This window comes from Methanolobus sp. (assembly GCF_030682845.1).
Classification (GTDB): domain Archaea; phylum Halobacteriota; class Methanosarcinia; order Methanosarcinales; family Methanosarcinaceae; genus Methanolobus.
On sequence record NZ_JAUXNK010000079.1, the window covers coordinates 1 to 45,147 of the forward strand.

The window sequence follows — 45,147 nt, forward strand, 5'->3', positions numbered from 1 at the left end:
CGCCTTATCCGCCGCCGGTGACCTGTCCGATATCAACTGTCTGTGAGCCCCTTTGGGAATAACTCTGCGCATATTCCTGTGCATCCATTCCTTTTTCAGCCTCTTTTTTCTCTTTCAGCTCATCTGGATCGATTATCAAAAGGACATCGACTTTATAGTAAAGACCCGTTGCGTCAATCTGCGCCCAGATACCTTCGTCATCCTTCATGACATCCAGCACCCTTCCCGTGGTGCCGGTGTTCAGGTACCTCACGGCATCCCCGGCTACGATGCGGTCCCCGTTGATGTCCAGAGCTTCTAAATGTTCATTTTCAGCCACGCAATTGACTCCTTTTAAGTGATCCTTATACGAAGTATGCGACTGACAGCATTAATGCTTGACGATGTCTGTGATATACTCCTGTGAGATCTCCTTGCGCAGTTCTCCAAGAGTTGCGAGCCTTTCAGCAAAAGCATTGTGCCTGTGGATGCTTTCCTCATTGATCTGCTTGATCGTCACAATGGCTTCATCAGGCAGGAGCGGGAAGTCCTTTACCACATTCTTGGCCATAGTCCGTACGCAGTCCTCGACGAACTTGGGATTGTTGTGTGCTCTCTGCACCACCATGGCCTCATCTGAACGCTTGAGGAGCTCAAAAACGCTGGAACTCATGGATCTCTCGATAATCTCGATGATCTTGTCAAGCGAAACGAACTTGCTTCCTTCCACTTCTATGGAAATGATCCCACGGCCGCGCTGGTTGTGGGTTGCCATGGGTACCCTGTGCAGGAACTCTGCGATCTTTATATCCTCGATCTTAAGGGATTCCAGCTCCTTGCGCGCATTGTCCCTCATAATTTCCTGTGCGCAAGGGCAGGCGGTCATCCCTACAACCTCGGCACCTATGAGTTTCTTGACCACTATGTTCTCCACATCCTCGCGCATTGCTATGGCTTCTGCGAAGATGTCCACAACCTCCTGGCACTCCATCTTTGTAGAAGGGGATTCCCTTTTCACAACATATTCGCTCTTGAGGATGACCTCCGCACGGGTGGCATACTCATGACGGTTCAGGAGACTTTGCGCAACATCGCTGCATAGCTGCTCAATCTCATAGACGGGCATATTCACAGCTTTTTCAAGAACCTCATCAACAGCCTCAAAATTGCGCGAGAGGTTAGCGCCTTTCAGGTGAGAGGGGAGGTCCACAAAAATGTCGAACGTAGCTATCAGAACGATAGGGCGCCTTTCTTTTCTCTTGACCTCCACAAGCTTCTTTACGTTAGTGACGCCTACACGGGTAAGATTAATCGCGATCTGTGGCCTGTTTGCCTGTATATCCGGTAATTTAACGACTGGAACTTCCATGATATTACCTCAAACTAAAATAGGAATTGAACTCTGTTCAGTAATAAGTGCAGATACCCTCCTGAAATGGACTCATTACATGTAAATGTTGTGTTGAAAGCAGCAAGGATTTAATTATTTCTACAAATATACAGAGGAGTTTTCTAAAAGTATTGTCCATCCATTAATATCTCCCTCTGGCTGCCGAATAATAATTTGGTAAATAAAACAAGTAAAATTGTCTTGCTGCATGATATCGCTCGTTCCAAACTAAACCATTGTAAAAAAATATTGAATTTACCTCTATTTCAGCATTTTTCACTACTAAAAATGCGCATATTGGGGTAAATCAGAAACAAAGGGCGACATTAAAAGAAAAATATATATACTTCATACACTAAATACGATTAGCAGTGGTAATCATTGATTGATTACGAGGTGACAATATGTCTGAAACAAGAAATTTTGTGTTAAGAGACAAGAAGGGAAATGAGCATGGAGTATTCACCGGAAAACAGCCACGTCAGGCTGCACTGAAGGTAGCTAACCGTGGTAAGGGAACCAAAACAAAGCCAGAGGAGATCAGGCTTCGCGAACGTGGGACAAAGAAGATCCACGTATTCAAAGGATGGAGAGAAATGGTCGCGGCACCCAAGAACAAACCAGACTGGATGCCAGACAAGATCAACAAGCCATTCGTAAAGAAAGTCGGTATCGACAAATTGGAAAAGATCTAAGCACCCAACCCATGTTCCATGGGTTTCTTTTTTCTGTTGCGCAGCGCGTTTTCTGCTAAATAAGTTTTAAATCGTTTAAGCGTCTTTTATATCATTTACGGATACGGGATAGTAAATGATTCCAGTCCTGCAGCAGTGCATGTAATACACAGGTAAGAATATGACACTTAAACGCGAGAACGTGTTGATAGAGGCCCTTCCGTACATAAGGGATTTCTACGATTCAGTGATGATAATCAAGGTTGGCGGGCATGCCATGGTCAATCCACAGGTAATGAGCGATATAGTCCAGGATATCGTATTGCTCAGGTTCGTTGGCATTCACCCCATCATAGTCCACGGCGGAGGACCGGAGATAACCGAAAAGATGGAACGCATGGGGAAGAAACCCGAGTTTGTAGGCGGGTTGCGCATCACTGACGATGAGACACTTGAAATAGCAAGGATGGTGCTTGTGGGCAATATCAACACAGAGATCGTATCACTTATCGGCAGGCATGGCGGCAAGGGAATAGGCCTTTCCGGAAAGGATGGTAAACTGATAATTGCCAAGAAGAAGCCTTTCCAGAAAGTAATGATCGAGAATGTCGAGCACGAGGTAGACCTTGGATGGGTCGGGGATACAGAGATCATCAATACGGAAATCCTGAACATCGTCACCAGGGAAGGCTACATCCCCGTTATATCCCCTATTGCCATGGATATGAACGGCAATGCCCTGAACCTGAACGCCGATACCATTGCAGGAGATATTGCCGCAGCCCTGAGTGCCAAGAAACTCATCCTGATGACAGACGTGCCCGGAGTGCTGATGGAGCCAAGCGACAGGTCATCACGTATATCCAGGGTGACCCTTGAGGATGTCGAGCACCTTATCCGGACAGGTGTTATCTCAGGCGGCATGATACCGAAGATGAGGGGCGCCGCAACTGCAGTAGAGAGTGGTGTGGAGAACGTCCACATCATCGACGGAAGTATATCCCATTCCGTATTGCTTGAGCTGTTCACGGATTCAGGGATAGGTACAATGGTCTGTAAAGACTGAGACGGGATACATAACCCGTCACATCCTATTTTTCTTCGGCTTCAGTCAGTTATAGGCGCACCGAAGGTATGGTCATCCAGTTCCAGCACGGATTCCCACAGACCCTTGCATCCACAGTCCGGTGCATTCAGGCAGGCTATGTCCTGTGTTACCGAGAAAAGCCTTATTGAATCAGCCACATCGTGACTGCATTCCTTGCAATTGTGAGGACCCCTTTTGGAACCTGCACCTACTGGGTCTGAAGTGATTACCTTATCAGGGAACTCTTCTTTGGCCTTCTTCAGCACTTCAACGATGCTCCACAGCCAAGGAGGACGGTACTGGCCCTTCTGCCACAGGTTTTCAACGAATGTACCGTTCTGTATATTGCACAGGTTAATCGAGAAGGTATCAGCGTATGCAGCAGCTTCCCTTATGGAGTTTACCATGTCATCCATGGCCTCTTTCTCGGAAAGGAAAGGAGGCTTGAGCATAAGGTATGCTTTTACCGTGGCACCGCTGTTCCTGGCAATGGTCGCAGCCCACTTGAAATCATCAAATGTGAAACCCTTGTTGATGGAACCCTTGCGCACTATGTCAGAGCTTGTTTCAAGACCGACGGCGATCTCAAAAGGCTTGTCCCCCATTGAGTTGCGGCAATCGATCATCGCATCCTCTTTGACAAATTCCGGCCTGGTCTCCACTAGCACTTTTATGACCCTTGAATCACTTTTTAATGCTTCCAGTATCCTGTGCCTGACTTCCAGCGGTATCTCCCGCGTATCCAGAAAACTGCCGGAGGTGAATATCTTTACCATGAACTCGCTAAAACCGGATGCCTTCCTCATCGCTTTTCCAAGCTGGGAGAACAGGTCTTCGTCAGATGGGGAGACTTGCGCACTATCGTACACATAGCCGCACATAGTGCAGCCGCCTGCCTTACCCCACCAGCAGCCGGAGGTACTGAAGATTATGGTAAGAGTATCTACTTTCTTCCCGTCGACCAGATCGGCTCCGGTCCACATTGCGCACGGCTCATCCGGACGTGAGGATTTGGCCTTCTGTCGGTTCCGGATGTCAAGAACTACTTTATTTAGTGTCATCATTCGAACTCTATTGTAGCCGGTGGTTTTGGAGTGAGATCGTAAACAACCCTGGAAACAGTAGGCAAAGATGCCGATATCCGGGATTCTATCCTGTTGAGGACTTCCCAGGGCAGCTCCATGGCTTCTGCGGTCATGCCGTCCCTTGAACCGACAGCCCTTACTGCAACTATCCAGCCGTGGACCCTTACGTCACCCTTGACACCGGTACCCTTGCCGATAATGGCTGCGAAGGTCTGCCACGGATGGAACTTTTCTACCAGTTCATCCTCTACGATGGCGTTTGCTTCCCTAACGATACTCACAAGCTCTTCAGTGACCTCACCAACTATCCTGACGGACAGTCCCGGTCCCGGGAAGGGCATCCTCTCGGATATCTCATGCGGCAGCTCAAGGGCACGCGCAAGTTCACGAACCTCGTCTTTGTACAGATCCTCTACAGGCTCGACTATTGACTTAAAGTCCATTACGGAAGGGAGGCCGCCGACATTATGGTGGGACTTGATGCCTCCCTCTGACTCTATCCTGTCCGGGTAGATGGTACCCTGTATCAGATAATCGGCCTTGAGCTCTTTTGCTTCCTTTTCAAAGACACGGATGAATGTCTCCCCCACTGCTTTACGTTTCTCCTCAGGATCCGTGATACCTTTAAGGGCTCCAAGGAAACGGTCTTTTGCATCAATGACCACCAGGTTCATGTCACAGAATATTTCCTTTATCCGCTCTGTTTCGCCTTTTCTCATGAGGCCTGTGTCGATGTATATAGGAGTCAGCCTGTCGCCGATGGCGCGGTGGGCCAGGACAGCACACACAGAACTGTCAACGCCACCCGAAAGAGCTATTATTGCCCTGCCACCTGTGACCTGCTGCTGTATCTTCTCAATTGCCTTAGGAATGAACTTATCTGCTTTTACCATAAATGTGAACTCCGAAAATAGGATTTTTGTTTCTGAGATTTTACTCTTGAGATATAAGTTTGTGCTTATTAATGCTCGCCTTTTTTAAAGCCTCTATAAGAGAGCCGCCATAATTAAGAGTTACTGCACGCCTATTACTTACACCCCGCTTACAAGGGAATTATATATACCGGGAACATAGGTCGAACAAAATAACTGCGGTCGTATAATGTATCAAACTCTCCAGAAGTATTTCGGATATTCTGAGTTCCGCCCTCTTCAGAAAGACATAATCCAGGATGTGCTTGATGGAAAGGACACTTTCGTGCTTATGCCCACAGGAGGCGGGAAGTCCCTGTGCTATCAATTGCCTGCGTTACTAATGGACGGGTTGACGGTTGTTATCTCTCCCCTTATATCCCTTATGAAAGACCAGGTCGACAGTCTCAGGGCCAACGGCGTCAATGCGGCATTCCTGAACAGCACCCAGAATTATACCGAGTCCAGGAAGATCTGCGACGACATTGCCACAAACGACATAAAGATACTATACATGGCGCCTGAGAGACTTGCAATGTCCGGCACGTTATCGATGATCACAAAGGCAAAGGTCAGCCTTTTCGCCATTGATGAGAGCCACTGCATATCTGAGTGGGGCCATGATTTCAGGCCCGAGTACCGCAAGCTCAGCATGCTCAAAAAGAAGTTCCCCAAAGTGCCGATCATTGCCCTGACAGCTACCGCAACACCGAAGGTGAGAGAAGACACCCTCAACCAGCTGGGGCTTACAAATCCCAAGACCTACATTGCAAGTTTCAACCGCAGCAATCTTCTTTACGAAATCAGGCCGAAAAAGGAAACCTATGACCAGATGCTGCAGTACCTGAGAAGGAACAAGGGAAAGAGCGGGATAATCTACTGCCAGAGCCGCAAGAACGTGGACACTGTGACTGCAAAGCTCAGGAAGGATGGTTTTAATGCGCTTCCCTATCATGCGGGACTGAGCGACACCCAGAGAGGCAGGAACCAGGAAGCATTCATCAAGGACAAAGCAGACATAATTGTCGCAACCATCGCTTTTGGAATGGGAATTGATAAGCCCAATGTGCGTTTTGTTATCCATTATGACCTTCCCAAGAACCTGGAAGGCTATTATCAGGAGACTGGCAGAGGTGGCAGGGACGGACTTGAATGTGAATGCATCCTCTTCTTCAGCCATGGCGACAGATACCGTATAGAGTATTTCGTCAAGCAGAAGGGCAGGAAGGAAGAGCGGGATATCGCCCTGAAACAGCTTCAGGACATGGTGAACTACTGTGTGAGCACAACATGCCGCAGAAAAGCGCTTCTCAGCTACTTCGGGGAAGAACTGGAAGAAGACAACTGCGGCGGATGTGATGCCTGTCTCAGGCCTAAGGAGATGGTGGATGGGACAGAAGAAGCAAAGCTGCTCATCAGCTGCGTAGATGAGCTTGGCGAGCGCTATGGCATGAATCACGTTATAGACGTCCTGTGTGGCGCCAATATAAAAAGGGTCAAGGAAAAGAAACACGACAAGCTGAAGACATACAATTCAGGCTGCCGCCACACCCGGCCCAGCTGGCAGGATATGGCACGCGAGATGGTGCAACAGGGAGTGGTCGCGGTAGAGGGCAGCAGGTATCCCCTCCTCAAACTCAACAAGGCGAGCAGGGAAGTTATGCAGGGCTCACGCAAGGTAACCTTTACGAGAGTTGCACCGCTGGAGTTCCCTGACACACTGGCATCGGAAGATGATGAGGTGTATGAGCCCTACGAGTTGGATACGATCGCAAAACCAGTGCCACCACCAAGTACCCGAAAAACTGTGCAGAGCAGTGACAGCGAGCTGTTTGCAAGGCTCAAGGATCTCAGGAAAGAAATGGCCGAGCTACAGGACGTCCCGCCCTATATTGTGTTCGCGGACACAAGCCTCAAGCAGATGGCTGCAAAGAAACCTTCCACCAAAGCTGAGATGCTCAAAATCACAGGTGTCGGAGAGTACAAGCTGAAGAAGTATGGGGACATTTTCCTCAGGGAGATCAGCAATTATTGCGAAGAGAAGAACGACGGTTCCCCTAAAAGCGCGGTAGAGGAAAAGGCTCCGTCATCACAAGAGCAAGGCCCAATACAGGGTACCATTGTTCCGGAACAACCGGCCAAAATCAAAACATGCTGCAAGAATGTGCCTGACACCATGAAGCGCGAAACGATCCTGAAGACCATAAGCGGACTTGAGAAAGAGCTCATCATCCTGGCAAGAGGGAAACTGGGAGATTCTGTTTCCGAAGAGGAGATAAAAGAAGTGTGGGCAGAGATACTTTCGGGAAGCAGGCAGGCTTAACCCACACTCGAATTTAACAAGGGCTTTTTCACATCATCATAAACTGCATCGTAATATAGAATATCAGGTCGCCGAACACTACCGCAGTGATAAATCCGGCTGTGATGGGTATCATGAACGGGAGACCGGGAGTGACCCAGACGCTGTCCTCCATCCTGCCTGCCCTGACATGACCCTTAAGCTGGGCAACGACGTTTGAGGTAAGTTCGGTTCCGGCTCTTGTGAAGCTGAACTTTACACCCTCTTCTGTTTCCTCATAGGATTCGATCATGCGGATATGATCTTTACCAAGTCCGGATACAGATGTCCTGTAACCGATGAACATGTAGAAAGGTCTGCGCAGTGACTCCTTCAAGGGATTGTGCAGGAGATTGTAAATGAAAAGCCCGATTGGTACAACTATTGTGAGTATAATAGAGTTACCAAAGACACTGAAGGCGAAAATATCAAAGATAGGAGTTCCCTGGAGAGGCAGGCTGGTGTTGAATACCATAATAGCCGGGAAGGTTGGGACTATTAACGATATGACCATGAGCGCCTTGGCATCGGCGCCACCAAATGCCCCGAACTGGAAAAGGATGTAAACGAAAAGGTAAACGAACGCGAAGGTCAGCAGGTTCCTGATAAGGTAAGGCATTCCAAGGGTCATGAAGTCGTACAGGATGAAAACGTAACAGACACCAAACATCGCCACCCATACTTCATTCACAACCCTGCGGCTTTTTATGTCAGAATAGCAGGCATACAATAAGAAAGGCATGCAGGCAAGCACTTTAAGTAATTCCATCATTTCCGTTATCTCCGTTTTTCAATGTTTTTCCCATTTTTTGAGTTTCATGACCTCAGAGAGGGTCGCTCCTCTCCTTATCTCCTCGGACAGGCGCTGTTCTGTCTTCTCGACTTCCTTTGCACGCCTTGCAATCTCATAGGCGCGCTCCCTCGGGATCACTACTACACCGTTATCGTCTCCCACAATGTAGTCGCCAGGTCTTACGGTCTGGTTGCCGCACACGATCTCGGAGTTGATCTCACCAAAACCCTTGGGCTCCCCGGCGTTGGGAACATGACATGTGGCAAACACAGGAAGGTCCATTGACCGGATGTCCTCTATATCCCTGACGGCACCATCGACAACGACACCTGCTATTTCCTTGTTCAGGCAGCTCTGGGTCGCAAGGCCGCCCCATGGAGCCACATGACTGCTTCCGTTATAGATCACGATCACATCATTTTTCCCTGCCACATCAATGGCCTCAACAGGCTTTGCCCAGTCACCCCTGAAAGTCTGTACTGTAACAGCAGTGCCGACCATTTTCCTGCCGGGCACCTGAGAGAATATGTTCTGCATAGCTCCCTTGCGGTGCATGGCATCGGAAATGTTAGGAGTGGAAACCGACAGGAAGATATCCCGTATCTCGTTATCGCGGCTTTTTCCCGAATGGAATACCGCAGAAGGCGCATCCACACTGCTCCTTATGAACCTGGCGGAGGCTGTCACGTCAGATGAACGGACTATGTTGCCCCCCACTATCACTATCTGAGCACCGGCTGTAACGGCCTGTGCACATGAAACCGAGTCCAGGCCGCCTGCAACAGCAACAGGTATGTCCACTTCCTTTATGACTTCCTTCATGATAGTGAGAGAATCGCGGCCAGTCATTTGCTGATCGATGCCGGCATGCACGTTTATGTAGTCAACACCCATGTACTCAAGTTCCTTTGAACGTGATACCGGTTCGGGTGAAGATATGAGATCAGCCATGACCCGGGCACCATATTTCTTTGCAGCCCTGACAGCTTCAAGTACTGTGGAGTCATCAGCGCTTCCGAGGATGACTATTATATCCGCACCAGCCTTTGCTGCCATCTCTACTTCCATGGCTCCGGTGTCGGCTATCTTCATATCTGCCACCAGGGTTCTGCCGGGGAACGCTGCTTTGAGCCTCCGTATGGAATCCATTCCCTCGCTTTTGATAAGCGGAGTGCCTGCCTCTATCCAGTCCGCACCTCCCTCCAGAGCTTCTGCAGCAATCTGGATAGCGCGGTCTGTTTCCAGAATATCCAGGGCAACCTGGATTATGGGTCTTATATGATCACCTTCATTTATTTCTGTACTACTAAATACTTTAGAGCGTATAAATCTAATCTCAATAAAACATGGATAAGATTAAAAAAAGGTCTGATGAGAATGTCCGCAAAGGGAATCCTATCAGTAAACATTTATCTCATGTAATTCCTTTATTGTCCGATGAAATTTAAGGGCCACCACATCATCTCAATGACATCTTTCTCGAAGGATATGATCGATATTATCCTGGAGACAGCAGAAGGAATGGAGCCGATAGCTCTTGGAAAACAAAAATCGGACCTGCTCAGTGGCAAGGTTCTGGCAGTGCTGTTCTTTGAACCAAGCACAAGAACCCGCATGTCATTTGAAACAGCCATGTACCGCCTGGGAGGAGATGTGCTTAACCTGGGATCCATAGATGCCAGTTCGATCGCCAAGGGTGAAACCCTTGCAGATACGATAAGGGTCGTGGACGGTTATGCAGATGCAATCGTGTTGCGCCATCCAAAAGAAGGAGCAGCATTACTTGCATCCGAGTTCTCTACTGTGCCTATACTGAATGCAGGAGATGGCGCTGGTCATCATCCCACACAAACTCTCCTGGACCTCTATACCATAAAAAGAGAAAGTCACCTTGATGGATTGAAAATAGCACTTGCAGGAGACCTGAAATATGGCAGGACTGTGCATTCCCTGTGTTACGCGCTGTCCCTATATGGTGCAGATATCACCCTGATATCACCAATGGAGCTGAGAATGCCTGAAGAGATAATAAAGGATCTTGAAAAAAGGGGCGCAAAGGTCACCGAGACAGACTCCATAGAACACGCCATTAACGAGGTTGATGTGCTATACATGACCCGCATACAGAAGGAGAGGTTCCTTGACCCGACAGAATACGAGAGAGTAGCTAACAATTTAAAGATCACACCGGAACTCCTGACAAATGCCAGACCTGAGCTTAAGATATTACACCCGCTTCCCAGAGTAAACGAGATACATACCGGAGTGGATGAAACGACGCATGCATGCTACTTCAGGCAGGCTTTCTACGGAGTGCCGGTAAGAATGGCGTTGCTTGCGCTTGTGCTGGGGGCAATAGAAGTATGAACGAAGAGCAGGAACTCAGGGTCAAGAGGATAGAAAATGGTACCGTGATAGACCATATCACTGCGGGCCAGGCCCTTAATGTGTTAAAGATACTCGGGATCCCGGACTCTTCACAAGGTGTTGTGAGCGTGCTTCTCAACTCCCCGGGAAAGTTTGGGATAAAGGATGTTGTCAAGATAGAGAAACGGGAGCTGAACGTTCGTGAGGTGGACAGAATAGCATTAATAGCACCCAATGCAACTATCAATATCATCCGGAATTTCAACGTGTCCCAGAAAAAGAAGGTCCATATTCCCAATTTTGTTGAAGGTGTCGTCCGGTGTGTGAATCCGAATTGTATCTCCAACAGTAACGAACCTGTCACATCAAAGTTCAATGTCTCTGTAGATGGATGTCTACGACTAAGATGCACATATTGCGGTAGATTCATTTCTGAAGATATTGCAAAGCATTTACTATGAATTGTGATAATAAATAAAAAAAGAACTTAGAGATAGCCAACAGATATAGCACCCTGAGGTGGAGATGGATACTATAATATAAGATATATTATAGCAAATATATAATATATCTGGCTATAAATAATGATTTATCATTCACTTTTATGACCACATAGTAAAATATCTATGCCCCGTTTGGCCACAAAATGTCTGTAAGACTACAACATGTGCAAAAATAGGATCAAAATAATGGAAGCCGATAAGTATTATAACCCAAGGATGTCTTCCATTGTATAGAGACCAGGTTTTGCACGGGCGATCCACATAGCGGCTTTTACTGCACCGCCTGCAAATGCCTGGCGGGAATGAGCCTGGTGTTTTATCTCGATCCTTTCACCGTCGCCTGCGAAAAGCACTGTGTGATCCCCTACTATATCCCCGCCGCGCACAGCGTGAATACCAATCTCCCTTCCCCTTGGGGCCAGTCCCTCACGGCCGAAGACATATTCCTTGCCGCCAAGGGCCTCACTGATAATATCAGCAGCCTTTTTTGCAGTGCCACTCGGAGCATCTTTCTTTTGATTGTGATGGGCTTCGATGATCTCGACATCCATCTCGCCAAGATACCTGGCGGCTTCCCTGAGCACCTTGAAGAAGACATTGACACCCACGGAGTAGTTAGGGGATATTATCCCTGCCACATTGTTTTTTAGGATGGCAGCCTCAATAGTTGCTTTCTGATCATCGGTAAAGCCGGTGGTACCAATGACAAGATTAACACCGCAATCTGCCGCCTTGGGGGCGTTTACAACAGTTGCCCCGGCAATTGTGAAATCAACCAGCACATTAGTACCTGATGACTTTAGCACGGACCCTATATCCTTTACGTCAGAGATGGGAACATTAAGCGTGCCTAACTGGGCAACCTCCCCCACATCCAGTCCTATATTCACAAGGTCAAATGCTGCTGAAAGCTTGGCACCTTCTACTTTAAGGATGTTGGAGATGATGAGTGTACCCATCTTTCCTGATGCGCCTGTAACTGCTATATTGATCATGCTATACACCCGAGTTCACGAAGTACGTTTTTCAGGATCATGTCATTCCCTTCGCTCAGTTGCGCCAGCGGCAGCCTTAGATCCCCTCTTGCAAGACCCATGAGTTCCACAGCACGCTTAACAGGGATAGGATTTATCTCTGAGAACAGGGCACGTGTGAGTGGCGCCATCCTGAAGTGCATTTCCCTTGCAGTCTTCAGATCGCCATTGCGGGCTGCTTCAACGAGCTTTACCATCATCCCCGGAACAACGTTTGCGACCACCGAGATAACACCGATACCTCCAAGAGATATAATTGGCAGTGTCAGACCATCCTCGCCGGAAAGGACTTCAAAGTCCTCATCCGCAGTCAGTTCAAGTATGCGTGAGACCTTCTCGACATTCCCGCTTGCCTCCTTGACAGCTACGATGTTACCCACCTTTGCAAGTTCGGCTATGATCTCTGCCGAAACATCCTGTCCGGTACGGGAGGGCACATTATACAGAATGATAGGAATATCAGCGGAATCCGCAATAGTCTTAAAATGAGCAAGAAGCCCTGCTTTATTGGACTTGTTGTAATAGGGGGAGATTACAAGAGCCGCATCGACCCCTGCATCTGCCGCATGCCTCGTCAGTTCGACTGCTTCGACCGTGTTGTTGGAACCCGTGCCGGCGATTACCGGGACATTGGCGCAATCCATGGAAAGGTTAATGAGCTGTTTATGCTCCGCCATCGCGAGGGTTGCCGACTCGCCAGTTGTGCCACAGGCCACAATACCTGAAACACCGCCTTCTTCAACAAATGTGACAATCTTCCGGAAACTTTCGAAGTCAATGGTATTGTCCTTTGAGAATGGGGTTACAAGCGCAGGTAGAACTCCTTCGAACATGGGACATCCCTTCAAAGGATTACTCTTTGGGCTTGTGTGTGATCTTTCTTGTCACGTAACCTGCAACACGGTTCCTGATAACTTTACTCTCTATGGTGGTGTACTTTGTTACAAGGAGCTTGTTTGCGTCAAAGTCCCCTGTAAAGGAGTCACTATACTTGTCAATTAAGCGCAGTGAGATGGTCTTGATGTTGTTCTGTCTAATATTTCCCATGATGATTCTCCATTGATATGTGATAAGACTGTAAACTTTATGACAATAAGTTGTAACGGCTTATAATAAATACACTTACATTTATACCTTTTGGATTGCCGGAATAGACCTTCAACCATAATTAAATGTCGGTCTTGCCAAGCAACCGGTCCGTAGTACCTGCATCCCTGAATACTTTTTCCCTGATTCCCTTTCGGTTTATGAAAAGCCCGATAAAGACTACAAGAAGCCCCGGATTCGGGAACAGAGGAGTGAGCAGGACACCCAGGAGCACGACAGTTGAGGCTATAAGCCCCTTAAAAGCTCCTTTACGATACGAAGCCAGACCCGTGCGCCTGTAGATGCGGATATCGCGCAGGGTGAGGAAAAGGACAACAATATAAGCTGACATTGCGATATATAGATACATTCTTCACCTTATGGATTAGTTAAAGCCGGTAGCATATTAGTACTCCTGTGATAAGAATACTTTCGGAGCGCTACCAATAGTTTAATTAAAGTACTTATTATATAAAAATAATCTCAATGAACAAGTCACCGCACAGCAGGATAACGATGCATGTGGACATGGACAGTTTTTATTCTTCCGTTGAGGTAAGGGAGCAGCCTGAACTTAAGGGTTTGCCTGTGGTCGTAGGCTCCGACCCAAAAGGAGGGAAGGGAAGAGGAGTTGTCAGCACCTGCTCATATGAAGCCCGAAAATTCGGGATCCATTCAGCAATGCCCATATCCAGAGCCTACAGGCTCTGCCCTGAGGCCATCTACCTGCCTGTAAATATGAGTCTTTACAAGGAAACATCGGACAACATAATGGAAGTGCTGCGGATATTTGCAGACAGGTTCCAGCAGGTCAGCGTTGATGAGGCCTACCTGGATGTAGGGGACAGTATAGAGGATTATCTGTCAGCTACCCTGCTTGCGCGAAAGATCAAGCGGGAGGTGCTCTCTAAGCAGGGCCTGACCTGTTCTATTGGGGTCGCACCCAATAAGGTCATTGCCAAAATAGCTTCCGATATCAACAAGCCCGACGGACTGACGGTTGTAAGACCTGAGGAAACAGAAAGTTTCCTCCATCCCCTTTGCGTGTCCAGGATACCCGGGATTGGAAAAAAGACACAACCAATGTTGGAGGATATAGGCATAAACACAATCGGAAAGCTCGCGATGGCCGATGTGCAGTTCCTCATATCACGTTTTGGGAAATATGGCCTTGTAATGCACCAGCTTGCAAACGGTATTGACATCAGGCAAGTGAAAGAGAAGGAAGAAGTAAAATCCATCAGCACGGAGGATACATTCGACGAGGATATTTCCGACCCGGAACTAATAACTGGAGTATTCTGTGAACTTACAGGAAAAGTGCATGCCGAACTTACAAAAAAGAAGTTTCGCTTCAGGACAGTTAGCATAAGGGTCCGCTTTGATGATTTCAGGACCTATACCAGAGCCAAGACCCTGCATGCAGCAACGACCGATAAGATGTCAATAATAAAAATAGCTGTAGAGCTGATGGAGGAATTTATGGGACGTGGAAGGTTCAGGTTGCTTGGGGTAGGGGTCAGCAAACTGGAAAGAATAGATGAGATGCAGACATTCCTGAGCGATTTTTGCTGACGCGGGGCAACTGCGGATTTAAAGAATAAAAAGGCAGCCATATTTAATCATATTTAAAATATATAGGAAATATAAAATATACAGCACCATCAAAAGGTCTTGTGCGGACATAGATTTTTATTCTTAAGACATCTATTTTCAGCTTAAATGTATCAATAGATACAGCCCATAATTCAGAGGGAAATACCTGATGAAAAATAAAGCCAAAAACTATCAGAACAAATGCAAAAGCAGACCAAGGACACTCGGGCCTGTCTCACGTCTTGAAGAACATGTGAATCCGGAATGGTGGAAAAAGATATTCAATTCCCTTTACCTGAAAACAGATGCAGATATAGTGGATGATGCCTCCATCACCAGGCAGGAAATAGACACTTTTCACAACATCCTTAAACTAACGCCTGAGAGTCACGTGCTTGACCTGTGCTGCGGGCAGGGAAGGCATACACTGGAACTTGCAAGAAGAGGGGTCAAAAATGTGGAAGGGCTGGACAGATCCCACTATCTTATCCAGAGGGCAAAGACATCTGCAAAAAAAGAGGGACTGAGTGTTAAGTTCAGGGAAGGCGACGCCAGGAAAACCCCCTATGTAACGGATAATTTCGATGCGGTCATGCTTCTGGGAAACAGTTTTGGTTATTTTGAGACAGCTGAAGAAGACCTGAGAGTATTAAAAGAAGTCAAACGAATACTCAAGCCCTGGGGTAAGATCCTGCTTGATGTGGCAGATGGTTCTTACCTTAAGGAGAATTACCAGCCAAGGTCCTGGGAATGGATCGATAAGCACAATTTTGTGTGCAGGGAGCGGTCCATATCCATCGACGGTCAGAAGCTGATATCAAGAGAGGTTATCGTCAACGAAACCTCGGGCGTTGTTGCAGATCAGTTCTACGCAGAGCGACTTTATACTAACGAAGGCCTCATTGAACTTTTGAAGGAGGCAGAATTCACAGATATAGAGATAGTGGACTCCATTAAGTCCGAGACCCTCCGCAACCAGGACCTGGGAATGATGGAAAGGCGCATATTCGTAACTGCATCTATCAAGAAGGAATGGACACCTAAGAAAAAGAAGATAAAAGATGTTGAAAAGAACGTAGTGGTCGTTTTCGGGGACCCGAAGAAGAGAGATGAACTAAAACCCTGTGGCGTCTTTGATGATGACGACCTGTATACCATTGAACAGCTGAAAGGCAGTATCCAGCCAGCCGAAGGTTACTCTTTCAAATACCTGAACAACCACGATACGCTCATCCCTGACCTTGCAAAACTCAAAGGCAAGGTAGATTTCGTATTCAACCTGTGTGACGAGGGTTACAGCAACGATCCCAGAAGGGAACTGCATGTGCCCGCACTGCTGGAGATGCTGGGCATCCCCTACACCGGCTCAGGGCCACAATGTCTTGCATTCTGTTATGATAAGGCACTTGTCAGGGGAATTGCAAAGGACCTGGGAGTGCCGGTGCCTGAAGGTATAATCGTAAAAGCGGAAGACAGCATGTTCGAGCTGCCATTGGGCTTTCCGGTTATTGTAAAACCCAACTTTGGAGATTCGAGTTTCGGACTTAACCAGCGCAGCGTGTGTAACAGCTATGATGAAGTTGTCAGGGCCATCTACGACATAAGAGAGGGTCTGGGATACGACAAACCGATACTCATTGAAGAATTCCTTACAGGAAAGGACCTGAGCATAGGGATCATCGGCAACCCTCCTGAGAACTACACAGTCCTCCCTATCATTCAGGAGGACTACTCCGAGCTTCCGGAGGAACTGCCAAAGGTGTGCGGATATGAGGCAAAGTGGATACCGGAATCGCCATACTGGAAAATAAAATCTGTTTCTTCAGACCTGCCACGGGACATAGAAGAAAAGATAATAGAGTGCAGTCTGAAGCTCATCAACCGTCTTGAATGCAGGGATTACACCCGCCTTGACTGGAGACTTGATGCCGCAGGCAACCCTAAGCTTCTGGAAGTGAACCCAAATCCCGGCTGGTGCTGGGACGGCCACCTAGCAAAAATGGCAAAACTTGCCGGCATGTCATACGAGGAGATGTTGGGGCATATACTCAAGAGCGCGGATGAAAGGATTTCTGCACAGAAATGAACCTTTGAATACATTGATATTCGAGATTCACAGGGAGGAGTAAGTTCTTACTTACTCTCTCCGATTTACTTGCTTCCAGATGGATTCTGAATTGTATTTTAGTACATGCTATTCCTCATGATTATTAGTTCTTCCGAGATGAATCAAAGTCTACTGCCGGAATTAAGTTAAATGTAGTATTTTTAGAAGGGTTTATTTAAGTAGGATTCCGGCAAAAAGTTAACCTGAAAGATGTCGGCATATATGTATAATCAGTACAAGCAGAGATAGGGAAGAACATGGAAGTAAATCGTGGTATAGGGGAACAGCTGGAAGGCATTGGCGAGATAGATGTTGTTGTGGGAATCCTTACAAAGAATGTAGAACCCACTATATTGCATGTAATGAATGTTGTAAGAGAGGGAATATTGCAATACCTTTCTCCCTACAATACACTGGTTGTCGTCTCAGATGGCTTTTCAACTGACAGGACAGCGGAACTTGCAGGCCTGTTCGAACTGTCCCCGGTGAAAAAGATAGTTGTCGAGCAGATGGGAGTCCCTGGTAAGGGAGATGGGATACGCACGGTAATGGAAATTGCGCACAAGCTCAATTCCAAAGCTATTGCTTTTGTTGACGGGGACTTACTATCGGTCAAGGGAGAATGGATACAGGAGATGGTCCGGCCCGTACTTTATGGCAGAACGGACCTTGTTGTTCCTTTCTATGTGCGCGACAAGTTTGACGGGGTTATCACGAACAACCTTGCATATCCCTTCACAAGAGCTTACTATGGTACCGATATCCGGCAACCCATTGGAGGAGAATTCTGCATATCCAGCAAACTAATGGAAATATTACGCACCCATCCTCTTTTTCCTTCGGACTTTGGAATAGACATATTCATTACTACCGTAGCATCCGCAGAGAAACGCAGGATAAGGGAGGCCATGCTTGGGTTAAAACTCCATGAATCCACTACAAAGTATGTAGATCCCGAATCTTCCCTGATACCAATGTTCAGGCAGGTGGTCAAAACAATGTTTGACCTTGCCGTTTACTATGATGGAAAGAATCACAGGTCTGTGCCAACGGAAATTGCAGGGGTGTCTGAATACTATGGGCCTGTGCCTGTGCCTGTGGCTGTCAACAGGGAGAAAATGCTTGAGACAGTATCCAAAAGATACGGAGAATATTCCGATATTTACGAGAAACTGCTGCCAAAGGATATCCTGAATCATCTGGGAGCTTTCCTTGAGGGAGAACAATACCTTGATGCTGAGAGGTGGTCACGCATTGTATGGCTTATCTACAATGAATATTCAACAACATATGATGTCCGCCTGGTGGATGCACTGAGAGTTATGTGGCTCACAAGGTTCATTGGGTTCTATAACGAGTGCAAGGACCTCAACTTCTCTGAAGCTGAAGCCAGGATAAGAGAGAACGCCATAATATTCGAAGAGATAAAGAGCGAAGTAGCCGGAGAGGCAGCCTGATCAACGGCTTCAGCTGTATTGTGAAAAGGACCTACTTTTCCATTGCCTTTTTTCTCATATCTTCCGGGAACTTCTCGATTGCATACCTCAAAGATGTTCTTGGCATGACCGTCTTATTTTTCATCACATATTCAAAAATTTCCTGCTGGTGCGCTTTATCTGCCCGTAGTGTTTATCTGCGACCCTGAGGACAATTGCAGCCTTTACACCATAACAGTTTATCCCTTCCTTAAAAAAACGTGCATTTGAAGCTTTTGTCTTTTCATCTGCGCTTTGGGCCAGTTCCGCCCTTATACTCGATATGAGATCTTCATGCATTTGCTCGCCAGCCATGGTTTCTTTTGTAAAGATATGAGAAAGATGACACAAATGGTTAATACGGCTTACGGACGATATCCATAGGGGGAAACAATGGGTAATACTAGCGATATAAGCAATACCAGTAATGTCAGACAGATACTGAAGAGCGTGCCAATCACCGAAGGAGCCGGAGTGCATCTGAAAAGGGCGTTCACTTCAAGCAGAGGCCCGGACCTGGACCCGTTCCTTATGCTTGACGATTTCCACTCGGACAATCCGAGTGATTACAGGATGGGGTTCCCGTGGCATCCCCATCGTGGCATGGAAACGATAACCTATATGATTTCGGGGATTGTGGAGCACAGGGACAGCCTCGGGAACAAAGGCACGATAGGCCCCGGCGACATACAGTGGATGACTGCGGGCAGCGGCATAATACACCAGGAAATGCCAAAGGGAAATGAGAAGGGAGAACTACGGGGGCTGCAACTGTGGACCAACCTTCCTGCAGCACATAAGATGATGCCTCCCCGATACAGAGAAATTAAAAGCGAGCAGATACCCTCGGTGCACACAATGAACGGCACCGTGGTCAAAGTGATATGCGGAAATGTCGATGGGATGCACGGCCCTGTTAAGGATATCATGACTGAGATAGAATATCTGGACGTGAATATCCCTGCCGATGCTTCCTTCAGGCACCCCACGCAGCCGGAAAATACTGTTCTGGCATACGTCCTGGAAGGAGAGGGTTATTTCGATCCGGAAAGCATCTCATTTGCAGGGAGTGAGAGCCTTGTCATATTTAAGAGCGATTACTGGATAGAAGTAAAAGCAGCAGACAAAGGCGTAAGGTTCCTGTTGCTTTCCGGCAAACCACTGAATGAACCTGTGGCATGGCGCGGGCCGGTAGTAATGAACACGCAGGAAGAATTAAAGCAGGCTTTTGAAGATTACAAAGAGAATAGGTTCGTAAAGGGGGAAGCCCATTTTACAGAAAGCTCACAATAAAGTTCCCATCAAAACCAAGATGGTATAAAATCAATATTCGTAAATCCTCCAAGTATCAGGAAGCCTATGATCAATGGTTGATGCACCAGGTAGATGAAAAGCGAGTTCCTACCCAGGTAACCAAACAGTCTCACCAGAGGATTATTTTCAAGGTCACGTATCCTGAACTGCCTCCTATAACCACGGTACAGGATGTTTCCGGCTGAAACACCCAGGAGGACCAATCCAAACCAGGGAATTAAAGGAACGTAATCTATGGAATAAAAACCGTAGGGTCTGAGGCCAAGCCAGAGCAGCCAGGGAAAATCAACATATGCACCTTCTGCAAAAAAACCTATGAAAAGGATTGCCAGACCTACGAACAGAGGCTTCATCTGAAATTTAAGAAAAGGATATGCCAAGATAATAGAAACGCCTATCAGGTGAAGTATCCCGAAAAAGATGGTGCCGCGGGGAAGCAATGTGCCTGTGACAAAGGTAATGACAAGTCCCCATGAGAATATAGCAGCACCCCTTCTAACATATTTGGGAAATAGACTACGATTTCCACTTGTACGATTCCTTGCCCGGGAATAACTAAGAGTGAGAGACAGACCTACGAGGAAAATGAAGGTCATAGAAGCGCTTCTTCCTATTATCAGCAGGATACCTGAATTAACATCCAGTTCGTATATGCCTAAAGACCTCAGATCATAAAAAAAGTGGTATATAACCATCAGGATAATTGCAACACCACGGAAAGCATCAACCTCCCAGAAGCGCTTTTGGAGAGTGTTGTCCATGGTTTGCCTCAGTACTGATGAAACTGGCAATGTCATCTTTACTTTCTATCCTTATCCTTATCCCTCTTGAACATGGAAGACAGATGCAGCGCATAGGTGCCATCTTCTTTTATCGCCATCACTATTTCCTTGCGATCGAAAAGGGATTCAAGGTTCAGCTCGTAGGAACCCGGGCCAAGTATGCGCACGGATTCCACACGTTCGCCCTCATCTTCCGAGATGCTTCGGTCTTTTTTCTCAGGACCGATTATCTCATCGATCTCCCGTATTATCTTCCCTGCAGACTTATCTTCAGGCTTGTGTCCTGAACTCTCATCTATTATTGCATGGTGTCCGGTCTCTTTCTCAGCCTCACCTGCATCATCTTCAGATGCCTCTTTTTCAGCTGGCTCCGTTTCTTCCTCCTTTACATAGAGGAACTTGTTCCAACCACAGCTAGGACAACCGCTAAGTATAACGGGAGCACCGTCGTCGAATATAGATTCACATCGTGTGCACTTGTGAGGCATGGTTCACCGGATTATATAAGCACTATGTATATTAAAATCCTTGCGATAATCTTCAAATCAGGATAAGACATCACTTTTCAAGGTATTTTCCTATAAGTAGATCGAGTTTTCTCCTGGTTTCATAAGATATCACCTCATGAGATGTTGTAATGGCCCCTGCCAGAGCATTCTTGCACATACATTTCTGCTGCAGGCTTATCTTTTCGATGGCTTCCACAATGATATCCTTTACAGCGGCTTCGTTCCTTACAGCATTCTCAATGACCTTTTCGATTGTGACATCTTCCTCACTCCACACATCGTAGTCTGTCACGGTGGCTATCATGGAATAGCAGATCTCCGCCTCACGTGCCAGTTTAGCTTCAGGTATTGCGGTCATGCCTATAATATCAAAGCCCAGAGACTGGTACACCCTGGACTCTGCCCGTGTCGAGAACTGTGGGCCTTCCATGCACACGTAAGTTCCACCTTCTTTTACACTATAGCCTTTGGACCTGGCAATATCCACAAAGGAGGATGACATCTCTGGGCAGAAAGGGTCGGCAAAACCTATGTGTGCCACGATGCCATCTTCAAAGAATGTGGAAGGCCTTGATCTTGTGCGGTCGTATATCTGATCCGGAATGACAATATCCAAAGGAGCCAGTTCCTTTTTCAGGCTACCAACAGCAGATACGGCTATTATGCGCCTGACACCCAGTTTCTTCAGCGCGAAGATATTTGCTCTGGAGTTGAGCTCGGACGGAGATATCCGGTGCCCGGTGCCATGCCTTGGCAGAAAACACACATTCTTGTCACCATGTTCACCTATAGTGATCGAGTCAGATGGCTTTCCAAAGGGAGTGTCGATATCGACAGTTCGAACCTTGTCCAGCATATTGGTATCGTAGATACCGCTTCCACCTATGATTGCAATATCGGCCATTTCATTCATGAAATTCCTTTCCTTTTGCTTCCTGGAACACTCAGGCCAGTCCCCATGTATGTTTCCCATTCTCCACTGTTTGCTTTACAATTCCCCTGCGGGTCATCTCGGCCATGATCTCCGGGAGCCTGCCGGGCTGCGCTATCTCAAAAGAGAAGGAATCCAGCGAGTGATACACATAAAGTCCGTGCCTTATCGAAGGGATGTCCCATGACGACCGGTTTTCCTTTGCCATGAGCCTGGAGATGATGTCCATCATGTCCTCCATTAAGTTCCACGGATAGACTACCCAAGCCCACTCCTCAAGGCGCTCACCACAGTAATCAGGGTCAAAAACAGAGCACTCAAGATATTGCAGTGTTGCTGTCCTGACCTCTTTTGGATGCTGCTTCATAACATATTCCCTGGAATGCAGGAGACTCTTGCCAGTGTCAGCTATATCGTCAACAATGAGCACGTTCTTTCCCGTCACGGAATTATCTGCCAGAGGGTATCTTATCAGTGGCTCATTGCCTGCGAGTGCTGTCCCGATGTAGTGCTCGATCTTAAGACTTGTCAGGTCATCCAGTCCCAGGAAGTCACATAGCACACGCCCACCAAACCAACCGCCTCTTGCAAGAGCAATTATCATGTCAGGCTGGTAACCAGAAGTTTTTACCTGGTCTGCAACTTCTCTGCACAGGTCGTAAATATAATCCCAGTTAGTAACTACACATTTGAACTTATCAGGCAATGCCATTTCCATTTCCTCCGGATTTAGATATATTTAGACAGAAATTGCATATATTCTTTCGCTTCCCGATACTCATACGCAACCTTTATCTGTAATGATACTCTTCTTAGGGGTACCCTTACGAATTGAAGCAATAACCGAAGCGGGGTGGGGTAGCCAGGAGATCCCGACGGGCTCATAACCCGTAGACCGATGGTTCGAATCCATCCCCCGCTACTTTTTTTCAATTCCTTGTTTTTTGTTACCATAATCCTGCATTACAGGAACTGGTTTCACAACAATGTTAAATATGAACTGCCCATTTATTAGAACTAAAAGAGAGACAGGATGATCCTTAAATGGTTATGGATAAATTAGGGAGTTCCTTGCAGGATGCCCTCAAGAAACTGGTAAAATCAGGACGTATCGATGAACGAACTGTGACCGAGGTAGTCAAGGACATTCAGAGAGCCCTGCTTCAGGCAGATGTCAATGTCAAGCTGGTTATGGAGATGTCAAAGCACATCAAAGAGCGTGCGCTACATGAAGAGGTACCATCGGGCATGAGCCCGCGGGAGCACGTGCTGAGGATCGTCTACCAGGAACTCATCAATATCATCGGAAAAAGCACAGATATCCCCCTCAAGCCCCAGAAGATAATGATGATAGGGCTGCAGGGTAGCGGTAAGACCACAACCACATCCAAGCTGGCACGCTATTTCCAGAGAAAAGGACTGAGACCTGCAGTTATATGCGCCGATACGTTCAGGCCGGGTGCTTACCAGCAACTTAAGACGCTATGTACCAAACTCGATGTCGCATTCTACGGAGAGGAGGGCAATCCTGATGCTGTAGGCATAGTTGAAAGAGGCCTTAAGGAATGCCATAAATCCGACGTCATCATTGTAGACACTGCGGGAAGGCATTCCCTTGAGAAAGACCTTATCAAGGAAATGGAAGACATACATGCAATGGCACAGCCGGATTATAAGCTGCTTGTGCTTGATGGTGCTATCGGGCAACAGGCTAGCGAGCAGGCCCGTGCGTTCAATGAATCTATCGGGATATCCGGAGTCATAATCTCCAAGCTGGATGGTACCGCAAAGGGTGGTGGTGCTCTTTCTGCAGTGTCCGAGACAAATTCCTCAATAGCCTTTATCGGAGTCGGAGAAACGCCTGAGGATCTTGAGAAATTCGAACCTGACAGGTTCATCTCCAGGTTACTTGGGATGGGTGATATCAAGAGCCTTATCGAAAAAGCAGAAGAGACACTGGCAGACGAGGAACTCGATGTACAATCCATGATGATGGGCCGGTTCACCCTCAAGGACATGTACAAGCAGCTCGAGAGTCTGAATAAGCTTGGACCCATGAAGCAGATCATGCAGATGCTCCCTCTTGGAGGACTCGGGGCAAAGATACCCGAGGACGCTTACCAGGTCACTGGTGACAAGCTCAAGCGCTACAGGATACTGATGGACTCCATGACCGAAGAGGAAATGCTCAACCCCAGGGTTATTGGCAGTTCCCGCATAAAGAGGATAGCCATTGGTTCAGGATCCAGTGCAGAGGATGTGAGGGAACTCCTCAAGTATCACAAGATGATGCAGACCGCCATGAAAGGATTCCGCGGCGGCAAGTTCAACATGCAGAAAATGATGAAGAAAATGGGAATGTGAGTTAATATTTCTCACATACCTCAAGGAAATTCGTCAGAAGCTTTTCCCCTTTTTCAGTATGTGCGACTTCGGGATGCCACTGTACGCCGTAAATAGGCCTTTCAGAATGCTTCATGGCCTCGATGTCGCATATAGGGGACCTTGCGAGCCTTATGAAATCCTCTGGCAGCACGCTTACCTCATCTGCATGGGAAGCCCATACATGCGTTCTGGGGCCAAGCCCTTTGAGGATATCGTCCTCGTCAATGATCTCAATCTCCACATCAGCATAGCCTCCCGAATTACCCTGACGGACCTCGCCGCCGAATGTGCTGGCTATTACCTGGTGGCCGAGGCAAATGCCCAGTATAGGAATGTCGATACTTTCCAGATACTCCGCACAGTTGCCAGCCCGCTCCATGGTGGGTCCACCGCTCAATATTAATCCGTCCGGCTCCTGGCCCAGTATATCTTCAACCGAAGTTGTGTTTGGGATCATCCCGGTCTCCATATCAAGGTCCCGGACCGCACGGTGAATAAGATGGCAGAACTGACCATAGTTGTTGATTACAAGGATCTTCAATGTTCTCATGTGTTCGACCTTTTTTATGATGATATTAGAGGATATTTAAAGATGATAGGATAATATTGTTGCTATTGTAACTCACGATATAAGACAGTTTCACATTCCACCTATCTAAGAAACATAGTATTAAGTAAATCTAGATACAAACTATATTGAAAAGAGGACATTCCATATAATGGTAAATATAATTAGTCCATTTACCGTACGATATAGAGAGGAATTATTTTGGAAGTAAGAACTACAGGTATTCCCGGCCTGGACAAGATACTTGGAGGAGGTATTCCCCGGCCTTCAACCGTACTTCTCGCCGGAAACCCTGGTAGCGGAAGAACCACACTGGGGATACAGAGCCTTTGTTATGCCGCCGCAAGAGGAGAAAAGGTACTGTATGTGTGTCCTACATCAAGATCAGAAAAATCCGTAAGAGAAGCATTATCAGGATATGATTTCTATGATGATTCACTCAATATCCGTACCTATAGTATAGGTTCGGTCGAAAGAGACCCTCTTACCATGCTGGTCGACCTTGGAAACGCTGTCGCAAATATGAAGCCAGACAGGGTAATGATAGACCCGGTCACTCCGATAGGCTTTGGTTTCGCTGAAGCGGAAAGAAGAAGGTTCATGTATTCACTCAACACAGCCATGAACGAGTGGAACGCTATTGTATTCATGACAGGGACGATGACAACCACTGAGGTCTGCAGGTCGGTCATCAGTGATATCGCTGATGGCGTCATATACCTGTCCCAGAAGATAGGGCGGATGCACAATGACCGCCGTCTCAAAGTGGTCAAGTTCAGTAGTGTCAATTACCTTGATGGAGAACACTCTTTTGAGATAACTGGCTCAGGAGCAAATATCTATCCCCGGATGGAATACCTGGTTACTGATAATTACAGAGATTTACAGAGGACAGGATTTGGAATACCTCTTCTGGATGGATTTCTCGGAGGAGGACTTTTTAAGGGATCCTCGACGCTCCTGGCAGGTAACACAGGCACTGGTAAGACCTTGTTCGGACTGCAGTTCATTGTGCATGGCGCGATGAACGGGGAACCCGGGATAATAAGCAGTTTCGAGGAAACTCCTCAGGAATTGAGACATTATGCGGCAAATGCAGGAATGGATCTTAAAGGGCTGGAGGAAAGGGGCATGATAAGTATAATGCATACTTCCCCTTCAGATGTCAATGCATGCAAGCAGGCAATACAGCTTAAAGAAGCCATTGAAGAAACAGGCGCAAAGAGGATACTCCTTGACGATATCTCAGGTTTTGACTACATTTTTAAAGACAGCATTGAGAAGAGAGAGCATATCTCAAACCTCATCCGACTCTTTAAGAACAAGGAAGTGACTTCCATGTTCATCAGCAGCAACCAGGCAACATGGGTCGATTCGCTTGCTTCGTCAATTCCCATTTCAACGATCGTTGATAATCTTCTACTTCTCAGGCATACGGAAGATACGGAAGAGATAAAAAAATCATTCTACATTTTAAAGAGCCATGGCACCGACCATGAAAAGCGCCTCATAGGTTATGAGGTCACTGGAGACGGAATCAGAATCTCCGATTTTCAAAAAGATGCCTGAGAGGAAGTTTATGGAAGCCTTCTACAGTACTGCGCAAAAGATTTAAATAGTTCACCGTGCTACTATGTCACACACTAGCACGGATGCATTGCATCCTGCTTACCATTCACAAATAAAGGAAGGCATAATACAATGACGGGAATCGGAAAGAAAATTCGCATCGAAAGAATAATGCACAGGGAAAGCAGGAATATGGTCGTTATCCCCATGGATCACGGTATATCTAACGGACCTATCAAGGGACTGATAGATGTCCCTGAATCGATAAACAAGGTTGCTGAGGGCGGGGCGGATGCAGTTCTGATGCAGAAAGGTATTATCATACATGGTCACAGAGGATACGGGCACGATGTGGGACTCATTGTACACATCAGCGCCTCAACTGCCCTCGGACCTGATCCAAACGATAAGGTGCAGGTGTGCTCGGTGGAAGAAGTTGTGAAGATGGGTGCTGACGCTGTATCCATCCACATAAACGTAGGTTCTGTAACTGAGTCTGATCAGCTAAGGCAGCTTGGAGAGGTATCTGAGCAGTGCACTTACTGGGGAATACCTTTACTGGCTATGATGTACCCACGTGGTAAGGACATAGAGAATCCCCATGATGCAGAGCTTGTGGCCCACGTGGCAAGGGTTGGTGCCGAGCTTGGAGCAGATGTTGTCAAAACCCTTTACACAGGAGATCCCGACACATTCAGGGATGTTGTAAGAGGATGTCCTGTGCCCGTAGTTATAGCAGGCGGACCGAAGACGAATACAGACCAGGAATTCCTCGAGATGATCAGGGGCGCAATGGATGGTGGCGCACGGGGTGTCGCAATAGGAAGGAACGTGTTCCAGCATGAGAATCCCACAAAAATTACAAAAGCTATAACAGAGATAGTGCACTTCAACAGGAGTGTAGAAGAAGCGCTGGAAATGCTCAAATAAGAGAGATAAAGCCAGTACATCTGGAAGTGCTCATATGAAGGATAAGACGATTTGGATTAAGGCCGATGAAGGAAACTGGGACGACAGGAAGATCGTGATCACAACAGGTATTGAATCTGGTGCAGATTGCATTCTTGTCAATGGTGCGGACGTCAGCAAGGTCAAAGAACTGGGAAATGTAAAAGTTGCTGCCTTTGCCTATGATAACAAATCAGAGGCTGACATTATCGTAGTCGGAAAAGGAGGGGAAGGAGATGGCACAAAGCCGCTTCCACCTGACTACGGAGGATCCCTTGATGTCACAACGGCCATCCGGCTAAAGGAGAAGGGAATCAAGGTTGCCGGATACGTCATCATCCGCAACAAGGAATATGAGAACTTTGCCGCAGAGCTGGGTAACGTCTGTGATTATCTTATCACTGTGGGAACAGACTGGCAGGTCATCCCCCTGGAGAACCTTATAGCAGGACTACAGAAAAAGAACGTGAAACTGATATCCGGTGTGAAGAACTCCGAACAGGCAAAGCTTGCCTTTGAGACCATGGAGCACGGTTCCGACGGAGTGCTTCTGGACACCAAAGATCTCAACCAGATAAAAAAGACTGCTACCCTTGCAGAAAGTGCAGGTGTAAATGACATTGAGCTTAAGACTGCCATAGTCACAAGGGTCGACCCTATAGGCATGGGAGACCGGGTCTGCGTGGATACCTGTAACCTCATGGTCAGGGGAGAGGGCATGCTTGTGGGCTCGCAATCAAATGGTATGTTCCTGGTGCACTCTGAATCCGAAGAAAGTCCTTATGTGGCATCCCGTCCGTTCAGGGTCAATGCCGGTGCTGTGCATGCCTATATAAAGGTGGGCGAGAAGACCCGCTACCTCTCCGAACTGAAGGCCGGGGATGAGGTCACTATCGTGGATGCCGATGGCGGGCAAAGGACAGGCGTTGTAGGCAGGGTCAAGATAGAGAGAAGGCCGCTGGTAATCGTGGAAGCAGACATCGATGGCAAGATAGTCAAGAACATATTGCAGAATGCTGAAACAATAAAACTTGTTACCAAAGATAAAAAGCCCGTATCTGTGACCGACCTTAAGGTTGGTGACGAGATACTCGTGCACTCAGAGGATATCGGTCGCCACTTCGGAATGAAGATCGAAGAAACGATCATTGAAAAATAATCAAGCATAGTAGCAGGTGTGGCAATGGTGCATATAGGCAGTTTTGACCTTGGGAAGAAACCGGGAATCGTAGCAGTCATTTCTGAAGAACCAGTGGAAAGCGCCAAGGCTGCTAAATGGCTGGGTGCCGACCTGCTGGAGCTTCGCCTTGATATGCTGGGTTTCAGCAGCCCGGATGAAATGAATAAGGTTATTAAAAAGGTAAAGTCTATCACAGGCCTCGCCTGTATTGCAACCAATAGATTACAAACCGATGGTGGCAAATGGACAGGAAGTGACGAAGCCAGAATAGAATTACTGGACATGGCTCTCCTCACGGCCGATGCAGTCGATATAGAACTTGCCGCGGATGCAGGCCTGAGAGACCCCCTCATAAGAAAGGCAAAGGATGCCGGAAAGATAGTCATCGTATCCTCACATGATTTCAAATCCACACCTTCACCGGCAGATATGAAGGAAATCCTTGACAGCTCTTTTAAAGCCGGTGCAGACATCGCAAAACTGGCGGTCACACCTGTATCCATGCAGGATACGCTTAACCTGCTGCAGGTTACCCTGGATGCAGGCGGGCCGGTCTGCACAATAGCAATGGGAGACACCGGCAGGCATACAAGGATAGTTGCACCCTGCTATGGTTCGGTCCTTACTTACGGCTCCATCGGCAAAGCAGTGGCACCCGGACAGATACAGATCCATCAACTCAAGTCAGCCCTGGAGATACTCTTTTGAGAACCGTGTTCGCTGTTTTCGGAGATCCTGTGGGTCATTCTCTGTCGCCTGCAATGCACAATGCAGCATTCGAGGCCCTTGGCATGGAGTGTACGTACCATGCCTTCAAAGTAGGAAGAGAGAACCTGAAAGATGCACTTACGGGTGCAAAGGCGATGGGATTTGGAGGCGTCAACCTTACAGTGCCCCTGAAGCAGGAAGCTCTGAGCATAGTAGATGCTGACCCGCTGGCTGCGGCTATCGGGTCTGTGAATACGATTGACTTCAAGAAAGGCATGAAGGGTTACAATACTGATGGTTTAGGTGCTAAAAGAGCACTTGAAGAGGAAGGTATGGATATCCGAGGCTCTGAAGTACTTATCGCTGGCGCAGGTGGCGCAGCCCGTGCTATCGCCTTCCAGTTTGCCAGGGATGGCGCCAGTGTTACCATAGCCAACAGGACGCCGGAAAGGGCACTTGAGCTGGCGGCTGATGTCTCACCTGTCGGAAAGGTCAGAGGCTGTGGCTTCGAGAACCTTCGGGCACTTATCGGAAAAAGTGACATCCTGGTGAACTGCACGGTCCTGGGAATGCATCCTGATACTGAGAGGACCATAGCGACCTCAGAGGATATGCACCCTGACCTCACCGTTTTTGATATTGTTTACAATCCCCTGGAAACCCGCCTGCTCAAAGAGGCAAAGCTTGCCGGCGCCAAACCTGTCAACGGCGTCATGATGCTTGTTTATCAGGGAGCTGAGGCTTTCAGGATATGGACAGGAGTTGAACCTCCTGTTGATATAATGAAAAGGGCAGTCTTGGAGGGGTTACAGACTTGAAGGTACTCATCATCGGCGGCACCGGGGAAATGGGACAGTGGTTCACCCGTTTCTTCAAAAATAACGGTTATGAGGTAACTGTCTGGGGCAGTGGAGGGAAGGTGGAGATAGCCCGGAAGATGGGTGTTGAATTTGCCCCGGACCTTGACATGGCAATATCGGAGAGCGATATCGTCATAGTTACAGTTCCCATTGACATCACCGAACAGGTTATCATCGAAACTGCACCGAAGATGAAAAGTGGCAGTCTCCTGATGGACCTGACATCACTCAAGGTCAAACCTACGGAAGTCATGAAAGAGTACGCACCTGCGGATGTGGAGATACTGGGTACTCATCCCATGTTCGGCCCTTCCATACCCAGTCTTCATGGTCAGATATTCATACTAACGCCTATCGAAGGAAGGTGCAAGAAGTGGTTCCCTGTAATCAGAGCCCTGCTGGAAGATAACGGGGCCCACATAGAGGTCATCAGTGCACAGGAGCATGACCGTTTTGTATCTGTTGTCCAGGGGCTTACACACTTTGCTTACATAACCATAGGCACCACATTCAACAGGCTGGACTTTAGCGTCGCGCAGTCCAGGAGATTCATGAGCCCTGTGTATGACATCATGGTGGATTTCGTTGGCAGGATACTGGGCCAGAACCCTTACCTGTACGCCTTCATCCAGATGGAGAACCCTGAAGTATTAAAAGTGCATGAGGCCTTTATGCAGGAATGCAGAGATATGTCCGCAATCGTGCGGGAGCATGATGTGGAGAGCTTCATCTCCAGAATGAAAGAAGCGTCAGTCCATTTTGGAGACACTTCCGCAGCGCTGCGCCGCTCTGACAAGCTGATAAATTCCAAGATAGCCGAGCTTGACGAACTTGTTAACTCCATCGGTATGGAGAAAGGGCTGAGGCATATCTATTCAGATGTTGTGCATGTCGGTATAGTAAAAAAAGTCACACCTCGGAGTGTTGTACTCTCCACAGGCAGCAAGCTCGTTTCACTGAAGCTGGAAAACATCCGTCTGCTATCCCCGGAAGAACACAGAAAATGGAAAACAGAGAATCTCAGGGAGTATTCGAGGGATATATCCGTCATCATTCCAAAGGGTGCCGACCCGGAAGTTATACGCAGCATCATTAGAACTAACATGAATGTCATCTCGGTTCAGTTAATAGATACATATACATGTGCTAAGAGTGATACCGGATCAAGCGTGACTTATCGTGTAGGTGTAATAGGAGATGCCAACGCCACTGTGGTCAACAATGAGATAGCAGCACTGCTCACAGGCATAGGCTGTAAACTCAGAGGATAACACTGCCACCCAGACTTTAACACCATTTGAACCTGATTCGTACAATTTTATACATGGTGCTGGGACAAACATTATCAGGCACCTATGCTTACACTAATTCTGTGAGAATGGTGGCTACAACCGTGCTACTGCTTATAGCATGGCTGAGCCTTCCTTAAAGCGGACGAAAATAGTTATCTGATCTTGCTTACAAGGTCTTCAAGCGCAACCTTGGGATTCTTAGCTTTAACAATACCTGAGGCCAGCAGGACACCCACGGAACCAAGCTCAAGAGCTGCAAGGAGATCCTCTCCTTTTGATATGCCTGCCCCGCACAGCACTTTAACGGCAGGGTTCACTCTTTTGACAGCTTCCACGGAACCTGTGATCACCTGCGGGTCTGCTTTTGACACCGGTATTCCGCTGCCGATAAGTTCCGGCGGCTCTACTGCCACATAATCAGGGCCCAGAGCTGCGGCTGCTGCAGAAGTCGGCACATTGTTAGTACATACGATACTTATAAGGCCGGTTTCTTTAGCTCTGCTTATAGATGCATCAATGTTTGCCAGTGTCAGGCGGTATTCGGAATGGTTAATAAGAGTGCCAACTGCTCCTGCATCCTTTATGCACTGGGCAAAAGCATGACCTGTAAAGCTCCCGGCACCCACGTTGTCAAGGTGCTGCGCATAAACGGGGATATCCACCTGAGAGGAGACACGATAAATATCACAGAACTGGGGTGCTACTGCAATGTCTATGCCGGAATCTTCAGCAACGTCCCTGCAAGCCTGTGATATCTTCACGGCGCCTTCTCCGGTGCTCTCAAGGAAGGTCTTCAGGTTCAAAACTATTAATGTGGAACTCATATGATCTCTCCGGAGAGAGATAATACCTCAAAATAGAAAAAAGCGTGTGTCGATTTGCTGAACACACGCACAAAATACATGTTTAGAAGTCGGTCATTACCCTGAACTGGTCTATCTCAGGGTTGTTAAGGCCTTCAATGAACTTCTCTGCAACCTGCCTTACATCCTTGGCATTGGTGATTGCCCTGCCTACCACAAGGATATCGGCGCCTGCCTTAAGTGCATCAGGCATTGTGTCGATACGGATACCGCCAGCAACTGCCACAAGGATCTTTGGTGAGAGAGCCTTTATGTCCTGGATATTGCCCCATGCGTGAGCAGTTTCCTCAACATCGATAGCACGGTGCAGTTCCACAACATCCGGCAGTTCTTTGAGCTGCTTGAGTATTGCTACAGGATCCGGGCAGTTCAGAGTATCCATGACAGCATATATTCCGGTCTTGTGAGCTTCCTCGATGGCTTTGTTGAGAGTCGCCACAGGTGCGAGAGCTGAGACTACGATAGCATCTGCTGTTGCATCTGCAACCATACGGGCTTCCAGGTTACCGGTGTCAAGGGTCTTGAGATCAGCAACTATGAATGCATCCGGACGGACAGTCCTGAGCTTAGAAATGACATCTACACCATAACGCTTGATAAGAGGTGTACCCGCTTCCAGGATGACGTGGTCGCTCTTTGGCAACTGGTTCACTATACTGAGTATAGCCTCGATATTGGGGTTATCCAGCGCAACCTGAAGGTATGGCGGGTTCCAGAGCCTGGAGACCTTGAATCCCATTACTGCGTGTCCCATCCTGTCCTTCTCCTTGAGCACTGTACCTACGTCCGGGAATCCTTCCAGCGCGCGCTTGACTGCCAGCTTGGTTGCCCCGTAATTGTACCTGAAGATCCGGTTGTAATCTTTGGCTTCAGGATGGATGAAAACGCTTGCAATGACAACGATATCCTCGATATCCATGTCACCGAACACGCCCTCTTCAAGGGCATCGGCGACCGCCTTTGCTACAGCGGCCTGTGCAGGACCAAATATCTGGGCTGCCTGATTCATATTCTTTACAGTAACCTTTGGGACTATCAGTGTAGCAGGTTTTGTAGGAAGGTTGGGGCGTATCACTGAGAGCAGAGGGGTGTGTCCTGCTGTCAATTGTGTTAGACCGTTTGCAAATGCCTGACCTACAGGACCGTTCTTGTTCCCTATTAAAAGGTCAACGTGCGCGAGTTCTGGTGCCTCGCCAATTAGAGCTTCTCCGACTAAGAACATTGATTCACCTACATGTAGATTAGATAATATTATTTTATCAACATTAATTCGCTAATATGAAATATACTATTTCTAGTGCAAAACCAGCGCTTTATATATTAGAGTTATGGCATTGGCACAAGAATTGTGCTTTATATACTATCTACCGATAAATAGTTTGTTGAAACTGTAGTTCTTAGTCAGGACATGATCAGATTATTTTCGGACAGATATCACCCATAATACACTCTTCACATTTCGGGCCTACCGGACGACATACGCTCTGACCGAACAAGACCATCAGACCGTTAATCTCTTTCCACGCATACTTAGGAAGAACTTTTTCAAGCTCCTTTTCGGTTTCATCGGGGTCGGAAGTCTTGACCAGACCCAGGCGGTTAGATATCCTGTGTACGTGAGTATCCACTGCTATAACGTCCTGTTCATATGCATAACCAAGCACACAATTGGCAGTCTTCCTGCCAACTCCGGGTAATTTGAGCAGCTCGTTCATGCTATCAGGGACAACTCCCCTGTAATCCCGCAAAATGATTCGGGAAATGTCAATGATACGCTGTGCCTTCACCCTGTAAAAACCCACATCCATTATAAGAGACTGTATCTCATCAACACTAGCCTCTGCCATCTTTTGCGGAGTATCGAATTCCTCAAAAAGTCTCCTTGTTGCAGGAATGGTCACCTCATCACGGGTACGCTGGGAAAGCACTGTGGAGATGAGCATGTAGTAAGGATCCCTGTTTACGTGGAAATATCCTCCTGGATACATTTCCCTGAGGCGGGAGATAAGCTCTTCAACGAACATCCTGAATGGTAGTTTGCCAAATTATAAACTGTTTTCTATGGATCGAAAGAGAAGGATGCCGCTTAAGGTAAACAGTTCAGGAGCTAAAGGAATATGTTTTATACTTGCAGATCTCATTTTTATTTATGGGAGTGAATAAATTAGTTACTTACACATTAATGTTCATTGTTTTTCTTGCAGCCCTTTCTTTGCTGCCTGCACATGGAACATCAGCAGATGAACAGCTGATTGGCACTGCTTCTGCACAGAACATGAGCGATGGTACCGAGCTCACAATATACTCACAAAACATTGCACTTGTCAGGGAAACCAGGGAGCTCGACCTTCAGGAAGGGGAGAATCTGGTTGAGGTCACTGACGTTACTTCCCGCATAGATCCAAGTACTGTCATCTTTGAAGATACCGAAGATCCTGGAACTTATATTATCGAGCAACAGTACATGCGGGATGCTGCCAGTATGAACAAACTACTGGAAAGACATATTGGTGAGGAGATAACAGTCATCGATGAAGAAGGTGATTCTTACACTGGTGTACTGCTAAGCCATGAGAGCGATAACATTATCCTGAGCACATCAGGGAATATCATTGCAATTGTAAACATCGCAAGGATAGAGTTCCAGGATACCAATGATGGCCTGACGGGACCTGCACTCACATGGCTGATATATTCACCGGAGGCAGGGCCAAGAGTTATATCAACCTCATACCTGACAGAAGGGCTGAGCTGGAAGGCGGATTATATTGTTATGGTGGATGATAATGAAACTCAGGCCAGTATCAATGGATGGGCCACCATAGATAATCAGGCAGGCGCCAGTTTCAATAATGCAAGTTTGAAGCTTGTCGCAGGAGATGTGCGCAGAGTATCCGGACAGCCGCCATCTCCGGAGATCGCAACTGATGATGCGGCTGTTGACCAGCCGGCTGAACAGTTCATAGAGGGAGAGTTGTTCGATTATCACATCTACACCCTGAACAGGACCACCAATTTAATGGACGGTGAGATAAAACAGATATCCCTGTTGTCTGAAGACTCTGTGCCTGTAGAGAGGGAGTACATATTCGAGAGTGCTACAGGTGACAGGGTAAAAGTAGTGATGAATACTGAGAACACTGAAGACAACGGTCTTGGGATGCCGCTGCCACAGGGCATTGTCAGAGCATATGCACAAGATCCGGATGGAACGCTGCAGTTTGTCGGAGAGGATACGATAGACCATACTGCCACGGGAGAGGAAATACGCATCTTTGTCGGATATGCTTTTGATGTCACTGGAGAAAAGACCCAGACAGACTATCAGAGCCTGAGTGAATCCGTTGAGAGGAGAAGCTACAGCATAAACCTTACAAACCAGAGATCAGATGATGTCAACGTCACGGTTGTGGAAAATATATACGGGGACTGGGAAATAACCAATTCCTCGCATGAATATACAAAAGTGGATGCATTTACTGCAGAGTTTGATGTAAGAGTCCCTGCAAACGGGGAAGAATCCATAACATACACAGTAGAGGTACGCTATCCCAGGCCAATCCCTTACTGATACGGAATCCTGGAAACCCTATTTAGTTCCTGTGCGGGAAGGAGAATAAGATGGGAATGACACATGCACTGCAGTGCCTTTTCCCTCTTCACTTTCAATCCAGATACTCCCGCTGTGAACCTCAGTTATCGTTTTGCTTACATGCAATCCCAACCCGCTGCCTCCGTATCTCCTTGTCAGGGAGCTGTCCACCTGATAAAAGGGGTTGAAGATATTGGAAAACTCAGCCTTGGGGATGCCTATGCCATTATCTTTAACTACCACATGCACATTCCCATTATCCCTGTAAGCTGAAACTTCGATGACTCCTTCACTCTTGCTGAACTTGATGGCATTGTCTATAACAGACCTGAAAATGTAAGGAATGTACTCCACGTCACCTTTAACAAGCGGCAGGCCATTTTCAAAATTGCGGACCAGCTTTATGTTCTTCTCTGTTGCTTTAAAGGAGAAGTAATCCATCACTTTTTTCAAAGCATCTTCTATCCGGAGTGGGTCGAACCTGTAATTGACCTTGCCAGACCTTGCAATACTTATGTAGATAAGGGAATCAAGCAGAAAACTCAGGTGATCATATTTGTCAAGAACTATATGCAAAGCATTTTTCTGCTTATCGGTGAGTGGACCCAGCACTTCATCGTACACAAGTTCACTGTACCCTTTTATGGATATTAGGGGAGTCTTTAGTTCATGGCTGAGATTTGAGATAAACTCATCCTTCATCCTATCCAGAGAATGAAGTGATTCATTTGCCTTTCCCAGCTCGTGAACATAATTCCGGATAGCTTCCTGAGATTTTTTACGTTCACTTATATCGCGAGTGACACCCTGGAAAAATTTAAAATTCCCATTCTTGTCAAATAAAGGGGTTGCAAGTGCTTCGGTCCAAACTGTGTAACCTTGCTTATGGAATTGTTCAAGCTCCATGATTTCTGTGCGGTTTGCTATCTTTGCATATTGGACATCTGAAAAAAAAGCACCCATAGCCGACCTGATTTTTAAAATGCTGTCCTGTGAGAATATTTCCGGGAAACATTGGTTCATTACCTCCTCTGGAGTATAACCCCGCAATTTGATCACAGATGGACTGACGTACAGGAACTTGCCATTTTTGTCCATGGTCCAGATGACATCATTTGCATTTTCTGCCAGCATGCGGAACTTTTCCTCGCTTTCCTGAAGAGTTCTTTCAGATTGTTTCCTTTCGGTTATATCACGCACATTGCTAAGAATCGCAGGTTTACCTTCATATTCTATCACCTTGATGCTCATTTCAACAGGAACCCTGGAACCATCTTTTTTCAGGCACTCCGTTTCAAATACGCTATGCCCCTTCTCCAGGGCAGAGACAAGGTATTCTTTACACTTGTGCAAGTACTCAGGTGCAATGAAATCGGATCTTGATAGTTGCAGCATCTCATCTTTCCGGTACAATAACAGATCGCATAGTGAAGGATTCACTTCCAGGATATTGTAATCCATATCAAGGATCATAATGGAATCGACAGCATTCTCAAAAAGTGCCCTGAATTTTTCCTCTGAGACCTTTATCTTTTGTTCGGAATGCCTTTGCTCAGTGATGTCCGAGCCGGAGCTTAGAATAGTTGTGATCTTACCTGTGGAATCCTTCACGTATGAATTGCGCCAGGAAATGAGCTTTTTTTGCCCTGTTTTTGTCAATACATTGCTTTCAAAACATTCAACCGGGCTGACATCACCCTTAAGGATATTTCGGAAAAGAGATTCATTCTCTCCTCTTTCATCTGCCGGCACTGCCTTTTCTAACCAACTGGAACCAATAAGTTCCCCTTCGGCATAGCCAAGCACCTCATTGCATTTTGCATTGGCAATGGTCACAGTAAGATCGATATCAAATGCCACTATCATACATCCGGCGATGTCAAGATACTTTTTTGTCCTATCACCCTCCGCAATCAGCTCATCATATAATTGCTTGCTCTTCAAAAGAGTCCTGACGCGGGTTAGAACCTCAAACCGGTCAAAAGGCTTTGTAAGGAATTCATCGGCTCCGGCCATGATACCTTCCATGCGGTCATTCCTTGAAGAAAGGGCAGTGACAATTATAACCGGTATAAAACATGTATCCTTGGAGGATTTAATTCTTCTGCAGACGTCATATCCGCTCATGCCGGGCATCATAACATCAAGGATGACAAGGTCAGGTTTGTCAGAATCAATGAGATCAAGAGCTTCTTCCCCACTATAAGCAGCCTCTATAGTATACTCTGTCATGAGCTGAGCTTCAATTAACCTTACATTAAGGACATCGTCGTCGACAACTAGTATTTTTGATCTGTGTTTTTCGCTCATGATGCGTACCGCTTGTTTTTGCCCTGAGATGTATTCTAGGCGCTATAATAGCGCCATTGGGTATATAATAAATTTTCCTTTCAAACCATTAATTTATGGACGCAGAAAATATACTCCTCTCCGGCAGTTATTCTTATGATGTGGTCAACTTCCATAGAATAACAGGAATACATTCTTAATGTATATATGACCAAAGGAGAGTAAATGTTTGAGCAGCTAATCGTCCCAGTATCTATCTATACATACCTGAGCCTTTTTATTACAAGTTTCCTGGCATCAACTGTTCTTCCAATGGGGTCTGAGGCTCTTGTGGTCCTGCTTATAAAATCAGACCATAACTTTTATGCAGTGGTCTTATTAGCTACAATTGGAAATTACCTTGGCGCTTGCACGACCTATTATTTAGGCCTGAAAGGGCGCAGCGGAGTTATAGAAAAATATATGTCCATCTCAAAGAAGGATCTTGAGAAAGCGGACAGGTGGTTCACACGGTATGGATCATATGCTCTGCTGTTTACATGGCTACCTCTGGCAGGAGACGCCATTACAGCCATGGGCGGTCTTTTAAAACTGGACTTCAGGATATTCTCTTTTTACGTTTTCATCGGAAAGTTTGCGCGCTACCTGGTGCTGGCATATATAGCCACAAGCATATGAGAAAGCAACCTTAAGGATCTCATAAAGTAAAGCATTTTTGCCAATTTCATTCCAAACATTTTTGGGTCAGCGCATTAGATAACTATATATACACTTGCATCAATATTATCTTAAATATATAATAGATGTTACAAAACATGGGCCGGATTAAACATGACCACGTTCGATATAAACCAGAAAGAACTTGTTAAGAACTCAGTTCTGATACCCGTTGCATTCGTAGCCGGAACACTGATAGCGATTCTGGCCTACAATTATTTGCCCCAAGAAGTTGCCCTCATATCAGTAATCGGCGGCGCAATACTGGTATCACTGATCACATATGCCCTTGTAAGGGCAAAGTCCAATTAACCCTGCATCATTTTCGATGCGATAATTATATAGCCTTGCATATACATTCACATCTCTTGCCTTTGGGCTCGTGGTCTAGCTGGTCATGACGTCGCCTTCACACGGCGGAGGTCCGGAGTTCGAATCTCCGCGGGCCCACTAAGAGTTTCTAACGATGTGGATGCTGGTTCTTGCATCAATGCCAACTGTTTTTCAAGTGATTCAACTCTTGAAACAATTATGCTGTTATCGATTGGAAATCAGGGATTTCTACAGGTCATTAATGAGTGTAATCAATTAATCTTATCGAATCACCTATCTTCTTTTCAATTGCTGTTTTCATCTGTTCGGCATGCGGACAGGCAAATCTAATGGGATTTCCTCGTGTGATACATGAAGCAAGGACAATTGTATCAGCTCCGCGTTTGACCATTTCAGCAGCCCTCCAAACTGCTTTTTTTCCGGGGCAACCACCACATGAAACAACACCGATCACTTCAATTTCATCCTCGACGCCCTCGAATGCAAGTTTTTTCTCCTTCATTACTTTAAAATCCGTTGTTGCAGGACATATGTCCTCTGTTTGCATACACCTGATCAATCCTACTATCATGATTCCGCCTCCTTGATATCTCCAAATATGCTTTCCGCCAGCAAAACTGAAATGTCCTTCATGTTCAACTCTTCACCCTTTTACATTGTATTTTTCCTCTTTGATTTCCTATGCTTCGACTCCTTTATTCAGCAAAAAAACCTTTACTTTATGGTCCGCTTTCAGTGACGTAACACCAAATCTGAAAGCGTTTCAGACAACTTCATATTTATTTTATCACTTTTCTTTATTAGGACAATTCCATAATGATACGGTTTAAGATCATATTTATCTGGATTGCTAAATCCTGAAGAAATGGCCCATTCAATGCACTTTTCAGGTGTAGGCCGAATTTCCATTGGTGGTCCTCTTGGAGTTGCCTGATCATAGTTCCAGTGGATGATTACTACTTTTCCATTAGGTCTCAGAATCCTGTGAGCTTCCCTGAGCAGCTTCTCCGGCCCCTCCACATGTAAAATGTTAGCGAAGATGACATAATCCACACTTTCATCTTCAAGGCCGCTGCCATCTGACATGAAATCACGGAGCACGGTTTCAACATTGTTTAGGTTCTCAGCCTTTGCTTTTTGTTCGGTAATCTCTATCATTTCCGGCTCTATGTCGATAGCGTAGACCTTTCCGTATATCATCTTTGCAGCCGGAATCGTAAAGGTTCCATAACCGCAGCCAAAATCTGCTACATCTGCGACCTTATCGTTCAAACCCAGCTTTTTAAGAACCTTATCCGGTTCAAAAAACCCATTCCATACATCTTCACATGGCATTCCACTTTCTCTGATTTTCATTTTTTTTAGTCCTGGATATAGTCATTTTGTAGCTGTTATATACCTAGGTAGTGCACTTAATGATGGCCGACATATTCAGATCTCAACGAAAACCTTTGCAAGGGATTCACCTTTGACATGGATGGAGAATTGGTAAAGATATCCAAAAGGTACCGTATAAACGTTTATACCTTTGTTTTTCAGTTTCTCCTCAATTGATACAATAACTTCCATTGCAAATTCCGGTGATGACTTACTTGAAGACAGGTGAGCAAAGGAATGCAATACAATATGATCCTTATTTACTTTATTCAGATACCATTTGATGTTCCCCACTGCACTTTTGACGATCTTGCTTTTTCTCTCTTCATCTTCTGATTCAGCATGGATGAAAACAACAGCAGTATTCTCTATCCTTTCTTCAATTTCGACATCTTCAACGCTTTCAATTGTCTTGCAATGAGTGTCAAACCAAAAATATTCTACATCAAATAGTAACAACTTCATGTGCCCCGCTCCCAATAAAATAATTATTTTATACTTTATCTCCTTCTGCTCCGTTCACTAAGCAGTTATTGCCAGAAAATAATTAAAACTGGATAGATTAGGGATATATTGATATATCCACATCTTTTCCAAAAGCAACATAATTTGTAAAATCTGAGCTGATGGCCATGATAGCCTCTTCCGTTGGCTCGGAGTAATACCAGGCTGCATCTTTATTCACTTTACCATTGACAACGATATCGTAGTAATTGATCTTTCCCTTTGGGGATGATTTCTGATTCCCATTGTCTTTGAAGTATTCCAGATTCAATGTTTCCGGAGCGAAGAATTTTTCTCCGTCGATCATGAAGAACTTCTTGCTTTTACCGAGCAGTGCTCCGTTCCATTTGATATACCATGCCATTATTACCATAATATCAGTTCCATCATTTTATTATTGCAAGAATAAGGAGCGGACTTTTTTCATATATACATATTCTGCATATTATATTCATGGTATTACCATTGTCGAAGGCGTTGATAATTCTCTTATAAGTATTTTCTTTGCCTTGGATTCAGGAAATCAAGAGTATGACGGATGTACGTGGAAGACATCCTGAAATTAGTATATAACAAGTAGCCCTCAAAAGGCTTAATATTGGTTAAGGACAATGCCTGAAGAGAACATGCAGTGTTTTAAAACTCTTGAATATCTCAAAAACTCATATGGTGAACGTATTCATCAGATATCAGATGAAAGAAAGTCGGGAAAGAAATTAGTCGGCACTTTCTGTCTCTTCGTACCTGACGAGATTATTTTTGCAGCAGGAGCTGACCGTGTAATACTCTGCGGAGGCAAGAATGACACTGTATCTATAGCGGAGCAGTATCTGCCAAGGAATATCTGCCCACTGGTCAAATCTTCTTTTGGCTCAATTGTCAATGATGGTTGTTCAGGCATAAAATCCTGCTCTCACTTCAGTATGGTAGATATGATCGTAGCCGAGAATACCTGTGACAGTAAGAAGAAGATGTATGAATTACTGGGGGACTACGTTCCAACCTACGTAATTGATCTTCCTCAAAGACCTGACACTCCTGAAGCCCTTAAATACTTTTTATCTGAGCTCGAAAAGTTCAGGGATGCCATGGAACAGCTTACAGGCAACAAAGTAACTACCGAAGGATTAAGACAGGAGATCAGATCCTCGAATGAGACAAGACAGTTGCTTCACAGGCTCTATGAACTACGTAAAAGAGATCCAAGCCCCATAAGTGGTGCCGATGTGCTGAAAATCCTTCAAAAGCAGTATTTCTTATCACCAGATAAGCTTAAGGAATACCTCCAGATGCTTATCAACGAAGTGGGGAGCGTTGAACCAGGGCAGGTTCACAAGCCCAGGATAATGATCTCCGGTTGCCCAATGCCAGGTGGTAACACGAAAGTAACTGAGATGATAGAGAGCAAAGGCGGTGTCATTGTTACAGAGGAAAGCTGTACCGGCACGAGATCTTTCTGGGACCTAGTAGATGAAAATAAGGAACCTATGACAGCTCTGGCTGAACGCTATATAAAGATACCCTGCTCCTGCATGAGTCCCAATGACAGGCGTATAGATAATATCCTCGAGCTTGCCAGAGAGTTCAGGATTGATGGTGTGATCTACTACACATTGCAGTTCTGCCACGGTTACAATATCGAAAAACAGAAGGTACAGAAAGCCCTGAAGGAGGCCGGGATTCCGATGCTCTCTATCGAGACAGATTACAGTGACTCTGACGTTGAGCAGATCGGACTTCGTATAGATGCATTTATGGAGATGATCTCATGATCTCAGTGGGAATTGATGCAGGTTCGGCTACAACCAAGGCAGTGCTTGTCAAAGATGACAGCAGCATTATTCAATCCATACGGTCTACTGAATTTGATTTTGTTTCTGCGGCGGAAAAGGCATACGAAGACGTACTTGAAATTGCCGGAATTGACAGAAAAGAAGTCGATCATGTATATTCAACAGGATATGGCAGGAACAGCATAAAATTTGCCGACGGGTCCATCAGCGAGATAACTGCCCATGCAAAGGGCGTACATCATCTCTATCCGGATGTCGAAGGCATAATAGATATTGGAGGGCAGGACAGCAAGGTAATATCGGTCAACAAAGGAAAAGTAACTGATTTCCTGATGAACGACAAGTGCGCTGCCGGCACAGGCAAATTTGTGGAGTACACCGCGAGGGCACTTGAAGTCCCAATAGAAGAACTTGCAAAGATGGCACTTGCTTCAAAATCACCTGCAGGTATAAGCAGCATGTGTACTGTTTTTGCTGAATCGGAGGTAATATCACTGCGCGCAAAAGGTTACTCAAAAGAGGATATCGCAGCCGGGATTATTGAAAGTATTGCCCGGAGAGTCGCTGTAATGGCCAGACAGATCGGGCTGAAAAGAAATGTGGCTTTTGTTGGAGGAGTGGCAAAGAACGCCGCCATCAAAGCAGCACTTGAGAAGGAATTAGGAATATCACTCTATGTGCTTCCGGAACCGCAGATCACAGGAGCACTGGGGGCAGCACTGCATGGTAGCAATTGAACAAATGGCTGCTATTTCCCAAAAGACAGACTCTGTAGGGATTCTCATTTGAATAACATAAACGCTTCCCACTGTTTCAGGTGCCCTGCCCTGTATGAAGTCAGCCAGATTCTCAGTGACTCCCTTTTTGATGTAGCATTGAGATGCCATTTACGAATGTTTTAGCGGAAACTCTACCGACTTGAAGCCTCTTGCTTATGGCCTTATGTTTATCTGGAGATTTGAATGAATTTATTTCCGGCATATATGCTGCTGGTTTCTGAGCAGACCAACAGTTTGTACACTATTTTCAAATGGGCAGGACAGGACACATATACCTCTGAATATCTTGTCGTAAAATTTATCTTTCCTCACTTACAACGTTATTATGCAGGGATGAAGATTTCAATCCGCACCGAGGGAAACAAAATATGACTAATTCAATTTATTCCGATCTCGCCCAGGTGACCTACCACAGAATATATGTGGACTCACATGGTGATTCACACTTTGATGTCGTGACGGTCGAACAGAGCCTTATTCAAGCAGCACCACCAGCTGCCCCGTTCTACGTCTCAGAGGACGGACCGGCAGTGAAGTATCGCTTCTATACATTTGAGCCGGGCTGGATTGGCGAACTCCATCCGGCTCCAACCCGCCAGTTCCTGGCCCTCATGTCAGGTGCCGTGGAGATGGAAACCACGGACGGGACTGTCAGACGACTTACGCCCGGAGATCTGATCCTGCTGGAAGATACCTCCGGCAAGGGTCACGTGACGAGGAACATCGGAGACGGGTTCTGTACGTTCTTTGTGGTCCCAGTTCCTTCGGACTAATATGTTACCCAGATATCGCTCTTCACGCTTCAAGCAGCCGGATTAATAAAAAAATCAGCAACCCCAGAGTTGAACCCAGATAGATCCAGCGAATATATTTCCGTCCTGCAGTCTTATTACCACCAGACTTCAGTAATCTTAAAGATGAACAGGCAATCGAGACATCCATTATCGCAATCGGCAGCAAGTAAATGGCAGGCAGCCACCCACGTATGAAAGGAACGGATGTCAGCAGAATAACGAAAAGGAAAATGTAACTGCTTATCTTCAGAGCAAACTTACTTCCATATCTGATTGCCAGGGATCTTGAGTTGATAAGGAGATCGCCCTGCACATCCATAGCATCAGCAGCAATCTCTTCTCCCAGGTCAATTAATGCGGCAATTGCTGCAAAGAGCCAGACGATATTATTGAAGGGTAATCCTACGGACGCCCCTCCATAGATAAATGTCATTCCAACTGAAAAGCTTACCATCAGATTCCCGGGCAGGCCACTCTTCTTGTAGTTCCTGTTATAACCCAAGTTTGACAGTTTTCACTCCTTGACTAAGAATGTATTTTTTTCAACCCAAAATTTTCGTTTTTTTGTCAGGAAAACCTATTTGACAGTTTAAACAAATTGATGCAAAATTCTGCGATTTCATCCATTTTTG

The 45,147-nt window shown here is 46.3% G+C and carries 48 protein-coding genes and 2 tRNA genes; 24 read left to right on the forward strand and 26 right to left on the reverse strand.

Annotation, left to right across the window (positions count from 1 at the left end; genetic code table 11):
* Positions 1-4: 4 nt before the first annotated feature.
* Positions 5-319: a DUF2098 domain-containing protein gene (locus tag Q8J68_RS11085; protein WP_305311579.1), complete on the reverse strand. Its 315-nt coding sequence runs from the start codon at positions 317-319 to the stop codon at positions 5-7.
* Positions 320-370: 51 nt separating this feature from the next.
* The gene (gene mptA, locus Q8J68_RS11090; RefSeq protein WP_305311580.1) at positions 371-1,348 is read right to left on the reverse strand and encodes a GTP cyclohydrolase MptA; all 978 of its coding nucleotides are present in this window, start codon (positions 1,346-1,348) and stop codon (positions 371-373) included.
* Positions 1,349-1,773: 425 nt separating this feature from the next.
* Here mptA and Q8J68_RS11095 point away from each other — a divergent pair, with 425 nt between their 5' ends.
* Complete coding sequence (locus tag Q8J68_RS11095) at positions 1,774-2,064, forward strand: non-histone chromosomal MC1 family protein (protein WP_015053308.1); 291 nt, start codon at positions 1,774-1,776, stop codon at positions 2,062-2,064.
* A 160-nt stretch (positions 2,065-2,224) separates the two neighbouring features.
* Positions 2,225-3,109 (forward strand): acetylglutamate kinase, encoded by an 885-nt coding sequence (argB, locus tag Q8J68_RS11100; RefSeq protein WP_305311581.1) that lies wholly within the window; start codon positions 2,225-2,227, stop codon positions 3,107-3,109.
* A gap of 41 nt (positions 3,110-3,150) precedes the next feature.
* Here the strand turns inward: argB and Q8J68_RS11105 are convergent, their stop codons facing one another.
* On the reverse strand, positions 3,151-4,191 hold the full coding sequence (locus Q8J68_RS11105; RefSeq protein ID WP_305311582.1) for an archaeosine biosynthesis radical SAM protein RaSEA: 1,041 nt from the start codon (positions 4,189-4,191) through the stop codon (positions 3,151-3,153).
* The gene (gene guaA / locus Q8J68_RS11110; RefSeq protein ID WP_305311583.1) at positions 4,191-5,108 is read right to left on the reverse strand and encodes a glutamine-hydrolyzing GMP synthase; all 918 of its coding nucleotides are present in this window, start codon (positions 5,106-5,108) and stop codon (positions 4,191-4,193) included. Before guaA ends, Q8J68_RS11105 begins: the two co-directional genes overlap by 1 nt.
* Before the next feature lie 208 nt (positions 5,109-5,316).
* On the opposite strand from guaA, the gene recQ reads away from it, so the two are divergent.
* Complete coding sequence (gene recQ, locus Q8J68_RS11115; RefSeq protein ID WP_305311584.1) at positions 5,317-7,449, forward strand: DNA helicase RecQ; 2,133 nt, start codon at positions 5,317-5,319, stop codon at positions 7,447-7,449.
* Positions 7,450-7,477: 28 nt separating this feature from the next.
* Here recQ and Q8J68_RS11120 read toward each other — a convergent pair whose 3' ends face one another.
* The gene (locus tag Q8J68_RS11120; protein ID WP_305311585.1) at positions 7,478-8,239 is read right to left on the reverse strand and encodes an A24 family peptidase C-terminal domain-containing protein; all 762 of its coding nucleotides are present in this window, start codon (positions 8,237-8,239) and stop codon (positions 7,478-7,480) included.
* Between the two features lie 18 nt (positions 8,240-8,257).
* Complete coding sequence (gene hxlA / locus Q8J68_RS11125; protein ID WP_370867635.1) at positions 8,258-9,595, reverse strand: 3-hexulose-6-phosphate synthase; 1,338 nt, start codon at positions 9,593-9,595, stop codon at positions 8,258-8,260.
* Positions 9,596-9,697: 102 nt separating this feature from the next.
* Between hxlA and pyrB the strand changes: the two genes are divergently transcribed.
* Both pyrB and pyrI read left to right on the forward strand, forming a co-directional pair.
* Entirely contained in the window at positions 9,698-10,627 is a 930-nt protein-coding gene (gene pyrB / locus Q8J68_RS11130) for an aspartate carbamoyltransferase (RefSeq protein ID WP_305311586.1), read from the forward strand.
* Positions 10,624-11,088 carry an aspartate carbamoyltransferase regulatory subunit gene (gene pyrI / locus Q8J68_RS11135; protein ID WP_305311587.1) on the forward strand — a complete coding sequence of 155 codons (465 nt, stop codon included), beginning with the start codon at positions 10,624-10,626 and terminating at the stop codon, positions 11,086-11,088. Before pyrB ends, pyrI begins: the two co-directional genes overlap by 4 nt.
* Positions 11,089-11,333: 245 nt before the next feature.
* Here the strand turns inward: pyrI and dapB are convergent, their stop codons facing one another.
* The 4 genes from dapB to Q8J68_RS11155 all read right to left on the reverse strand — a co-directional run bounded on the left by dapB (position 11,334) and on the right by Q8J68_RS11155 (position 13,620).
* The gene (gene dapB / locus Q8J68_RS11140) at positions 11,334-12,125 is read right to left on the reverse strand and encodes a 4-hydroxy-tetrahydrodipicolinate reductase (RefSeq protein WP_305311588.1); all 792 of its coding nucleotides are present in this window, start codon (positions 12,123-12,125) and stop codon (positions 11,334-11,336) included.
* Entirely contained in the window at positions 12,122-12,997 is an 876-nt protein-coding gene (gene dapA, locus Q8J68_RS11145; protein WP_305311589.1) for a 4-hydroxy-tetrahydrodipicolinate synthase, read from the reverse strand. The genes dapB and dapA overlap by 4 nt, the downstream gene beginning before the upstream one ends.
* Positions 12,998-13,016: 19 nt before the next feature.
* Positions 13,017-13,211 carry a 30S ribosomal protein S17e gene (locus tag Q8J68_RS11150; protein WP_305311590.1) on the reverse strand — a complete coding sequence of 65 codons (195 nt, stop codon included), beginning with the start codon at positions 13,209-13,211 and terminating at the stop codon, positions 13,017-13,019.
* Between the two features lie 121 nt (positions 13,212-13,332).
* Positions 13,333-13,620, reverse strand: coding sequence for a hypothetical protein (locus tag Q8J68_RS11155; protein WP_305311591.1), 288 nt, complete (start codon positions 13,618-13,620; stop codon positions 13,333-13,335).
* Between the two features lie 116 nt (positions 13,621-13,736).
* On the opposite strand from Q8J68_RS11155, the gene dinB reads away from it, so the two are divergent.
* From dinB to Q8J68_RS11170, 3 genes are all read left to right on the forward strand, one after another.
* Positions 13,737-14,825 carry a DNA polymerase IV gene (gene dinB, locus Q8J68_RS11160; RefSeq protein ID WP_305311592.1) on the forward strand — a complete coding sequence of 363 codons (1,089 nt, stop codon included), beginning with the start codon at positions 13,737-13,739 and terminating at the stop codon, positions 14,823-14,825.
* 190 nt (positions 14,826-15,015) lie between these two features.
* On the forward strand, positions 15,016-16,932 hold the full coding sequence (locus Q8J68_RS11165; RefSeq protein WP_305311593.1) for a methyltransferase domain-containing protein: 1,917 nt from the start codon (positions 15,016-15,018) through the stop codon (positions 16,930-16,932).
* 278 nt (positions 16,933-17,210) lie between these two features.
* On the forward strand, positions 17,211-18,410 hold the full coding sequence (locus Q8J68_RS11170; RefSeq protein ID WP_305311594.1) for a glycosyltransferase: 1,200 nt from the start codon (positions 17,211-17,213) through the stop codon (positions 18,408-18,410).
* A gap of 31 nt (positions 18,411-18,441) precedes the next feature.
* Here the strand turns inward: Q8J68_RS11170 and Q8J68_RS14995 are convergent, their stop codons facing one another.
* Positions 18,442-18,534 (reverse strand): hypothetical protein, encoded by a 93-nt coding sequence (locus tag Q8J68_RS14995; RefSeq protein ID WP_370867634.1) that lies wholly within the window; start codon positions 18,532-18,534, stop codon positions 18,442-18,444.
* A complete protein-coding gene (locus tag Q8J68_RS11175) occupies positions 18,534-18,728 on the reverse strand; it encodes a DNA alkylation repair protein (RefSeq protein WP_305311595.1) in 195 nt (64 codons plus the stop codon). Before Q8J68_RS11175 ends, Q8J68_RS14995 begins: the two co-directional genes overlap by 1 nt.
* Before the next feature lie 93 nt (positions 18,729-18,821).
* On the opposite strand from Q8J68_RS11175, the gene Q8J68_RS11180 reads away from it, so the two are divergent.
* Positions 18,822-19,721 carry a pirin family protein gene (locus Q8J68_RS11180; protein ID WP_305311596.1) on the forward strand — a complete coding sequence of 300 codons (900 nt, stop codon included), beginning with the start codon at positions 18,822-18,824 and terminating at the stop codon, positions 19,719-19,721.
* Positions 19,722-19,729: 8 nt separating this feature from the next.
* Here Q8J68_RS11180 and Q8J68_RS11185 read toward each other — a convergent pair whose 3' ends face one another.
* The 4 genes from Q8J68_RS11185 to Q8J68_RS11200 form a co-directional block, all read right to left on the reverse strand.
* Positions 19,730-20,503 (reverse strand): heparan-alpha-glucosaminide N-acetyltransferase, encoded by a 774-nt coding sequence (locus tag Q8J68_RS11185; RefSeq protein ID WP_305311597.1) that lies wholly within the window; start codon positions 20,501-20,503, stop codon positions 19,730-19,732.
* Between the two features lie 38 nt (positions 20,504-20,541).
* Positions 20,542-21,012 (reverse strand): Zn-ribbon domain-containing protein, encoded by a 471-nt coding sequence (locus Q8J68_RS11190; RefSeq protein ID WP_015053335.1) that lies wholly within the window; start codon positions 21,010-21,012, stop codon positions 20,542-20,544.
* Positions 21,013-21,082: 70 nt separating this feature from the next.
* Positions 21,083-22,006, reverse strand: coding sequence for an S-methyl-5'-thioadenosine phosphorylase (mtnP, locus tag Q8J68_RS11195; RefSeq protein ID WP_305311598.1), 924 nt, complete (start codon positions 22,004-22,006; stop codon positions 21,083-21,085).
* A complete protein-coding gene (locus tag Q8J68_RS11200) occupies positions 21,978-22,676 on the reverse strand; it encodes a phosphoribosyltransferase (RefSeq protein ID WP_305311599.1) in 699 nt (232 codons plus the stop codon). Before Q8J68_RS11200 ends, mtnP begins: the two co-directional genes overlap by 29 nt.
* 135 nt (positions 22,677-22,811) lie before the next feature.
* Here Q8J68_RS11200 and Q8J68_RS11205 point away from each other — a divergent pair.
* Together Q8J68_RS11205 and Q8J68_RS11210 are read left to right on the forward strand one after the other, a co-directional pair.
* A tRNA-Met gene (locus tag Q8J68_RS11205) sits at positions 22,812-22,886 on the forward strand.
* A 122-nt stretch (positions 22,887-23,008) separates the two neighbouring features.
* Positions 23,009-24,328: a signal recognition particle protein Srp54 gene (locus tag Q8J68_RS11210; RefSeq protein WP_305311600.1), complete on the forward strand. Its 1,320-nt coding sequence runs from the start codon at positions 23,009-23,011 to the stop codon at positions 24,326-24,328.
* A 1-nt stretch (position 24,329) separates the two neighbouring features.
* On the opposite strand, the gene Q8J68_RS11215 is transcribed toward Q8J68_RS11210, so the two are convergent.
* Complete coding sequence (locus tag Q8J68_RS11215) at positions 24,330-24,899, reverse strand: GMP synthase subunit A (protein ID WP_305311601.1); 570 nt, start codon at positions 24,897-24,899, stop codon at positions 24,330-24,332.
* Positions 24,900-25,118: 219 nt separating this feature from the next.
* Here Q8J68_RS11215 and Q8J68_RS11220 point away from each other — a divergent pair, with 219 nt between their 5' ends.
* From Q8J68_RS11220 to Q8J68_RS11245, 6 genes are all read left to right on the forward strand, one after another.
* A complete protein-coding gene (locus Q8J68_RS11220) occupies positions 25,119-26,486 on the forward strand; it encodes an ATPase domain-containing protein (protein WP_305311602.1) in 1,368 nt (455 codons plus the stop codon).
* Between the two features lie 132 nt (positions 26,487-26,618).
* Entirely contained in the window at positions 26,619-27,416 is a 798-nt protein-coding gene (locus Q8J68_RS11225) for a 2-amino-3,7-dideoxy-D-threo-hept-6-ulosonate synthase (protein ID WP_305311603.1), read from the forward strand.
* A 34-nt stretch (positions 27,417-27,450) separates the two neighbouring features.
* Positions 27,451-28,593, forward strand: a complete 1,143-nt coding sequence (locus tag Q8J68_RS11230) for a 3-dehydroquinate synthase II (RefSeq protein WP_305311604.1) — start codon at positions 27,451-27,453, stop codon at positions 28,591-28,593.
* Between the two features lie 24 nt (positions 28,594-28,617).
* Positions 28,618-29,322 (forward strand): type I 3-dehydroquinate dehydratase, encoded by a 705-nt coding sequence (aroD, locus tag Q8J68_RS11235; RefSeq protein ID WP_305311605.1) that lies wholly within the window; start codon positions 28,618-28,620, stop codon positions 29,320-29,322.
* Complete coding sequence (locus tag Q8J68_RS11240; protein WP_305311606.1) at positions 29,319-30,140, forward strand: shikimate dehydrogenase; 822 nt, start codon at positions 29,319-29,321, stop codon at positions 30,138-30,140. The genes aroD and Q8J68_RS11240 overlap by 4 nt, the downstream gene beginning before the upstream one ends.
* Positions 30,137-31,453, forward strand: coding sequence for a prephenate dehydrogenase (locus Q8J68_RS11245; protein ID WP_305311607.1), 1,317 nt, complete (start codon positions 30,137-30,139; stop codon positions 31,451-31,453). The genes Q8J68_RS11240 and Q8J68_RS11245 overlap by 4 nt, the downstream gene beginning before the upstream one ends.
* 173 nt (positions 31,454-31,626) lie before the next feature.
* On the opposite strand, the gene tpiA is transcribed toward Q8J68_RS11245, so the two are convergent.
* From tpiA to nth, 3 genes are all read right to left on the reverse strand, one after another.
* Positions 31,627-32,298: a triose-phosphate isomerase gene (tpiA, locus tag Q8J68_RS11250; RefSeq protein ID WP_305311608.1), complete on the reverse strand. Its 672-nt coding sequence runs from the start codon at positions 32,296-32,298 to the stop codon at positions 31,627-31,629.
* An 82-nt stretch (positions 32,299-32,380) separates the two neighbouring features.
* Positions 32,381-33,559 (reverse strand): bifunctional 5,6,7,8-tetrahydromethanopterin hydro-lyase/3-hexulose-6-phosphate synthase, encoded by a 1,179-nt coding sequence (locus Q8J68_RS11255; RefSeq protein ID WP_305311609.1) that lies wholly within the window; start codon positions 33,557-33,559, stop codon positions 32,381-32,383.
* 190 nt (positions 33,560-33,749) lie between these two features.
* The gene (nth, locus tag Q8J68_RS11260; protein WP_305311610.1) at positions 33,750-34,361 is read right to left on the reverse strand and encodes an endonuclease III; all 612 of its coding nucleotides are present in this window, start codon (positions 34,359-34,361) and stop codon (positions 33,750-33,752) included.
* A 125-nt stretch (positions 34,362-34,486) separates the two neighbouring features.
* On the opposite strand from nth, the gene Q8J68_RS11265 reads away from it, so the two are divergent.
* Entirely contained in the window at positions 34,487-35,908 is a 1,422-nt protein-coding gene (locus Q8J68_RS11265) for a DUF4139 domain-containing protein (protein ID WP_305311611.1), read from the forward strand.
* An 18-nt stretch (positions 35,909-35,926) separates the two neighbouring features.
* On the opposite strand, the gene Q8J68_RS11270 is transcribed toward Q8J68_RS11265, so the two are convergent.
* Positions 35,927-38,239 (reverse strand): PAS domain S-box protein, encoded by a 2,313-nt coding sequence (locus tag Q8J68_RS11270; RefSeq protein ID WP_305311612.1) that lies wholly within the window; start codon positions 38,237-38,239, stop codon positions 35,927-35,929.
* Between the two features lie 204 nt (positions 38,240-38,443).
* On the opposite strand from Q8J68_RS11270, the gene Q8J68_RS11275 reads away from it, so the two are divergent.
* The 3 genes from Q8J68_RS11275 to Q8J68_RS11285 all read left to right on the forward strand — a co-directional run bounded on the left by Q8J68_RS11275 (position 38,444) and on the right by Q8J68_RS11285 (position 39,385).
* Positions 38,444-38,896 (forward strand): YqaA family protein, encoded by a 453-nt coding sequence (locus tag Q8J68_RS11275; protein WP_305311613.1) that lies wholly within the window; start codon positions 38,444-38,446, stop codon positions 38,894-38,896.
* Positions 38,897-39,049: 153 nt separating this feature from the next.
* Positions 39,050-39,247 carry a hypothetical protein gene (locus Q8J68_RS11280; RefSeq protein ID WP_305311614.1) on the forward strand — a complete coding sequence of 66 codons (198 nt, stop codon included), beginning with the start codon at positions 39,050-39,052 and terminating at the stop codon, positions 39,245-39,247.
* Between the two features lie 64 nt (positions 39,248-39,311).
* Positions 39,312-39,385 (forward strand) — tRNA-Val (locus Q8J68_RS11285).
* A gap of 121 nt (positions 39,386-39,506) precedes the next feature.
* On the opposite strand, the gene Q8J68_RS11290 is transcribed toward Q8J68_RS11285, so the two are convergent.
* The 4 genes from Q8J68_RS11290 to Q8J68_RS11305 form a co-directional block, all read right to left on the reverse strand.
* On the reverse strand, positions 39,507-39,839 hold the full coding sequence (locus Q8J68_RS11290) for a CGGC domain-containing protein (RefSeq protein ID WP_305311615.1): 333 nt from the start codon (positions 39,837-39,839) through the stop codon (positions 39,507-39,509).
* Between the two features lie 161 nt (positions 39,840-40,000).
* The gene (locus Q8J68_RS11295) at positions 40,001-40,624 is read right to left on the reverse strand and encodes a class I SAM-dependent methyltransferase (RefSeq protein WP_305311616.1); all 624 of its coding nucleotides are present in this window, start codon (positions 40,622-40,624) and stop codon (positions 40,001-40,003) included.
* 75 nt (positions 40,625-40,699) lie between these two features.
* On the reverse strand, positions 40,700-41,110 hold the full coding sequence (locus tag Q8J68_RS11300) for a threonyl-tRNA synthetase editing domain-containing protein (RefSeq protein ID WP_305311617.1): 411 nt from the start codon (positions 41,108-41,110) through the stop codon (positions 40,700-40,702).
* A 97-nt stretch (positions 41,111-41,207) separates the two neighbouring features.
* Complete coding sequence (locus Q8J68_RS11305) at positions 41,208-41,513, reverse strand: DUF427 domain-containing protein (RefSeq protein ID WP_305311618.1); 306 nt, start codon at positions 41,511-41,513, stop codon at positions 41,208-41,210.
* A gap of 247 nt (positions 41,514-41,760) precedes the next feature.
* Here Q8J68_RS11305 and Q8J68_RS11310 point away from each other — a divergent pair, with 247 nt between their 5' ends.
* The 3 genes from Q8J68_RS11310 (at position 41,761) to Q8J68_RS11320 (ending at position 44,494) form a co-directional block, all read left to right on the forward strand.
* Positions 41,761-42,921 carry a double-cubane-cluster-containing anaerobic reductase gene (locus Q8J68_RS11310; RefSeq protein ID WP_305311619.1) on the forward strand — a complete coding sequence of 387 codons (1,161 nt, stop codon included), beginning with the start codon at positions 41,761-41,763 and terminating at the stop codon, positions 42,919-42,921.
* The gene (locus Q8J68_RS11315) at positions 42,918-43,679 is read left to right on the forward strand and encodes an acyl-CoA dehydratase activase (protein ID WP_305311620.1); all 762 of its coding nucleotides are present in this window, start codon (positions 42,918-42,920) and stop codon (positions 43,677-43,679) included. Before Q8J68_RS11310 ends, Q8J68_RS11315 begins: the two co-directional genes overlap by 4 nt.
* Before the next feature lie 410 nt (positions 43,680-44,089).
* On the forward strand, positions 44,090-44,494 hold the full coding sequence (locus tag Q8J68_RS11320) for a cupin domain-containing protein (protein WP_305311621.1): 405 nt from the start codon (positions 44,090-44,092) through the stop codon (positions 44,492-44,494).
* 22 nt (positions 44,495-44,516) lie between these two features.
* Here the strand turns inward: Q8J68_RS11320 and Q8J68_RS11325 are convergent, their stop codons facing one another.
* Positions 44,517-45,017, reverse strand: a complete 501-nt coding sequence (locus Q8J68_RS11325; protein ID WP_305311622.1) for a UbiA family prenyltransferase — start codon at positions 45,015-45,017, stop codon at positions 44,517-44,519.
* Between the last annotated feature and the right edge of the window lie 130 nt (positions 45,018-45,147).

Coding starts and splice junctions, on each gene's coding strand:
- Q8J68_RS11095 (WP_015053308.1), top strand. CDS start 1,774: ATGTCTGAAACAAGAAATTTTGTGTTAAGAGACAAGAAGGGAAATGAG.
- Q8J68_RS11215 (WP_305311601.1), bottom strand. CDS start 24,899: ATGAGAACATTGAAGATCCTTGTAATCAACAACTATGGTCAGTTCTGC.
- Q8J68_RS11165 (WP_305311593.1), top strand. CDS start 15,016: ATGAAAAATAAAGCCAAAAACTATCAGAACAAATGCAAAAGCAGACCA.
- Q8J68_RS11255 (WP_305311609.1), bottom strand. CDS start 33,559: ATGTTCTTAGTCGGAGAAGCTCTAATTGGCGAGGCACCAGAACTCGCG.
- Q8J68_RS14995 (WP_370867634.1), bottom strand. CDS start 18,534: ATGAAAAATAAGACGGTCATGCCAAGAACATCTTTGAGGTATGCAATC.
- dapA (WP_305311589.1), bottom strand. CDS start 12,997: ATGTTCGAAGGAGTTCTACCTGCGCTTGTAACCCCATTCTCAAAGGAC.
- Q8J68_RS11105 (WP_305311582.1), bottom strand. CDS start 4,191: ATGACACTAAATAAAGTAGTTCTTGACATCCGGAACCGACAGAAGGCC.
- Q8J68_RS11270 (WP_305311612.1), bottom strand. CDS start 38,239: ATGAGCGAAAAACACAGATCAAAAATACTAGTTGTCGACGACGATGTC.
- argB (WP_305311581.1), top strand. CDS start 2,225: ATGACACTTAAACGCGAGAACGTGTTGATAGAGGCCCTTCCGTACATA.
- aroD (WP_305311605.1), top strand. CDS start 28,618: ATGGTGCATATAGGCAGTTTTGACCTTGGGAAGAAACCGGGAATCGTA.
- Q8J68_RS11190 (WP_015053335.1), bottom strand. CDS start 21,012: ATGCCTCACAAGTGCACACGATGTGAATCTATATTCGACGACGGTGCT.
- nth (WP_305311610.1), bottom strand. CDS start 34,361: ATGTTCGTTGAAGAGCTTATCTCCCGCCTCAGGGAAATGTATCCAGGA.
- Q8J68_RS11295 (WP_305311616.1), bottom strand. CDS start 40,624: ATGAAAATCAGAGAAAGTGGAATGCCATGTGAAGATGTATGGAATGGG.
- Q8J68_RS11230 (WP_305311604.1), top strand. CDS start 27,451: ATGAAGGATAAGACGATTTGGATTAAGGCCGATGAAGGAAACTGGGAC.
- Q8J68_RS11120 (WP_305311585.1), bottom strand. CDS start 8,239: ATGATGGAATTACTTAAAGTGCTTGCCTGCATGCCTTTCTTATTGTAT.
- Q8J68_RS11185 (WP_305311597.1), bottom strand. CDS start 20,503: ATGGACAACACTCTCCAAAAGCGCTTCTGGGAGGTTGATGCTTTCCGT.
- Q8J68_RS11180 (WP_305311596.1), top strand. CDS start 18,822: ATGGGTAATACTAGCGATATAAGCAATACCAGTAATGTCAGACAGATA.
- Q8J68_RS11315 (WP_305311620.1), top strand. CDS start 42,918: ATGATCTCAGTGGGAATTGATGCAGGTTCGGCTACAACCAAGGCAGTG.
- Q8J68_RS11320 (WP_305311621.1), top strand. CDS start 44,090: ATGACTAATTCAATTTATTCCGATCTCGCCCAGGTGACCTACCACAGA.
- Q8J68_RS11265 (WP_305311611.1), top strand. CDS start 34,487: ATGGGAGTGAATAAATTAGTTACTTACACATTAATGTTCATTGTTTTT.
- mtnP (WP_305311598.1), bottom strand. CDS start 22,006: ATGGGAAACATACATGGGGACTGGCCTGAGTGTTCCAGGAAGCAAAAG.
- Q8J68_RS11170 (WP_305311594.1), top strand. CDS start 17,211: ATGGAAGTAAATCGTGGTATAGGGGAACAGCTGGAAGGCATTGGCGAG.
- pyrI (WP_305311587.1), top strand. CDS start 10,624: ATGAACGAAGAGCAGGAACTCAGGGTCAAGAGGATAGAAAATGGTACC.
- Q8J68_RS11210 (WP_305311600.1), top strand. CDS start 23,009: ATGGTTATGGATAAATTAGGGAGTTCCTTGCAGGATGCCCTCAAGAAA.
- Q8J68_RS11310 (WP_305311619.1), top strand. CDS start 41,761: ATGCCTGAAGAGAACATGCAGTGTTTTAAAACTCTTGAATATCTCAAA.
- Q8J68_RS11300 (WP_305311617.1), bottom strand. CDS start 41,110: ATGAAGTTGTTACTATTTGATGTAGAATATTTTTGGTTTGACACTCAT.
- mptA (WP_305311580.1), bottom strand. CDS start 1,348: ATGGAAGTTCCAGTCGTTAAATTACCGGATATACAGGCAAACAGGCCA.
- Q8J68_RS11225 (WP_305311603.1), top strand. CDS start 26,619: ATGACGGGAATCGGAAAGAAAATTCGCATCGAAAGAATAATGCACAGG.
- Q8J68_RS11175 (WP_305311595.1), bottom strand. CDS start 18,728: ATGCATGAAGATCTCATATCGAGTATAAGGGCGGAACTGGCCCAAAGC.
- dapB (WP_305311588.1), bottom strand. CDS start 12,125: ATGATCAATATAGCAGTTACAGGCGCATCAGGAAAGATGGGTACACTC.
- tpiA (WP_305311608.1), bottom strand. CDS start 32,298: ATGAGTTCCACATTAATAGTTTTGAACCTGAAGACCTTCCTTGAGAGC.
- Q8J68_RS11150 (WP_305311590.1), bottom strand. CDS start 13,211: ATGGGAAATATTAGACAGAACAACATCAAGACCATCTCACTGCGCTTA.
- dinB (WP_305311592.1), top strand. CDS start 13,737: ATGAACAAGTCACCGCACAGCAGGATAACGATGCATGTGGACATGGAC.
- Q8J68_RS11305 (WP_305311618.1), bottom strand. CDS start 41,513: ATGGCATGGTATATCAAATGGAACGGAGCACTGCTCGGTAAAAGCAAG.
- Q8J68_RS11155 (WP_305311591.1), bottom strand. CDS start 13,620: ATGTATCTATATATCGCAATGTCAGCTTATATTGTTGTCCTTTTCCTC.
- recQ (WP_305311584.1), top strand. CDS start 5,317: ATGTATCAAACTCTCCAGAAGTATTTCGGATATTCTGAGTTCCGCCCT.
- Q8J68_RS11200 (WP_305311599.1), bottom strand. CDS start 22,676: ATGGCATTGCCTGATAAGTTCAAATGTGTAGTTACTAACTGGGATTAT.
- Q8J68_RS11280 (WP_305311614.1), top strand. CDS start 39,050: ATGACCACGTTCGATATAAACCAGAAAGAACTTGTTAAGAACTCAGTT.
- guaA (WP_305311583.1), bottom strand. CDS start 5,108: ATGGTAAAAGCAGATAAGTTCATTCCTAAGGCAATTGAGAAGATACAG.
- Q8J68_RS11290 (WP_305311615.1), bottom strand. CDS start 39,839: ATGATAGTAGGATTGATCAGGTGTATGCAAACAGAGGACATATGTCCT.
- pyrB (WP_305311586.1), top strand. CDS start 9,698: ATGAAATTTAAGGGCCACCACATCATCTCAATGACATCTTTCTCGAAG.
- Q8J68_RS11275 (WP_305311613.1), top strand. CDS start 38,444: ATGTTTGAGCAGCTAATCGTCCCAGTATCTATCTATACATACCTGAGC.